This window comes from Pseudomonas fluorescens, assembly GCF_018614775.1.
Taxonomy (GTDB): domain Bacteria; phylum Pseudomonadota; class Gammaproteobacteria; order Pseudomonadales; family Pseudomonadaceae; genus Aquipseudomonas; species Aquipseudomonas fluorescens_BY.
Genome location: NZ_JAGGOF010000014.1, coordinates 1 through 56,771, shown reverse-complemented (window position 1 = coordinate 56,771; position 56,771 = coordinate 1). Strand labels below are relative to the sequence as shown.

The following is a 56,771-nucleotide window of genomic DNA, read 5'->3' as shown; positions in this document are numbered from 1 at the left end:
CGACTACGCCCTGCCACATACATTGGAATCGAAGAGCACTCGACGGATCACCCGACACATCACCGAGCATCTGCTGTACGTCGATGAAAAAGAACTCTACGACAGCTGCTATGGGCAAACCGAATTCGACCACGAGAACGCCAAGCGTAAGAAAGTCACTGAACTGACAAAAATGCTGGTGCCTTTCTGGAGCAGCATCGAAGACCTGAGTTCAGGCGATCGTGACCGCCTGGCCAGTGGCGCGTTTGGTCTGTTCGTTGATTTAGTTTCGTTCGCCCTGCCCATCGGGAAATTCGCCTCTGGCTCAGTGAGACTGGTCAAGACGGTAGGTAAATGGAGTATCCGCGAAGCGCTTCCCGCCTTTGCGAAACTTACGGGTACTTTGCTCAACGCTACCTTAAACCCCCTCGATGGCATTCCATCCTTGCTGCAGGCTGGCAGTCAAAGTGCGTATCGGCTTGCTAAAAGAGGTTATCTGAGCCTCAAGACCTTGAGCGGCAGAGCGGGGCAATATGATTTCGTAAAAGGCATGAGCCAGGTCACCGATCCGGGACGATGGCGCCCTCTGCTGTTAAACGATCAACTCAGTACGGCGCGTGGAGTGGACGATGTGCCTGTGCGCAACATCGGCGCTATGGGTAACATAGACTACCGCTTGATTGACCCGCTATCGTCCAAACCTTACGGCCCGTCATTGACCAGCGGCCCGGCGGAATTATCACTGGGGCGCTCTCACTACAACACGCTGGCCACGACCGACGCCCATGTCATCGTCGAAGTGCCCGGCAATACCCGCGTGCGAGAACGGTTTGAGGTCGATGGTAGCCACACTTTTTATCTGGATGATCTTCCCTATCGGTTGCACGATGGAACGCTGCGCCGCGCCAGTCACCTCAATGCCAGTGAACGGCTGCAGAAGCTCCCATGCCGTATACGTCGCTCGCCCGGCGCGGTGTGCAAGACCCAGTACGTTTTGCCGGACAACCCCGCCGAGCGCCCGCCGACAGGAGAATTCGAAACCGAGAAAAGCTGGGCTCCCTGGTTTGGCGACACGACGCTTTACCCTTCCGTACCGACAAGCGCTAACGAACGTTCCCTGCTGGCGTTCGAAGGGAAAATCTATGAATTCAAGGACGGTAAGCTCAACACTTACAAAGGCCGACCGGAATGGATCGGTCTCCCCAGCAGAACCCCCGTTCCCCGAGAAACAGTCTCCGCGACCATGCTGTTCCAGACCGGTCTGTATGGCGGAATCAAAGTCACCGGCACGGCTGAGAAGATCGATGATATACACGAGACCGGAGCGCTCATCATCCACTCGATCGACGAGCAGTACAGGTACGTGTTCATTCGCCTGAACTTCGACGATTACTACATGACGAAGATGTCGGTCGCAGACAGTATCGAAACTCCCCTTACCCTGAAGAAACTGAGCACTGATGAGCTGGCGCCCGGTACTGTGGGTGAGGAACTCCAGCGGGTGTACATCGGCTCGCTGAACGCGAACAACGCCGCGAGGATTTACGGAAGAGATCAGGTTGAACTGGCGCTAGACAAAATCGATGACATCTCGCTTCCCATCGGCGCGCCAGACCACCCGCCTTCGAACATGAAGTGGGTGAAAGTCGACACCTACCCCGCTGAAGCGGTGCTGTTTGACCGCAGGACAAGAATGATCGTCTCGGATCTACCAAATGGCGCGGCCGTGTGGAAGCCCTCCACGCAGGCGCCCGAAGCCCTGCAAAAATCCACAGCCGATATCTTCGGTGCGCTTTTTACAGATCCCTCCATCCCCACGACAACACATTCACGAACCCGAGTCGTCACTATCAACGACGCCATGCTAGAGCTGCAAAGAATCCTGCCGACGCAAAATCAAAAGAACATTGCCTTCGCCAGCGTGACGACGACTTCGGGAAAAAAAGAAGTGTATATCAGTGTCTCCGGAATCGAGGACTACACCCGGCATCTGCCCCTGTTCAAATCCAGCGGCGGACTGACCGAGATTGAGTGGGACGACGTCACGTACTTCAATGTCGACGGGCTCAGGCAGCCCGTCGATCCAGCAGCCCTTAGCCTGAGCCCTGACGGCAAACTGCTGGCAATCCCCCACCTCATGGACGCCCCGGGCAACTCGGACAGGTTGGGCCGGGTCACTTCCGGCGACAGTGAAAGCAAACTGATCGGCTACCTCAGTGAGAAATACCCCGCTCCTGAAGACATCAAGTCGATCACGGTGGCTACCACCCTGCCGCCCTGCGAATCCTGTTCGATTGTCATGAAAGAGTTCGGCCATGAGCGCGGGGCCGATACCCTGAACGTCATCTGGGGACAACGACGCAAGCGCCCGGCCGCCGAGATGAACACGTCAACCAATTCGGACTGAGCCAGCGCCATCAATGCTGCTGCAGATGGCCATAGAGCCTGGCATAGAGACCGCCATCAGCAATCAACTGCTGGTGATCGCCGTCTTCGGCAATCTGGCCGCCATCGAACACCAGCACCCGGTCAGCCTGTTCTACGGCCGACAACCTATGGGCAATGATCAACGTGGTGCGATTGCTCAGGAACCGCGCCAACGCTTGGTGCAGGTTGTATTCAGTGGCGGCATCCAGGGCCGAGGTGGCTTCGTCGAGAATCACCAACCGTGGATCGGCCAGTACCATGCGGGCAATGGCCAGCCGTTGGCGCTGTCCGCCCGACAGCCGAACCCCGGAACGCCCTACTACGCTTTCCAGGCCTTGGGGCAGCGCCCGCACCGTGGCGTCGAGCTGGGCGATCTCCAACGCCCGCCAGCAGTCGTCGTCGCTGCACTCACGACCCATGGCAAGGTTGGCCCGTACCGTGTCGTTGAACAGCGCCGGATGTTGCAACACCACTGCAACATTATCCCTGATGGTTTCCAGGCCGATCTCCTGCTGCGTGGCGCCGCCAAAACGGATACTGCCCGACTGTGGCGTGTACAGCCCCAGCAACAACTGCACCAGGGTACTCTTGCCGCCGCCACTGGCCCCGACGATGGCGACTTTCTCGCCCGGCGAAATGGACAGGTTCAACTGGTCGAGCACCAACTCCTCGCCGTAACCGAAACTCAACCCCTGGATGTCGATGCCCACGGTGTCACGGCCCTTGAACGGATCGACGACACCCGTGTACTGGGGCTCGTCGGCCCGGGCCAGCAGTTCGTTAATCCGGCTCAAGGCGCCGCCGGCCGCGTAATAGGCGTACTGCAGGTTCAACAGTTGCTCGACCGGACCGATCATGAACCAGAGGTAGCTGAACACCGCCAGCATCTGGCCGATGGACAGGTCGGAAAACACCACGGTGAGCATGGCCGCCGCGCGAAAAATATCGATGCCGAACTGGAACAACAAACCACTGGCGCGGTTCGAGGCATCGGTTTTCCACTGCGAACTCACGGCGTAGTCACGAACGTCCCTGGCCCGCATGCCCAAGCGCCCGAGGAAGAAACCCTGGCGGTTGCCGGCGCGCACCTCCTGGATGGCGTCCAGGGTTTCAGTCAGGGCCTGGGTGAAACGCGATGTACTGTCGTTCTCCAGCTTCTTGAGGTGCTTGACCCGTTTGCCCAGTTGCACCGTGGCGTAGATCACCAGCGGATTGAACAACAGGATCAGCAGGGCCAGTTTCCAGTGCATCCACATCAGGATCCCGGCGGTGCCCACCAAGGTCAGCATCGCCACCAGAAAACGGCTGAGGGTTTCACCGATGAATTTGTCGAGCGTATCCAGGTCGGTGACCAGGTGCGCCGCGACGGTACCGCTGCCCAGGCTTTCGTACTCGCCCAGGGAAATACGCTTGAGCCGTTCGATCAGGCGGATGCGGATGCGATAGACAATGTCCTTGGCCAGCGTGGCGAACAATCGCGCCTGCACCACGTTGAACAACAACGCGCTGCATCGCAGAGCCAGGGTCAGCAGCAGCATCAGTCCGATATAGCCGGCGGCGCGTTGCCAATCCGTCGGCAAGACCTGATTCATGACCTTCAAGGCCGCGTCGCCGCGCCCCAACAGCACTTCGTCCACCAACAGGGGCAACAGCAGCGGAATCGGCACGCTGCACAGCGTCGCCAGCACGGCCACGCCGTTAGCGATCCACAGGGCCTTCTTGTGGGTGAGCGCCAGGCGGCGGATTTCGGCCCAGCTCAAGCGGTCGATGCGTTGCGGGCCCCACGTGTGCTCCGGTCGCTCAGGCACAGGTCGCGCGCTCCAGCCAACGCCCCAGCAATGGCGACAACAGCTCCAGGGGCTGGTAGCCATTGGTCAACAAGGCCAACTGGCCGTCACGCTCGGCGAGCAGGGTGGGGAACCCGGCAATGCCCAGGTCCTGCACCCAGGTGAAATCCGCAGCCGTGGCCGCATGTTGGTCGGCGCGGTCGAAGGCCGCAGCGAATTCGATGCGCGGCAGCCCGGCCTGTTCGGCCAGTTCCACCAGGATGCTGGCGTGGGTCACGTCGCGGCCCTGCACATAAAACGCCTGCTGGATCAGTTTCACCAGTTTCCAGGCCAGGTCCGGTGCCAGGGTGCGGGCGGTCACCACGGCGCGACAGGCCGGTTCGGTGTCGTAGACAAAACCGTCCGGCAGTGCGCCGTCAAACTTGAACGGCTGGCCGGTGGCCTGGGTGACGGCCTGCCAGTGTTCGAGGATGTAGCGCCGGGTGGTCGGCTCCAGCGCCGAGCCGCTGCCGGTGCGCAAGCCACCCACCACCAGGTGCAACTCCACGCCAGCTGCCTGAGCCTGCTCGACCAATGCGTCGGCCACCGGGGCAAACCCCCAGCACCAGGAACACATTGGGTCCATCACATAGAGCAGGCGTCGCGCCATGGTTCAAGCCTCGGAAGGTGACTGCTTGTAGTTGTAGCCGATCGGGTGCGGCAGGTTGCGGGCCTTCGCCAGTTCGATCTGCTTTTGCCGGTCAATGGCGCTGCGCCGGGTCTTCTCGCTCAGCTTGTCCCAGCAATGCGGGCAACTGATGCCAGGCACATAGTGCTCCGAGGCGCGGTCTTCGACACTGACCGGTGTACGACAGGCATGACATTGATCGTAGTCGCCTTCGCTGAGGTCGTGGCGAACGGTGACGCGGTTATCGAACACGAAGCAGTCGCCGCGCCACCTGGTTTCTGCCTGGGGCACTTCTTCAAGGTATTTCAGGATGCCGCCCTTGAGGTGATAAACCTCGTCGAAACCCTGGCCAAGCATGTAGCTGGAGGCTTTTTCGCAACGGATGCCGCCGGTGCAGAACATCGCGACTTTCTTGTGCCGGGCCGGGTCGAAGTTGGCCTTGATGTACTCGGGGAACTCACGAAAGCTGGTGGTCTTGGGGTCGATCGCCCCTTCGAAGGTGCCGATGGACACCTCGTAGTCGTTACGGGTATCGATCAACAGCACTTCCGGATCGCTGATCAACGCATTCCAGTCCTGCGGCTCGACATAGGTGCCAACCTGCTTGTTCGGGTCCACGCCTTCGACGCCGAGGGTGACGATCTCTTTCTTGAGCTTGACCTTGGTCCGGTAGAACGGCTGCTCGTCGCAGTACGACTCTTTGTGGTCGATGTCGATCATGCGCGGATCGTTCTTGAGCCAGGCCAGCAAACCGTCGATACCTTCGCGGGTGCCGGAGACAGTGCCGTTGATGCCTTCTGCGGCGATCAGCAGCGTGCCTTTGATGCTGTTATCGAGCATGGCCTTGAGCAGGGGCTCACGCAGCTCGACGTAATCTTCCAGAGTGACGAACTTATACAGTGCCGCCACGACAATCGGTTGTGTCATGGGTATTTCTCCAGGTGGCTACCCTCGTAAAGAGTGAACCGGATATAAAAACAGCGGCAAGCTACAAGCTTCGAGCGACAAGCTCAAGCCGTACGCTTAGCTTGTAGCTTGTAGCTTGTAGCTTGTAGCTTGTAGCTTGTAGCTTGTAGTTTGTAGCTGGCTACTGCGGCTTACCCGCACAGGTCGGCGAAGCCGGGGCCGCGCCAATCTGCGCCCACTCCTCGGGGGTGTAGGTGTGCAGCGCCAATGCATGGAACTCGCCCATCAGCTCACCCAGCGTACCGTAGACCTTCTGGTGCCGCTTGACGCGATTGAGCCCTTCGAATTGCCGGCTGACCACCACTGCCTTGAAATGGGTCTGCTGCCCACGGCTGTGCATGTGGCTTTCATCCAGCACTTGCAGGTGCTCGGGCTGCAACAGCCCGAGCGTAGATTCGATGCGTTGCTGCATGCTCATACCAGGCTCCGCTTACGGCTTCTTCTTGGCAGGGGCTGGTGCAGCGGCTTTAGGCTCAAGCTCGGCCGTCATGTCCGCCAGCAGCTTATTGACCACCGGGACTGCGCTTTCAAGCTTGGCCTGGGTCAGCTGGGCCGATTGCTGGGTCAGCTGGGGCATTTTTTCCAGGACTTTCTTGCCCAGTGGCGACTGGTAGAACGCCACCAGGTCCTTGAGCTCCGACTCACTGAAGTTGCTGGTGTAGAGCTTGACCATGTCCGGCTTGAGCTTGTTCCAGCCGATGGCCTGGTCCAGCGCCGCATTGGCCTTGGCCTGGTAGGTTTCCAGGGTCGCTTTCTTCGACTCTGGGGCCTTGGTCTGTTCGAAGCGCTGGGCAAACATCTGCTGCACTTGCATGTACACCGGAGTGCCCAGTTTGTCAGCGTGTGCCAAGGTCAGGAATGCTTCGGCGCTCGCGTTGTGGCTGGCGGTATCGGCGAAAACAGGGCCGCTGGCACACACCAGAGCAACTGCGGTACAGATGGCACGAAGACGGGTCATCGAGTTTCCTTTCATTACAGGCGAGGTAAAACCCCAAGGGCGACCATTCTGCGCCTAAAAAACGCCGGGCCTCAACCCCGATGCGTGTCGGGTCTGATTGACGGGCCGAACCCGGGGCCTCTAGATTGAGGGAACCGGCGCCGCCCATCCGGGCCTAAACTGCACATTCAACCTTAAGGAGTTTGACCCGATGAGCCGTATCGAAACCGACAGCCTGGGCCAGGTTGAAGTCCCGGAAGACGCCTACTGGGGCGCCCAGACACAGCGGTCCATGATCAACTTTGCCATTGGCAACGAACGCATGCCGCTGTCGGTGTTGCACGCCCTGGCGCTGATCAAGAAAGCTGCCGCCCGGGTCAATGACCGCAACGGCGACCTGCCCGCCGACATCGCCCGCCTGATCGAACAGGCCGCCGACGAAGTGCTGGATGGCCAACATGACGACCAGTTCCCGCTGGTGGTCTGGCAGACCGGCAGTGGCACCCAGAGCAACATGAACGTCAACGAAGTGATCGCCGGGCGCGCCAACGAGCTGGCGGGCAATCCGCGGGGCGGCAAGAGCCCGGTGCACCCCAACGACCACGTCAACCGCTCCCAGAGCTCCAACGACTGTTTCCCGACGGCCATGCACATCGCCGCCGTCCAGGCCGTCCAGCAGCAACTGCTGCCGGCCATCGGCGAATTGTCCGGCGGGCTGGCGGAACTGGCGGCGCGGCATATGAAACTGGTCAAGACCGGCCGTACCCACATGATGGACGCCACGCCGATCACCTTTGGCCAGGAACTGTCGGCGTTCATTGCCCAGCTCGACTACGCCGAACGGGCCATCCGCGCGGCACTGCCAGCGGTGTGTGAACTGGCCCAGGGCGGCACGGCGGTGGGCACCGGGCTCAACTCGCCCCACGGTTTTGGTGAAGCGATTGCCGCTGAACTGGCCGCGCTTTCCGGCCTGCCGTTCGTCACCGCGCCGAACAAGTTTGCCGCGCTGGCGGGCCATGAGCCGCTGACCGCATTGTCCGGCGCGCTGAAAACCCTGGCCGTGACCTTGATGAAGATCGCCAACGACCTGCGCCTGCTGGGCTCCGGTCCCCGCGCCGGGTTTGCCGAGGTGAAATTGCCGGCCAATGAACCGGGCAGTTCCATCATGCCGGGCAAGGTCAACCCGACCCAGTGCGAAGCCTTGTCGATGCTCGCCTGCCAGGTGATGGGCAACGACGTGACCATCGGTTTCGCCGCCAGCCAGGGTCACTTGCAGTTGAACGTGTTCAAACCGGTGATCATCCACAATCTGCTGCAATCGATCCGCCTGCTGGCCGATGGCTGCAGCAACTTCCAGCAGCACTGCATTGCAGGCCTCGAACCGGACGCCGGGCAAATGGCAGCGCACCTGGAGCGTGGGTTGATGCTGGTGACCGCGCTGAACCCGCACATCGGCTACGACAAGTCCGCCGAAATCGCCAAGAAAGCCTACGGCGAAGGGCTGACCTTGCGTGAAGCCGCATTGCAATTGGGGTATCTCACCGATGAAGAGTTCGATGCCTGGGTGAGGCCGGAGAACATGCTGGAGGCCGGTAGCCAGGGCTGAGTGCTGCGTTGCCCGATAGGGAGCCATCGCGAGCAGGCTCGCTCCCACACCCGATCTTCAGCGGACACAAATCTTGTATCCGACCGGAATCCAGTGTGGGAGCGAGCCTGCTCGCGATAAAGCAGACGCGGTCTACCTGCCTGCAACCAACCGCGCCCGCCGCGCCCTGAGCCCGGCCATCAGCGAAGGCCCCAGCGCCACCAGAGCCGATCCGAGCACCACCAGCACCGCCCCGCCATACCCCAGCAGATTGATCTGCTCGGCATGCACATAGTCGGGCCACCACCAGGCAGCCATCGCCACCGCGGCAAACGTCACCAGCGGCGTGATCGCCAGCGTCGCGCTGACCCGTGACGCCTCCCAATGCGCCAGGGCTTCGGCAAACGCGCCGTAGGCAATCAGGGTGTTGAGGCAGCATGCGAGCAATAGCCAGCCTTGCAACGGGCTCAATTGCAGCGCCTCCAACGGATGGACCCACGGCGTGAGCAGCAACGCGCAGAACAGGTAGATCACCATCATCACCTGCAACGAGTTCCATACCGTCAGCAATTGCTTCTGGCCCAGGGCATAGAACGTCCAGACCGTGGACGCCAGCAACACCATCAAGACCCCGGCGGTGTAGTCGCTCAGGGAGGTGAGCAACTCACCAAGGCGCTGGTTGAAAAACAGCGTGAAGCCGATCAGCAGCACCGCCAGGCCGATGCCCTGGCCGACACTGAAACGCTCCTTGAACACGAACAGGCTGGCGACCAGCAGCATGATCGGCCCCATCTGCACCACCAGCTGCGCCGTGCCGGGGCTCAAGCGGTTCAGGCCCATCAGGTAGAGAACGTAGTTGCCCACCAGCCCCAGCACGGCCATCGCCACCAGCCAGCCGCCACGCGGGCCAAGCACCTTGCGGCTGGGCAGGCGCCGAGTGGCCGCCAGGTAGATGAACAGCAAGCTCCCGGACACCGCCAGGCGAAACCAGGTCACGGTGACCGGGTCCATCACTTGCAGCACTTGTTTGAGCTTGATCGGCAGGATTCCCCACAGCAGGGCGGTCAGCAAGGCGAGGAACAGGCCGTAGACCCAGCGACCGGACGATATGTGCATGCAACCCTCGAAGCCCAAGACCAAAGAACATCCATTCTAGGCGCGGATCGCTCGGCGACCCAGGGACAGTTGGGCACGAACAGTTCATGACGAGACATGGCACATCGCCGCCTATCGGCTGCCCAAGCGTCAATCGGCGACAACACATAGACTTCACTCAACCTGATGTCGCTTTCCTTTTGGAGTCACCCATGCTTGGCAAACGAGCCCAGGACCTTGCCCCTGCGATGGTCTTTCCCAGTGACCGGATTTGCCGGGTCAACGGCGAATTCTATTTCAGCACCCGGGAAGGCACGCATGAGGGGCCTTTCGCTGACCGTGAAACAGCGGAACGCGAAGTTGCCGCGTACATCGAGCGCATGGTGCGGCTGCCGCGGGCTGTGGGCTGAACGCGGTCTGACAAGACATGGCAGAGCGCTGTCTTATCTAACCGCCTCAAACAACCCCGTCGCCCCCATTCCGCCGCCCACGCACATGGTCACGATGCCGTAGCGCAGGTTGCGCCGTTGCAGCTCGCGCACCAGATGCCCCACCTGCCGTGAACCGGTCATGCCGAACGGATGGCCGATAGAGATCGAGCCGCCGTTGACGTTGTATTTCTCATTGTCGATTTCCAGCCGGTTGCCGCTGTACAGGCACTGGGAAGCGAACGCCTCGTTGAGTTCCCACAAATCGATGTCTGCCACCTGCAAGCCTTTGGCCTTGAGCAACTTGGGTACCGAAAACACCGGGCCGATGCCCATTTCGTCCGGCTCGCACCCGGCCACGGTAAAGCCGCGGAAGAACGCCTTGGGCTTGAGCCCCAGCGCCAGGGCTTTTTCCAGGCTCATCACCAGGGTCATCGAGGCACCGTCGGACAACTGCGACGAATTGCCCGCCGTCACCGAACCGTCTTCGGCAAACACCGGCTTCAGCCCGGCCAGGCTTTCGTAGGTAGTGTCCGGGCGGTTGCAATCGTCGTGGTCAACCACGCCCTCAAGGATCTGCACCGCACCCGTGTTCTTGTCCTCGACCCGATACTTGACCTGCATCGCAATGATCTCGTCAGCAAACAACCCGGCGGCCTGGGCCTTGGCGGTGCGCTGCTGGCTCTGCAAGGCGTAGCGGTCCTGCTCCTCGCGGCTGACTTGGTAACGGCGGGCAACGATCTCGGCGGTCTGGCCCATGGGGAAATAGATCCCCGGCACCTGCTCCTTGAGCAGCGGGTTGATCAGGTTGTCCGTGTTGACGCTTTTCATCGTCAGGCTGATGGACTCCACGCCACCGGCAACGATGATGTCGCTGCAACCGGAGGCGATCTGGTTGGCGGCGATGGCAATGGCTTGCAGCCCCGAGGAACAGAAGCGGTTGAGGGTCATGCCGGCGGTGCCGGTGCCCAGTTGCGAGAGCACCGCCACGTTGCGGCCGATGTTGTAGCCCTGGGCACCTTCATTGGAGCCGGCGCCGACAATGCAGTCCTCGACGCTGGCCGGGTCGATGTCATTGCGCGCCAACAGGGCGTTGACGCAATGCGCCGCCAGGTCGTCCGGGCGGGTCATGTTGAACTTGCCGCGAAAAGACTTGGCCAGGCCGGTTCGTACGCTGTCGACGATCACCACTTCACGCATGGCTGTACCCCATTGTTGTTGTCGGTTGAGAGTGGACCGAGCATAAATCCACTGCATAACCGACCGCGACAATCATTCACCCCGCGTATGCGAGCCCATCGGCCTATTTCTTGTCCTTCTTCTTGCGAGCCTGCTTCTCGGTGTGCTCGAACGCGGCCTCCAACGCCTCGTTCAGGGTGCGCAACACCTTGACCCGCGCCCAGCGCTTGTCGTTGGCTTCTACCAGTGTCCAAGGGGAAATCTCGGTGCTGGTGCGGTCCACCATGTCGCATACCGCGGCCCGGTAGGCGTCCCACTTGTCACGGTTGCGCCAGTCGTCTTCGGTGATCTTGAAACGCTTGAACGGGATGTCCTCGCGCTCCTTGAAGCGCTCCAGTTGGGTCTCCTTGTCGATGGCCAGCCAGAACTTGACCACCACCACACCGGCATCGGCGATCTGCTCCTCGAAATCATTGATCTCGCCGTAGGCCCGCAACCAGTCGGCCCGACTGCAAAATCCCTCGACCCGCTCCACCAGCACCCGGCCATACCAGGAGCGATCGAACACGGTGAATTTGCCCCGTGCCGGGATGTGTCGCCAAAACCGCCACATGTACGGGTGGGCGCGTTCCTCTTCGGTGGGGGCGGCAATCGGTACGATGCTGTACTGGCGCGGGTCGAGGGCCGCCGCGACCCGTCGGATCGCCCCGCCCTTGCCCGCCGCATCGTTGCCTTCGAACACCGCCACCAAGGCGTGCCGACGCATGCGCTTGTCCCGCAGCAGGCCGGCGAAGCGTGCCTGTTCGGTAATCAACTGTTCTTCGTAATCGTCCTTGTCCAGGCGCAGGGCCATGTCGAGGCTGTCGATCAGCGTGACCTGATCGCCCAGCGCCGGCAGCGGCGCCACGCTGACCTTTTCCGATCTGACCTTCGGCCGGTCCAGGGCCTGGCGCAGGCCCTCGAGCAGGATCCGCCCGACGGCGAGGCTGCGATAACAGCTGTCCATGCCCTCGATCACATGCCAGGGCGCGTAATCGCGACTGGTGCGGCGCAACACCCGTTCGCCGTACTTGACGAACTTGTCGTAGGTCTGGGACTGCTGCCAGTCCAGCGGGCTGATGCGCCAGCTGTGCAGCGGATCGTCCTTGAGCCCCTTGAGCCGGGCTTTCATCTGTTTCTTGGACAGGTGGAACCAGAACTTGAAGATCAGCGCGCCTTCATCGCAGAGCATCTTTTCCAGGCGCTCGGCAGCGTTGATCGCCTGGTCGAGCCGCGGGTCCTTGATCTCGCCATGGACCCGCCCCTGCAGCATCTGGCTGTACCAGTTGCCGAAGAAAATCCCCATGCGCCCCTTGGCCGGCAGCATCCGCCAATAGCGCCAGGCCGGTGGCCGCGCCAGCTCTTCGTCGGTCTGTTGGTCAAAGGTGCGCACCTCAATCAGCCGTGGGTCCATCCACTCATTGAGCAACTTCACCGTCTCGCCCTTGCCCGCGCCTTCGATGCCGTTGATCAGCACAATGACCGGAAAGCGCCCCTGCTGCTGCAACTCGAACTGCGCTTCGAGCAGCGCTTCACGCAGGGCCGGCACTTCGGCCTCAAAGGTGTCTTTATCGATGACGTGACCGATTTCAGCGGATTCGAACATGGGCTACTCCCTCCAAGGATCAATCAAGACTAGCGGATTGGATACCGCCAGGTGTAGCCCTGCCCGGAGTATTCCCACGCTCTGCGTGGGCATGCGTCTACGGACGCTCCGCGTTTTCGGCTTTCCGGATCAGCTAGAATGGTCACCCAGTTTTCACCGAGCCCGCCATGACGCCCATCCAGCAACACGCCCAACTCGACTGGGATGACCAGGGTCGCCCGCGCTCGCGGGTGTTCGACGATGTGTATTTTTCCGACCGGTCGGGGCTGGATGAAACCCGTTACGTGTTCCTTGAACAGAACAACCTGGCCGAGCGTTTCGCCGCGCTGCCCCACGATGGGCGCCTGGTGATCGGCGAAACCGGGTTTGGCACCGGCCTGAACTTCCTTTGCGCCTGGCAACTGTTTGAACAATGCGCACCCGTCGGGGCGCGGCTGCATTTTGTCAGCGTCGAGAAATACCCCTTGAGCCGCGAGGACCTGGAGCGAGCCTTGGCCCTGTGGCCGCCACTGAAATCACAAGCGGATCAATTGCTGGAGCAGTACGTTGCCATCCACCAGGGTTTCCAACGCCTGGCCTTGGCGAACGGGCGCGTGACGCTGACCCTGTTGATCGGCGACGCGCTGGAGCAGTTGCCACAACTGGATGCCCAGATCGATGCCTGGTTCCTCGACGGTTTCGCGCCGGCCAAGAACCCCGAGATGTGGACCGCCGAACTGTTTGCCGAACTGGCACGGCTGGCGGCACCCGGGTCGACCCTCAGCACCTTCACCAGCACCGGCTGGGTACGGCGGTTGTTGAACGCGGCGGGCTTCAAAATGAAGCGCACGCCGGGCATCGGCCATAAGTGGGAAATCCTGCGCGGGGTGTTCCTCGGCTGGCCGGAGCAAGCACCGGCGCCGGCCACGGCAAAACCCTGGTACGCCCGCCCCGCTTCGCTCACCGGCGAACGGCGGGCACTGGTCATCGGTGGTGGCCTGGCCGGCTGTGCCAGCGCAGCGAGCCTTGCCGCCCGGGGCTGGCAGGTGACGCTGTTGGAACGTCACGCGGGGTTGGCCGAAGAGGCTTCCGGCAACCCGCAGGGTGTGCTGTACCTCAAGTTGTCCGCCCACGGCACCGCCTTGTCGCAGATGATTCTCAGCGGCTTCGGCTACACGCGACGAATGCTGGAGCACTTGCAACGGGGCGTTGACTGGGACGGCTGCGGGGTCTTGCAACTGGCTTTCAACCGCAAGGAAGCCGAGCGCCAGGCGCAACTGGCCGAGGCGTTTCCACGCGATCTGCTGTACATCCTGAATCAGCCAGAGGCGCAGGTTCAATCCGGGATCAGCGTGGCCTGCGGCGGGCTGTTTTATCCCGAAGGGGGTTGGGTGCATCCGCCGGCGTTGTGTCGCTGGCAAGCCTCGGGGGCGACGATTGATGTGCAACCGCATCATGAAGTACTGGAACTGCGCCGCATCGATGACCAATGGCAAGCATGGGACGGCGAACGCTGCCTGGCCAGTGCGCCCGTGGTGATCCTCGCCAGTGCCGCCGAGATCAAACGTTTCGAATCGGCTGCCGATCTGCCCCTCAAGCGCATTCGCGGACAAATCACCCGCCTGCCGCAAACCGCACGCAGCCAGAGCCTGGCGACGGTGGTCTGCGCCGAAGGCTACGTAGCGCCGTCGCGCCTGGGTGAACACACCCTGGGCGCCAGCTTCGATTTCACCAATGACGACCTGACCCCCACCGCTGCCGAACACGCCGGTAACCTGCAGATGCTTGAAGAGATCTCCGTGGACCTGCTGGACCGCCTGGGCGCGACGACCCTCGACCCGCAACGGCTCGAAGGGCGCGCGGCGTTTCGCTGCACCAGCCCGGACTATCTGCCGATAGTCGGGCCGCTGGCTGACAGTCGGGGATTCAACGAGGCCTACCAGGCCCTGAGCAAAGACGCGCGCCAGGTCCCGGACAGCCTTTGCCCCTGGCTCGACGGTTTGTACATCAATAGCGGCCACGGTTCTCGCGGCCTGATCACCGCCCCGCTGTCGGGCGAATTGATCGCCGCCTGGCTCGACAATGAACCTCTACCGCTGCCGCGAAGCGTGGCCGAAGCCTGCCACCCGAACCGGTTTGCCTTGCGGGCGCTGATCCGGGGCAAGGCCTGACACACCCCAACCCCACACCACAACCCAATATGGGAGATCCAATGTGGAAGATCCAATGTGGGAGCGAGCCTGCTCGCGATAGCGGTAAATCAGTGGCGCATGAGTTAGCTGACCCACCGCTATCGCGAGCAGGCTCGCTCCCACAGGTTCCGCATGCCTTGGGTGATAAGGCAACCCAACGGCACCCACTTGTCGGCTTATAACGCATCGATCTAAAACTCACAGCAATCCCCCCGGTCAGTTTCAGGGTAGACGCCATTTTTGGCGCATCTGTTTGACCCCTCCCCAACGGAAAAACCGGTAAGGACTTATGTGCGGATTAGCTGGAGAATTACGTTTCGATCAACAACCTGCGGATCTTGCGGCCGTAGAGCGAATCACCCATCACCTGGCCCCTCGCGGCCCTGATGCCTGGGGGTTTCATAGCCAGGGGCCGATTGCCCTGGGCCATCGTCGCCTGAAAATCATGGACCTGTCCGATGGCTCGGCGCAGCCGATGATCGACAATCAACTGGGCCTGTCCCTGGCGTTCAACGGTGCGATCTACAACTTCCCCGAATTGCGCGTCGAACTGGAAGCGCTGGGCTACGCGTTTCATTCCGGCGGCGACACCGAAGTGCTGCTCAAGGGCTACCATGCCTGGGGCGAAGCACTGCTGCCCAAGCTCAACGGCATGTTTGCCTTCGCCATCTGGGAGCGGGACGCCAAGCGGCTGTTCATCGCCCGCGACCGCCTCGGCGTCAAGCCGCTGTACCTGTCGCGCACCGGCCAGCGCTTGCGCTTCGCCTCGGCGCTGCCGGCGCTGCTCAAGGGCGGTGACATCAGCCCGATGCTCGACCCGGTGGCCCTCAACCATTACTTGAATTTCCATGCGGTGGTCCCGGCGCCACGCACCTTGCTGGCCGGCGTTGAAAAGCTGCCGCCCGCCACCTGGATGCGCGTAGAAGCCGACGGCAGCACCGAGCAGAAAACCTGGTGGACCCTGCCCTACGGCCCCCGCGCCGATGAGCAGAATCTCAACCTGGAAGACTGGGTCGACCGCGTGCTCGACAGCACCCGCGAAGCGGTCGCCATTCGCCAGCGAGCCGCCGTGGATGTCGGCGTGCTGCTATCGGGTGGTGTGGATTCGAGCATGTTGGTGGGGCTGTTGCGGGAAGTCGGCGTGGAAGACTTGTCGACCTTCTCCATCGGCTTCCAGGATGCCGGCGGCGAGCGCGGAGACGAGTTCCAGTATTCGGACCTGATCGCCAAGCACTACGGCACGCGCCATCACCAGTTGCGCATCGACGAAAAAGAGATCATCGAACAACTGCCGGCGGCCTTCCGTGCCATGAGCGAACCGATGGTCAGCCACGACTGCATCGCCTTTTACCTGCTGTCGCGGGAAGTGGCCAAGCACTGCAAAGTGGTGCAAAGCGGCCAGGGCGCCGACGAGCTGTTCGCCGGCTACCACTGGTACCCGCAAGTGGACGGCGCCAGCGATCCCTACGCGGCCTATCGCGCCGCGTTCTTCGACCGCAGCTACGAGGAATACGCCACCACCGTGCAACCGAAATGGCTGACGGCCAACGACGCCGCCGGCGACTTCGTCAAGGAGCATTTCGCCCAACCGGGCGCCGATGCCGCGGTCGACAAGGCCCTGCGCCTGGACAGCACGGTGATGCTGGTGGACGACCCGGTCAAGCGCGTCGACAACATGACCATGGCCTGGGGCCTGGAAGCACGCACGCCGTTCCTCGACTACCGACTGGTGGAACTTTCGGCCCGGGTCCCGGCGAAGTTCAAGCTGCCCGACGGCGGCAAGCAGGTGCTCAAGGAAGCCGCCCGACGGGTGATCCCCGGCGAGGTGATCGATCGCAAGAAAGGCTATTTCCCGGTGCCGGGTCTCAAACACCTGGAAGGTGACACGCTGGCCTGGGTCCGCGAACTGCTGCTGGATCCGAGCCAGGATCGCGGCCTGTTTCAACCGGCAATGCTCGACCGTCTGCTCACCGACCCCAATGGCCAACTCACCCCGTTGCGCGGCTCACGGCTGTGGCAACTGGCGGCGCTGAACCTGTGGCTCAGCGAGCAAGGAATCTGATTGATGAAACCCCACCCTACCGTCCACAACCAGCGCCTTTTGCGCGGCCAGGCGCCTTCCTATGAACGCTTGCAGGCACGCCTGGCCGAAGATGGCAGCACTTTGGGCGCCGACCCGATCGCGGTGCATTGCGGCTGGGGCCGACTGCTGATCGGCCACACCTTTCCAGACCCGGCCTGCCTGGCCCAGGAACTGCTCAATGAGCAGTCCGGCGAGCGCGACATTGCCTTGTACGTCGCCGCGCCCCAGCAAGTATTGGGACTGGAACCGGCGAATCTGTTCCTCGACCCGTCCGACACCCTGCGCCTGTGGTTCAGCGACTATCGCCAGGCCACGCGGGTGTTCCGTGGCTTTCGCATTCGCCGCGCCCAAAGCGATACCGATTGGCAAGCCATCAACCAGCTTTATCAGGCCCGGGGCATGCTGCCCATCGATCCGCAACGGCTGACCCCGCGCCATGAGGGCGGCCCGGTGTACTGGCTGGCCGAAGACGACGACACCGGTGCGGTGATCGGCAGCGTCATGGGCCTCAATCACCAGAAAGCCTTCAACGATCCGGAAAACGGCAGCAGCCTCTGGTGCCTTGCCGTGGATCCGCAATGCTCCCGGCCCGGCGTGGGTGAAGTGCTGGTGCGGCACCTTATCGAGCATTTCATGAGCCGCGGCCTGAGCTACCTCGACCTGTCGGTGTTGCACGACAATCGCCAGGCGAAAAACCTCTACGCCAAGCTTGGCTTTCGCAACCTCTCGACATTCGCCATCAAACGCAAGAACGGCATCAACCAGCCGCTGTTCCTCGGCCCGGGCCCGGAGGCGCAATTCAATCCCTATGCGCGGATCATTGTCGAGGAAGCCCACCGTCGCGGCATCGAAGTCCAGGTGGACGATGCCGAAGCCGGCTTGTTCACCCTGGTCCATGGCAGCCGCCGGGTGCGTTGCCGCGAATCCCTGAGCGACCTGACCAGCGCCATCAGCATGACCTTGTGCCAGAACAAAAGCCTGACCCACAACGTGCTGAAAAACGCCGGCCTGAACCTGCCGGCGCAACAGCTGGCAGGCAATGCCGACGACAACCTGGCGTTTCTCGATGAGCACGAGCGCGTCGTGGTCAAGCCCCTGGACGGTGAACAGGGCCAGGGCGTGGCGGTGGATCTGCGCACTATCGAAGACGTGCAGAACGCCATCGAAGCGGCGCGGCAGTTCGACAGCCAGGTGCTGCTGGAGAGCTTCCACGAAGGGCTGGACCTGCGGATCCTGGTGATCGGCTTTGACGTGGTGGCGGCGGCCATCCGGCGCCCGGCCGAAGTGATCGGCGACGGTCAGCACACCATCGGCGCACTGATCGAAGCCCAGAGCCGTCGGCGCCAGGCTGCCACAGGCGGCGAAAGCAAAATCCCGATGGACGCCGAGACCGAACGTACGCTGAAAGCGGCAGGCTTTGACTACGACAGCGTCCTGCCAGCCGGGGAACACCTGTTCGTACGGCGTACGGCGAACCTGCATACGGGCGGGGTGTTGGAGGACGTCACCGGCATCCTTCATCCGACCCTGGCCGACGCGGCGGTACGCGCCGCCCGGGCGTTGGACATTCCCATGGTCGGCCTTGACCTGCTGGTGCCTGCGGCCGATCAGCCCGACTACGTGTTCATTGAAGCCAACGAACGCGCGGGCCTGGCCAACCACGAACCGCAACCCACCGCAGAACGCTTTGTGGACCTGTTGTTTCCCCATAGCCAGGCGGTGGCCTGACGCTTTTGTAGTGTACCGATCGTTCCCACCTCGGCGTGATGCCTCAAGGGACGCTCCGCGTCCAGATGACGCGGAGCGTCAGCGGCTGCATTCCCACGCAGAGCGTGGGAAGGATCATGTACTCAACCGATCAGGAGTTCCCATGATCAGCAAGATCCCCGAACCGAATCTCGAATACCTGCAAAAAGTCCTGCTGGAAATGCTCGCCATTCCCAGCCCTACCGGCTTCACCGACACCATCGTGCGTTATGTCGCCGAGCGGCTTGAAGAATTGGGTATACCGTTTGAAATGACCCGCCGCGGCACGATCCGGGCCACCCTCAAGGGCCGCAAGAACAGCCCCGACCGGGCCGTATCGGCACACCTGGACACCATCGGCGCCTCGGTGCGGGCCATCAAGGACAACGGGCGCCTGACCCTGGCCCCGGTGGGCTGCTGGTCCAGCCGGTTCGCCGAAGGCAGCCGGGTCAGCCTGTTCACCGACACCGGCGTGATCCGTGGCAGCGTGCTGCCGTTGATGGCCTCCGGGCATGCGTTCAATACCGCCGTGGATGAGATGCCCATCAGTTGGGACCACATCGAACTGCGCCTGGACGCCTATTGCACCACCCGCGCCGATTGCGAAACCCTGGGGGTGGGCATCGGCGACTACGTGGCCTTCGACCCCCTGCCCGAGTTCACTGAAAGCGGTCACATCAGTGCCCGCCACTTGGACGACAAGGCCGGCGTCGCCGCGCTGCTGGCGGCGCTCAAGGCGATTGTCGACAGCGGCGAAGAGCTGTTGATCGACTGCCATCCGCTGTTCACCATTACCGAAGAAACCGGCAGCGGCGCGGCGGCCGCCTTGCCTTGGGACGTCAGTGAGTTCGTCGGCATCGACATCGCTCCGGTCGCACCAGGCCAGCACTCAAGTGAACACGCGGTCAGCGTGGCGATGCAGGACTCCGGCGGCCCCTATGACTATCACCTGTCGCGACACCTGTTGAAACTGGCCAAGGAAAACGAGCTGCCGGCGCGCCGCGACCTGTTCCGCTACTACTTCAGCGATGCCCATTCGGCCATTACCGCCGGCCATGACATCCGCACCGCCCTGCTCGCCTTCGGCTGCGATGCCACCCATGGCTACGAACGCACCCACATCGACAGCCTGGCCGCCCTCAGTCGCTTGCTCGGTGCCTACATCCTCAGCCCACCGGTGTTTGCCAGCGACGCGCAACCGGCCCAAGGTTCGCTGGACCGCTTCAGTCACCAGATAGAGCACGATGCGCAGATGGAGAGCGATACCCGGGTGCCTTCGGTGGATAGCCTTCTGGGGCAGCGCTCGGACAACTGAGTACAGGTTCAAGACAGTTGTTGTGAGGAAAATCGCCTTCGCGAGCAAGCCTGCTCCCACAATGGATCTGCGCCATGCACACCTGTGGGAGCGGGCTTGCTCGCGAAGGCGTAATCACAGCCACACAAAAACCCAAAGGCTAGCCGCAACGGCCCATTGGTCGTAGCATCGCGACATTGTCTAGCCGAGGTACCCCATGCTGATTCCCCACGACCAACTGGAAGTCGACACGCTCACCCGCCTGATCGAGGATTTCGTGACCCGCGACGGCACCGACAACGGCGACGAAACGCCCCTCGAAACCCGCGTGCTACGGGTACGGCAAGCGTTGACCAAAGGCCAGGCACTGATCGTCTTCGACCCTGAAAGCGAGCAGTGCCAGCTGATGCTCAAGCACGACGTACCCAAGCACCTATTCGACTGAGCAGGCCTTGCGAAGGGCGTTGGCTTTCTTCTTCTGGATCTTTTCGTAGATTTCGGAGCGATGTACATCGATGTGCCGTGGCGCTTCCACGCCAAAACGCACGGTGCCGCCGGTAATCGACAGCACGCGGACGGAAATATCGTCACCGATGGAAATCAATTCACCCACAGCACGGCTTAGTACGAGCATAGTCCTTGTCCTTAAGAATGTCTGGACCTTGACCATGCCCGGCCTGCCTCACGTTCTCAAGGCACCCGTGAGAAATCAGTAAGGCCCTACACGCAAAGCGCTGGCGGCTGAAGGAAACTTCCTGCAAAAACCCCAGAAATTCCTGTTTATTTCATGGCGCCGAGAAGCGCGGGCCGAACAGAATCACGCTCGCGCCCAGCACGCAGAGCGCTACGCCGATCCAATCGGAACCCAGCGGCCGCACCCGCTCTACCAGAGCCAGCCAGCCAATCGAGGCAATGATGTAGAGGCCGCCATAGGCGGCGTAGGCGCGCCCGGCATAGGTGGCTTCGATGCGGGTCAGCAACAGGGCAAACAGGGTCAGGCTGAACAAGGCCGGCACGACCCACCAGACACTCTTGCCCTGGCGCAGCCACATCCAGAAGGCGTAGCAGCCGGCGATTTCAAACAGCGCGGCGAGAAAAAACCACAAGTAGTTGAGCATGAGCGTGTCCATCAGGAAGGCCGAATGGCGCCATCCTGAGGACACCGCGCCGCCAGGTCAACTCAGGTTCTGTCGGGCCTTGGCGCGCATCTTGTCGGCCATGACGGTCATTTCGTCGTACAGCAACTGCGGATTCTTCTGCTTCAGGGCCCAGGCCATACGGCCCTGCTCATGGGGCAGGATCATGAATTCGCCCTGGGCAACCTGCTGATAGATGTAATCGGCGATGTCGGCGGCGCTGATGGGCGAGCTTTCCAGCAACTTGCCGACCTGCGCTTTCATGGCCGGGGTCGGGCCCCGGAAAGAGTCCAGCAGATTGGTCTGGAAAAACGACGGGCAAACCACGTGCACGTCGACTTCCTGCTGGGCCAGTTCAATCAACAGGCTTTCCGACAATGCCACCACGCCAGCCTTGGCCACGTTGTAGTTGCTCATGGCAGGACCTTGCATCAGGGCGGCCATGGAGGCGATGTTGATGATCTTGCCGCGGCTCTTTTCCAGCAATGGCAGGAACGCCTTGCAGCCCTTGACTACGCCCATCAGGTTGATTGCGATCTGCCAGTCCCAGTCCTCCAGGGACAGTTCGGCGAAGAACCCGCCCGAGGCCACGCCGGCGTTGTTGACGATGATGTCGATGCCGCCGAACTTCTCTTCGCAGGCCTGGGCGAACGCCGTCAATTGACTGTAATCGCGCACATCGCAGCGCTGGATGAAACCATCGCCACCGGCCTCGCGTATCAACTTCAGGGTTTCCAGGAGGCCCGGCTCACTGACATCCGACAAGGCCAGACGCCAGCCTTCGCGGGCCCAGCGCAGCGCGATTTCGCGACCCAGGCCAGAGCCGGCACCGGTGATCATCATGCGGTTTTGCATAGCAGACAGCCTTGTTGTTCCGGGAGAGATAGGCCGAGTGTAGCGAAGGACCCCTTCGGACCCACGCTCCATCAAATTGCTGAATGGCGAGGGCAAACTTGTGGGAGGCAAAGCTTGCTCCCACTGGGCTATTGCCGCAAAAAACATTGAATTTTTTACAGGACGTTACGGTCGGACATAGTAAGCCGCCCCGATTGAACACGCGCGCTGGCATTTATAGATGGCATCACCCCAGAACTGACCAATAAGGAAATCTACAATGGGCACAATTCTTATCGTTATCCTGATCCTCCTGCTGATCGGCGGCCTGCCGGTCTTCCCGCACTCCAGAAGTTGGGGTTACGGCCCGTCCGGTATTATCGGTGTAGTGTTGGTGGTACTGCTGGTCCTGCTGTTAATGGGCAAGATATGACCCACTAAGCGCATAAAAAAAGAGGCCTTTGAGGCCTCTTTTTTTATGCTCGCCGACTATCAGTCAGGCTTGCCGTCCACTACACCGGCGGTGTTGTCCAACAGACTCTTGGTAGCCGTCTGCAGGAACGCTTCAAGCTTGAGCTTCATCTGCGCGGTGTCCGGCGCGTCCGGGATGATTTCCGCATGGGGGTTGGCACCCAGCTCATAACGGTACATCTTCGGCGCCATTTCCTTGTCCTTCGGCAGCACCAGGATCTGGTCATCGTGAACAATGGCCGTGGTCTGCTCACTGCCCGATGGCTTGATCACGCCGAAACCGGTATCGCCCTGGGGCAGGTTCAACAGGTCGCGACCCCAGCACTGGTTGCGCACCTGCCCGCCGATGCGGCCCATGATGGTCGGTACGATATCGACCTGGGTGCCCACCGTGTGGCTACGCTGGCCAAACTTTTCCTGGATGCCGGGGCCGATCAGCAGCATCGGCACATTGAAACGACCCAGGTCCATTTCGGTGATCTGGCGTTCGTTGCCAAAGCCATGGTCACCGACCACGACAAACAGGGTTTCCTTGAAGTACGGCTCCTTGCGGGCTTTCTCGAAAAACTGGCCCAGGGCCCAGTCGGCGTAACGCATGGCGGTCAGGTGTTCGTTCAGGCTGCCACGGTCGGTGACCCGTTCAACTGGCAACGGCGTCGGCAGTGCATACGGCGTATGGTTGGACAGGGTTTGCAGCAAGGCATAGAACGGCTTGCCGTTTTCCCGCGCCTTGAGCTCGACCAGGCCACGGTCGAACATGTCCTGGTCGGACACGCCCCACGTCGGGTCGGAGAACACCGGGTTGACGAAGTCATTGCGCCCGATGAAGTTGGTCATGCCCTGGTTGCTGAAGAACCCCGACTGGTTGTCCCAGGCAAAATCGCCGTTGTAGACATACACGTCGTCGTAATCACGGGCGCTGAGCAGTTGCGGCAGGCCCGACAGCTTGTGGCTGCCTTCCGGCGTCTGCATCAGGTATTCGAAACCCGGCAGGTTCGGGAAGCACGCCATGGTGGCGAACATGCCTTGGTGGGTGTGGGTGCCGTTGGAGAAGAAGCGATCGAACAGCAGGCCTTCCTTGGACAGTTTGTCCAGGTATGGCGTGATGTTGCCCGGTGCGCCCAGGGCGCCCACCGAGTGACCAGCCATGCTTTCCATGAGAATCACTACCACGTTCTTGATGGGCAGCGTCTTGTCGGCCGGCGGCGTGTAGTCGCGGCGCACGGCGGCGGTCTCGGAATCCACCAGCTTGTCGTCGGGCATCACCAGCATGTCGCGCACAGTCTGCTGAGCCAGCGGTTGAGCGAGGGTGGCTTTCCAGATGTTGTCACGGTCTTCGGACATCCGGCTCTTGGCCGCCGCCACCAGCGACAGCGTGCCGTTGAGGCCCAGCTGGTTGGCGAAGTTCGAATCGGTGGTGTACACGTCGCCCCAGCGCAGCGGCGGGCCCTGGCGCAGCGTGCCACGGGCGGCAACCACCGCCACCAGCAAGCAGACGATGAACACGGCCACGCGGCCGTACCACGGGGCGATCTGGCGCGTGCCGATGCTACCGCCACTGAAAGGCCCACGCGGTCGGGTGGCACGGTCGGCGCCCTTGAACGCCAGGCTCAGGATGACGGTGCCGACGGCCCAGGCCAGCAAGTAGCGCACCACCGGGAAACCGTACCAGAGCATGCTCATCACGGTCTTCGGGTCTTCCTTTACATACTGGAAGACCAAGCCGTTGAGGCGCTGGTGGAATTCACGGTAGAAATCCATCTCCATCAGGCCCAGGAACAGCGCGATGCTGGAGGTGACGGTCAACCAGAAACGAAAGAAGCCACGCGCGGCCATGGCCCTTGCGCTGAACAACGCCAGCAGCAACGGGATGCTGAGGTAGACCACCAGGCGCAGGTCGAAACGCAGGCCGTTGACGAACGCCTCGACGAAGGTCGAGGCCGGGGTGTCGAGGATCATCTGGCGGTTGTAGACCAGCAGCGCCACGCGCAGCAGGCTGAACATGACCATCATCACCAGTGCGCAAAGCAGCGTGTAGGCCAGGTGCGATTTGACGGTCGGTTGCAGCAGGCGATGCGTAGTGCGCTGCTGACTCAGGGCGTCCGGGATTGCCATGTCGTTTAAGGACCTATTGGAGTTTGAGTGACAAAAAAGAACAACGGCGCGCCCTCTGTTGGCCAATGCCTGGCCCGGGGCTTGCGCGAGTGCGCAAATGTTTGCACGAACGGCTATGGCATTGCCATTAAATAACCGGCGGCAATAACGGCGCGGGGGATTGTCCGCAAGATTTTGTGAAAATTTCGTTCAATGAATATTCAGAAACACAAAATGCCCGGCTCACCGTAGAGTTCAGGCGAACCTTATTGTGGCGAGGGGATTTATACCCGCTGGGCAGCGAAGCGGCCCCATCACAGTAGACTCAATCTGCCTGACACACCGAGCCAGCAGATTTTAGGGCTGCTTCGCAGCCCAACGGAGATAAATCCCCTCGCCACAGGGGAGCTCATTACTCAGTGGAACTGCCGCCCCAACCCCGCCGGCACGCCTTCGATGGTGGTGTCTTCCCATGGGCCATTCGGGCTGACGGAGCGGCTCCAGCCGTTGTTCCAGCGGTAATAGGTGCGTTGGCGATAAAAGGTATTGGTCTGGTTATCCAGCACATAGACCCCCAGCTTGGCATCCCAGTGGCTGTTGCCACCCGGCGGCGGGGCGAAGCTGGCAGAGGTGCGCGGCACGGGCTTGGCCGGTTTGTTTGGCGTAACCGGCTTGCCCGGCGGCGTGGACGGGCCAGGCTTGGTGGTCGGAGTCGACGGAGGAATCGGTGGCAGTGGTGTCGACGGCTCTGGCGGGCGCTGAACCGCACAAGCGCTCAGGCCCATGACGAGCGTGAGCAGGGTGATACGAGCGATGGCGGTCATGGTGCGAATTCCTGTTATTTATCCGGGCTGTCGATGGTCAATTGCTGCTGCACGGTGGTGCTGCTCGCCAGGGGCTGGCTGCGGCCGATCCACTCGCCGGACGTCGGTTGCCCGGCCCGGGAGATGCGTGCCACCAGTTGGACTTCAGGGAAGTTCGACAGTTTCAGTTGCGGCATCATCGCGTCCGCGTCGCCCAGCTCCACGGTAACCGGCAGGTCGGCGACGGTCAGGCGCTTGGCCGCCAGCGGTGCCGGCGGGCCGGAAGCGGCGCGGGCGAAGACGAACACGCTGTCGCCCGGCTGGACCTTGGCCTTGAGGGCCGGCGCCAGGTCGACACGCACCTTGAGCAGCGCGCCGGCCTTGGCCGCTGGAGCCTGGACGACCACCCTGCCGCCGCTGGCCTGCAGCTTCTCGGTGGCGCGGTTGATGCCGCCCTGCAACGCCTCACGGGACTTGTCCCCCTCAGGCAGCTCCACCAGCAAACGTCCCCAGTAATCGATCGCGTCCTGATAGCGCTCGCCCTCGAAGGCGGCAATGCCCAACAGACCGAGGCTGGTGACTTCCTTTGGATCAAGCTTGAGCGCCTCGTCAGTCAGGGCCTCGGTTTTGTCCGACCATTTCTTGCCGTCGGCAAAATACTGCGCCTGGGCCCATTGGCCCAGCAGCTCGGGCTGCCGCCCGGCCACCGCCACGGTGCGCTCGAAGATCTTCGCGGCATCCGCCGGCCGGTCCTGGGCCATGTAGGTCCGACCCAGGAAGTACAAGCCCTCGGCGTTATCCGGTTGCGCCGCCACCGCACGCTCCAGGCGTTGGGTCATCTCCTCCATCGACTGGGGTGCCTGGGCGAACTCGCGGGTCAACGCGACCTTGTCGCTGGCGCCGAAATGCAGGTACAGCGCCATGCCCAACACTGGCACCAGCACCGCCGCGAGCAACGGCAAGGGCTTGCCCAAGCGGGATTCACGGGGCGCATCGGCGCCCTCGGTGTCAGCGAGCAGTTCGCGGGCGGCTTCGGCGCGACCGGTGTCCAGCTGCGCGGCGTTGAGCACGCCCTCCTCCTGCTCGGCCTGCAATTGGGCAACGCGCTCCTGATACAGCGCCACGTTGAGCGCGGTACGGTCCTCTTCCCGCTGGGCGCGACGGACCCGCAGCACGGGGATCAACAGGAAACTCAGGGCAACCAGGAGAAGCAGACCTGCGGCGAGCCAGAAATCAATCATGCTTGGTTTTATCCAACAGTTGGTCGAGGCGCTGGCGCTCTTCGACAGAAAGCGTGTCCGGGGCGGCCGTGCGCTGCACCCGACGGCGGCGCACGATCAGCGCAATGACCACGAAGCCGCCGAGCAACAGCCCGGCGGGGCCGAACCAAAGCAACGCGGTCTTGGACGACAGGGCGGGGTTGTAGCGCACGAACTCACCGTAGCGGTCGACCATGAAGTCGATGATCTGCTGGTTGTCCTTGCCCTCGCCGAGCATGCGGAAGATTTCCTTGCGCAGGTCGGCGGCAATCGGCGCATTGGAGTCGGCGATGTCCTGGTTCTGGCACTTGGGGCAGCGCAGTTCCTTGGTCAGTTCGCGAAACCGATCACGTTCGCCTTCGTTGGCGAACTCGTAGGTATCGATGGCGGCGTGGGCCACACCCACGAGGCTCAGTCCGAGAATGGCGGCGGCCAGCCAACGCTTCATGGCTTGGCCTCATCGACCAGTGCCTGGTATTTGGCGGCCAGTTTCTCACGCCAGACCTGTTCGTCGATCACCCCGACATACTTGTCGCGGATCACGCCCTTGGCGTCGATGAAGAAGGTTTCCGGCGCGCCATAGACACCCAGGTTCAGGCCCAGGGAGCCCTCTTCATCGCGGATGTCCAGTTGATACGGGTTATGGAACTCGGCGAGCCATTTCAAGGCATCGACGTTGACGTCCTTGTAATTGACGCCGTAGATCACCACGCCGTTCTGGGCCAGTTTATTCAACACCGGGTGCTCGACCCGGCACGAGATGCACCAGGTGCCCCAGACGTTGACCAGCGCCGGTTTGCCCAGCAGGTCGGCGCGGGTCAAGGTCTTGTCACCTTGCACCGACGGCAGGGAAAACGCCGGGAACGGCTTGCCGATCATCGCCGAGGGCAACTCGGCCGGGTTCAGGTAGAGCCCCCGGTACAGAAAGACCGCCATCAGCAGGAACAGCGCCAGCGGCAACACCATCAACCAACGTCTCATGCAGTGGCTCCCGTCACGCCCAGGGCTTCGCGCACCCGGGTTTTCACCTTGACCCGATAACGCCGATCCAGCGCCGCCAGTACCCCGCCCAGGCCCGTAAGCAAGCCACCGAACCAGATCCAGCGTACGAACGGCTTGACGTGCACCCGCACCGCCCAGGCGCCGTCGCCCAGGGATTCACCCAGTGCCACATAGAGGTCGCGGGTGAAACCGGCGTCGATCCCGGCTTCGGTCATTACCGAGTTCTGTACGGTGTACAGGCGCTTCTCCGGGTGCAACACGGTCACTTCCTGGCCATTGCGAATGACCCGAACGGTGCCTTTGTCGGACGTGAAGTTCGGGCCCTCGAAATGTTTCGCTCCTTCGAACACGAATTGATAGCCGGCCAGGCTCATGGACTGTCCCGGCGCCAGGCGCAGGTCGCGCTCGGCGCTGTTCTGGCTGGACAGCACCACGCCCAGGGCGCAGACGGCGATGCCCAGGTGGGCGACCTGCATGCCCCAGTAACTGCGGGTCAGGGTCGGCAGGCCCTTGATCAGGCCCTTGTGCCGGGTCTTGTCGAAGATGTCCCGCACGCCGGCCAGCAACACCCAGGCCGCCAGCACGAAAGTTGCCAGCACTGCCCAGTTGAAGTCGCCGTACGCCACGCCGGCGACCACGGCCAGGGCAGCCGTGCCCAACAGCACGGGCGTGAGCATGCCCAGCAGCCACTTGACCGGGGTGTCTTTCCAACGCACCAGCATGCCGATGGCCATGACCACCATCAGGATCGCCATCAGCGGAATGAACAGCGCATTGAAGTACGGCGGTCCGACCGACAGCTTCGCCCCGGACAGCGCATCGAGCACCAGCGGGTACAGCGTACCCAGCAGGATCATCGACGCGGCCACCACCAGCACCAGGTTGTTGCCCAGCAGCAGGGTTTCCCGCGACCAGAGGTTGAAACCGACCTGGCTCTTGACCACCGGCGCCCGCAGGGCGAACAACGTCAGCGAACCGCCGACCACGAACAGCAGGAACATCAGGATGAACACGCCGCGCTCGGGGTCCGAGGCGAAGGCATGCACCGAGGTCAGCACGCCGGAACGCACCAGGAAGGTTCCCAACAGGCTCAGGGAGAACGCCGCGATCGCCAACAGCACGGTCCAGCTCTTGAACACGCCGCGTTTTTCCGTCACGGCCAGGGAGTGAATCAGCGCCGTGCCCACCAGCCAGGGCATGAACGAGGCGTTTTCCACCGGGTCCCAGAACCACCAGCCGCCCCAGCCGAGTTCGTAGTAGGCCCACCACGAACCGAGGGTGATGCCGATGCCGAGGAAGGCCCAGGCGACAATGGTCCACGGCCGCGACCAGCGGGCCCAGGCCGCATCGAGGCGCCCGCCCAGCAACGCGGCGATGGCGAAGGCGAAGGCCACGGAGAAACCGACATAGCCCATGTAGAGCATCGGCGGGTGCACGATCAGGCCGATGTCCTGCAGCAACGGATTGAGGTCACGGCCATCCATCGGCATCTGCGGCAGGATGCGTTCAAACGGGTTGGACGTGACGATCAGGAACAGCAGGAAACCGGTGCTGATCATGCCCATCACCGCCAACACCCGGGCCAACATCACCTGGGGCAACTGCCGGGAGAACACCGACACGGCGAAGGTCCAGCCAGCGAGGATCAGCGCCCAGAGCAGCAGTGAACCTTCATGGGCACCCCATACCGCGCTGAACTTGTAGTACCAGGGCAAGGCGCTGTTGGAGTTGTTGGCGACGTAGGCCACGGAAAAGTCGTCGGTCATGAAGGCATAGGTCAGGCACCCGAAGGCGAACACCATGAAGGCGAACTGCCCCCAGGCGGCCGGCTGGGCCAGGCTCATCCACAAGCGGTCGCCGCGCCAGGCACCCAGTAGCGGCACCACGGCCTGCACCAGGGCAAAGCACAGGGCCAGGATCATCGCCAGGTGGCCCAACTCGGGAATAAAGATACCGGTGGTCATCGATCAACCCTCCTTCACGGGAGCAGGCGCCGACTGGCCGCTGTCTTTCAGGGCCTTGGTCACTTCCGGCGGCATGTATTTTTCATCGTGCTTGGCCAGCACTTCGTCGGCCACCACCACGCCCTCGGCGTTGAGCTTGCCCAGGGCGACGATGCCCTGCCCCTCGCGGAACAGGTCCGGGAGGATGCCGCGGTAAGTGATGGTGACGGTCTTGTTGAAGTCGGTGACGTTGAATTTCACGTCCAGTGAGTCCCCGGAACGCACCAGCGAGCCCTTCTCGACCATGCCTCCGGCGCGGATGCGCGTGTCTTGCGGCGCTTCGCCGTTGGCGATCTGGGTCGGGGTGTAGAACAGGTTGATGTTTTGCTGCAAGGCGCTCAGGGCCAGGCCGACCGCAGCGCCGACACCTACCAGGATCGCCAGAATGATGACAAGACGTTTTTTGCGCAGCGGATTCACTGACCGTTCTCCCGGCGCAGACGACGCGCCTCTTGTTGCAGATACCGCTTGCGGGCCAGGATCGGCACCGCCACGTTGAGCACCAGCACCGCCAGGCAGATGCCATAGGCTGACCAGACATACAGGCCATGATGACCCATGGCGAGGAAATCGCCGAATGAAGCGAAACTCATCGAGCGGCCTCCAGGCTGTTCTGCACTTCGGCCTTCACCCAACTGGCCCGGGCCTCACGCTTGAGCACTTCGAGGCGCATGCGCAGCAACAGCACCGCGCCGAAGAAACAGTAGAAACCCAACACCGTCAGCAACAGCGGCAGCCACATCTCGACGGGCATCGCCGGCTTTTCGGTGAGGGTGAAGGTGGCGCCCTGATGCAGGGTGTTCCACCACTCCACCGAATACTTGATGATCGGGATGTTGATCACGCCGACAATTGCCAGCACCGCGCAAGCCTTGGCGGCGCTGTCACGATTGCTGATGGCGTTGCCCAGCGCAATAAGACCGAAGTACAGGAACAGCAGGATCAGCATCGACGTCAGTCGGGCATCCCAGACCCACCACGAGCCCCAGGTCGGCTTGCCCCAGATCGCTCCGGTAACCAGCGCCACGGCGGTCATCCACGCGCCGATCGGCGCTGCGCATTGCAGGGCGACATCGGCCAGTTTCATCTTCCAGACCAGCCCGACCACCCCGCACACCGCCAGCATCACGTAGACGGACTGGGCCAGCATCGCGGTGGGCACATGGATGTAGATGATGCGGAAACTGTTGCCCTGCTGGTAATCCGGCGGGGCGAAGGCCAGCCCCCAGACGATGCCGGAGCCGATCAGCAGCAGAGCGGCGATGCTCAGCCAGGGCAGCAGTTTGCCGCTGATGCCGTAGAACCACTTGGGTGAGCCAAGCTTATGAAACCAGGTCCAGTTCATTGCTGTTTCCATCACGGTTGCGGCTCGTCATCACGAACCGCCGGGGCGGCCTTTACTTCCAGGGAAGTGGTCAGTTTTTGACCAGGCCTCATTATTATTCGCCGACGCTGATCTTCAGGCCAGCGGCTATTGCAAAGGGTGTAAGGGTTATCGCCAGGGCGGTCAGGCTACCCAGCCAGAGCAGATAACCGGTCGCCGGCATGCCCTGCAATGCGGCTTGCAAGGCGCCACTGCCGAGGATCAACACCGGGATATACAACGGCAGGATCAGCAACGCCAATAGCAAGCCGCCGCGTTTCAAGCCCACCGTCAATGCCGCGCCTACCGCACCGAGCAGGCTCAGCACCGGCGTCCCCAACAGCAGCGATACCAGCAGCACCGGCATGCAGGCGGCGGGCAAGCCCAGCATCATGGCCAGCAGCGGTGAGAGCAGCACCAGCGCCAACCCGGAAAAAACCCAGTGTGCCAGTACCTTGGCTAAAACCAGAAGGGCCAGGGGGTGCGACGAAAGGACCCACTGTTCCAGGGAACCGTCTTCGAAATCACTGCGGAAAAGCCCGTCCAGCGAGAGCAGGACCGACAAAAGTGCCGCGACCCAGACCAGTCCTGGCGACAAGGTTTGCAACAATTGAGTCTCCGGTCCGACCGCCAGCGGGAACAGCGCGATGACGATCGCGAAGAACACCAACGGGTTGGCCAACTCGGCCGGACGGCGGAACAGCAGGCGCGCCTCGCGGGCCAGTAATAAGCCAAACACGCTCATACCGCCCAGTTCCCCAGATCGATGCTGCGATAACCGGACGGCATCCGCGCCAGCGTGTGGTGGGTAGTCAAGACAACCATGCCGCCGCGCTCGCAGTGCCGGGCCAGGTGTTCCTCGAGCTGCGCCACACCCTGCTTGTCCAGGGCGGTAAAGGGCTCGTCGAGAATCCACAGCGGCGGGCTGTCCAGGTACAAGCGGGCCAGGGCCACCCGGCGCTGCTGGCCGGCGGACAAGGTATGGCACGGCACGTCTTCGAAGCCGCGCAAGCCCACCGTCGCCAGCGCCTGCCAGATCGCCTCGCGCTCGGCCGGTCGATGCAGTGCGCAGAGCCAGCTGAGGTTTTCTTCCGGCGTGAGCAGGTCCTTGATACCGGCGGCGTGGCCGATCCAGAGCAGGTTGCGCGCCAGTTCGCTGCGCTGGTCCTGTAAGGATTGACCGTTGAGCAGCACCTGGCCGGCAGTCGGCTGCATCAACCCCGCCAGCAGCCGTAACAGGCTGGTCTTGCCGCTGCCGTTGGGGCCACTGACCTGCACCATATCGCCAGGCGAGAGTTTCAGCTCGAGATCTTCGAAAAGCAGCCGCAAGTCTCGCTCACAGGCGAGGCCGACGGTTTGCAGGAGAGGACTGGTCAAGGGATCGCGGGCCTTATACGGTTCAAGTCGGCGGTGCAGTGGCCGTTAAAGAGATGCAGCATAGATGCATTGACGGCCTGTTCCACAGAGCTACGTCAAACAATTGCAAGGTTTTCGCCACTCCCTGTAAGACGGGCGGCATTATACATGCCGTGCCCTACTCTAAAGAGGGCTTATTTTCCTCAGGTAAGACCGCAGATGACAGGCGACATGAACATCCTGCCGCTGCCCCAGACCCCAGCGACGACGCGTGCGCCGGTGGTCAGTGGCGAGCTGCTCAAACTACTGACACCCGCCGAAGGCCTGATCGGTGCAGGCCAGACGGCCAGTGCCGAAGTGCTTTCGCTCAAGCAGGCCGACCAGACTTTCCAGCTGTTGCTCAAAGTCACCCTGGAGAGCGGCCGCCAGACCACGGTGCAGGCCACCAGCACCCAGCCGCTGCCGCAGGGCACCAGCCTGGCGGTGACCCAGCCGTCAGCGAGTAACCTGGCGATTACCGTGCAGCAGGCAATTGCCTCCAGCGTCGCCACCCTCACTCGAATCGATACCACGCAGATACCGGTTGGCACCCTGTTGCAAGGCAAGGTGCTGACCAGCCAGCCGTTGCCGCAAGTGCCGGGGCAGCCGGCGGTGTATCGGTCGCTGGTGAGCCTGGTGAATACAGCCCAGGCCGGCGCCACCTTGGACATCGACAGCCCGCAGCCGCTGCGTATCGGCACGCTGTTGAGCGCCCAGGTGCAAGATGCCCAGTCGTTGAAATTCGTCCCCTTGAGCAACCGCCAGGAGCAATTGGCGGTGAGCCAGCAACTGGTCACCCAGGTGAGTCGCCAAGGCTCGCTGGACAGCCTGATCAGTGTCCTGCAGAACCTTCCCGTCACCGACGATACCGGCACTGAGCTGCGTGCCGCCGTGACGCGCCTGTTGGCGGGCCTGCCGGATGTCCAGCAATTGAGTACGCCCAAAGGGCTGGCCCAGGCCATGGCAGCCAGCGGGGTGTTCCTGGAAAGCAAACTGCTCGCCGGGCAACCGCCGGGGCAGGCAGCGGACCTCAAAGGCGACCTGCTGAAGTTGATCGCCCAACTGACACCGGCCCTGCCCGCCTCCACCAATCTCGGTGCCATCATCGCCGCCAACACCCTGGCCCAGGCCCTGCCCAGCTTTGTGCGCAGCGCCTTGGGGATGCTCGGCCAGGTCAGCGCCAAGCCGCAACCCACCAGTTTTCCGTTGCCCTCGCGGCTGTTGAAAGAACAGGACGAAGACGGCGACCTGGAACACCTGTTGCGCCTGGCCGCCGCCGCCGTGTCGCGCCTGCAAAGCCATCAGTTGTCGAGTCTGGAACAGACGGGCCTGACCGACGACGGTCGACTGATGAGTACCTGGCAACTGGAGATCCCAATGCGCAACCTGCAGGACATCGTGCCGCTGCAGGTCAAGCTCCAGCGCGAGGAAACGCCGCCTCGGGAGCAACCCAACGAGCGCCGGGAAGAACATGAGCCGAAACAGCAACTCTGGCGAGTTGAACTTGCGTTCGACATGGAGCCACTGGGGCCGCTGCAGATTCAGGCCCAGTTGCTCAGCGGCAGCCTGTCGAGCCAGTTATGGGCGCTACGGCCCTACACCGCGAACCTGATCGAAAGCAACCTCACGGCACTGCGTGAGCGCCTCGTGACCTGCGGACTGAACGTCGGCGACCTTGACTGCCACCTCGGCATCCCGCCCCAGGGACCCAAGACTCGCCTGGAACAACGCTGGGTGGACGAAACCGCATGACAACCCACACCGAACCGCGCCAGGCCATCGCCCTCAAATACGACGGCCACCACGCCCCGACCCTCACCGCCAAGGGCGACGAAGCCCTGGCCGAGGAGATCCTGCGGATCGCCCGGGACAGCGAAGTGCCGATCTATGAAAACGCCGAGTTGGTGAAACTGCTCGCCAGGCTGGAATTGGGCGACAGCATTCCGGAGGAGTTGTACCGCACGATCGCCGAGATCATCGCGTTTGCCTGGAACCTGAAAGGCAAATTCCCCAAGGGCTACGACCCGAACGCGCCGAGTATCGAGAAAGATGTGACTGAGCGTGGGGACGATTACTGAGACCACTTGCATGACTGTGGTCAGGGCGCCTGTGGGAGCATAGCTTGCTCGCGATTGGCACAGACAGTCGACGACCATATTGGCTGGTCTGCCGCTATCGCGAGCAAGCTTTGCTCCCACAGGTGTTGCGTCGCTTGATCCTTGACTAGCTGACTCTGAAACGCTCAACCGCCCTTATGCAACTTGCTCATCAACTCCGCCTCGGCCTGGGTCAGGCCGCAGGCTTGGGTCAATTCGTCGACGCTGGCGCCCATGCCGACCAGGCGGGCGGCCTGGGCGAAGGACAGGGTGGAAGGATCGCGCTGCTCCAGCTGGGCGAGTTTGTCCGGCAACGGCCCGACCACGGCACGCAGCTCATGGAGCGCTTCGCCCATGCGCACGGTGCCGTTCTGATAGTCGTCGACGCGCTTGGCCAGTTCCTTGATGCGCTGATCGCGCAGCGCATCGCCTTGGGCCTGCTGAGCGGCAACTTGCCGCTGGTCGCGCACATACGCCACGAACATCGCCAGCGTGCCTGCCCAGAAAAGGAACAGGACAATGACTGCTACCTCAAGAATCAAATCAGATACTCTCCAGTTCCGACCACTCTTCTTCGCTCATCATTTTTTCCAGCTCGACCAGGATCAGCAACTCGTTGTTCTTGTTGCAGACGCCCTGGATGAACTTGGCCGATTCTTCGTTACCGACGTTAGGCGCGGTTTCGATTTCCGACTGACGCAAGTAAACCACCTCGGCGACGCTGTCGACGAGGATACCGACCACTTGCTTGTCGGCCTCGATGATCACGATACGGGTGTTGTCGTTGACCTCGGTGGAGCTCAGGCCGAAACGCTGGCGGGTGTCGATCACCGTGACCACGTTGCCGCGCAGGTTGATGATGCCCAGCACGTAGCTGGGTGCACCCGGAACCGGGGCGATCTCGGTATAGCGCAGCACTTCCTGAACGCGCATCACGTTGATGCCGTAGGTTTCGTTATCGAGCTTGAAGGTCACCCATTGCAAAATCGGATCTTCGGAACCCTTGAGAGACGACGCCTTATCATTCATACCCTGACCCCTCGAAAAACCGCCTGTGGCGGCGTGTGTTCTGTCCGGCGACGCTGTGCGCAGCCGTTTGTGTTATTTCGGTTTCTGGACCGGCTTGCTGCCGCCCAGGTGTTTTGCCCCGCCGCTGGCGATCAGCTCCGCCAACTCGGAAACGTCCAGCAAGGCGCACATGTGTTCGATCACCGTACCAGCCAGCCATGGCCGTTGTCCTCGATGGCTGCGCCATTTGATCTCGTTCGGGTCCAGGCGCAGCGAACGGCTGACCTGATGCACCGCCAGCCCCCACTCGTAGCCTTGCACCGAAATCACGTACTGCAGGCCCTGGCGAAAATCATCGCGATAACGGTCCGGCATTACCCAGCGCGCAGTATCCAGCACCTTCAGGTTGCCGGCCTGGCTCGGCAGGATCCCAAGGAACCATTCCGGCTGGCCGAACAACGGCGTCAGTTCCTGCCCGGCCAGGGAGTAAATCGACCCCAGGCACACCAAGGGCACTGCCAGGGTCAACCCGGCCACATCGAACAACAGACACTCGAACGGCTCAGCGGCCCAGTTCGGACGATCATCGGTCGGCTCCGGCGGTGGCGGGCTGCTTGGCGGCAGGTGGACTTCCACCACCGGCGTCACCAGGCCCTGCAACAGCGGTGCAACCGTCGACACCGGCGCCAGGATCGGCGCGGGTGCGTCCATGACCTTCACTTGCGGCTTGACGAACGGTGCCTCGGCCGCTGCGGCAACCACTGAGGTGCGTGCATCACGGGCCTGCTCTTCGAGCACGGCCGCTTGGAATTCATCCAGCACCGCTTCGGCTTCGACGGGCTCGGGCAACGCCTCGATCACGCCTGGCTGCGGTGGCAGTTCTTCGGTCGCTTCCTGCAACAGCCCGTCCAGGTAGGACTGCAAGGCCAGTTGCGGACGCGAGGTGGTCTTTATCGGGCGGTTCATTGGAAAAGTCCGCCACTTGAAAAGGTTATCGGCATGAACACGGTAGGACTTGAGCGCTCGCAGGCGAACGCAAGGGTGGGAAAGCTCGTCACCTTAAGCCACCTGCTGTGAAACGAGCTGCTGGGCCAGCAGGTGCTTGAGCAACGCCCGGTAGGCCAGCACGCCACGACTCTTGCCATCGAACTGCGACGGGGTCACACCGACGCGGCTGGCATCCCGCAAGCGCGTATCGATAGGGATGTAGCCTTGCCAGATGTCATCCGGGTACTTGTCCCGCAGGACACGCAACGTCCCCAGGGAGGCCTGGGTCCGGCGGTCGAACAGGGTCGGCACGATGTTGAACGCCAGCGTTTGCTTGCGTGAACGGTTGACCATCGCCAGGGTATTGACCATGCGCTCCAGGCCCTTGACCGCCAAATGCTCGGTCTGCACCGGGATCACCAACTGCTGGCTCGCGGCCAGGGCATTGACCATCAACAAACCCAGCAGCGGCGGGCTGTCGATGATCGCGTAATCGAAATCCTGCCACAGCTGCGCCAGACTCTTGGCGATCACCAGGCCCAGGCCACTCTGGCCGGGCGACTGGCGCTCCAGGGTCGCCAGGGCAGTACTGGAGGGCAACAGGGAAATCCCTTCGTGGCTGGTCGACAGCAGCAACTGCCCGGGCAGGCCTTCGGGCACGGTGCCCTTGTGCAGGAACAGGTCGAAGTTGCTGTGCTCCAGGCTATCGGGGTCGTAGCCAAAATAGCTGGTCATCGAGCCGTGGGGGTCCAGATCGACGATGACCACGCGCTTGCCCGCCTCGGCCAGCAACCCGGCTAAAGCGATGGAAGATGTGGTTTTGCCCACACCACCTTTTTGATTGGCGACTGCCCAGACTCTCATTCAGATCGTTCCTCCCGGCCGAAACAGGCTCGACCGAGAAATAGCTCGGTTATAAAGCAGGTGACGGAGAATTGACGGCGCTCCGCTGTCCCGGCGACTTGACCGGAGCCGGTGCAGTTTGTGTGCCAGCGCGCTTCAATGCCGCATCCGGCGTTGCGTTGGCCGTACCCGTAGCGGTGAGGCTGCGCCGCACATCGAGGTTACGCGACACCACCAGCACCACACGACGGTTGCGCGCACGCCCCTCGGCGGTGGTGTTGTTGGCCACCGGCTGGAACTCGCCATAGCCCACCGAGGCCAGGCGCCCGGGGTTCACGCCCTGCATGGCCAGCATCCGGACAATGCTCGCCGATCGGGCCGAGGACAGTTCCCAGTTGGTCGGGTACTGCGCCGTACGGATCGGCTGGTCGTCGGTGAAACCTTCGACATGGATCGGGTTGTCGAACGGCTTCAGGATCGCCGCCACCTTGTCGATGATGTTGAAGGCCATGTCGCTGGGCATCGCGTCGCCGCTGCCGAACAGCAGGCTGGAGTTGAGTTCGATCTCGACCCACAACTCATTGCCCCGCACGGTCATCTGGTTGGACTTGATCAGGTCACCGAACGCGGCGCTGATGTCGTCGGCAATGCTTTTCAACGGATCGCTGCCGCCGGCGATACCGGCATCGACCTGCTCGGAGTCCTTGACCAACGGCTGGGCCGGTGTGGTGCTCTTGGGCCGCTCATCGCCGATGGGGATGGGCTTGAGGGCGCGATCGGAGTCGGTAAAGACGCCGATCAGCGCCTCGGAAATGACTTTGTACTTGCCTTCGTTGACCGACGAGATCGAATACATGACCACGAAAAAGGCGAACAGCAGCGTGATGAAGTCGGCATAGGAAACCAGCCACCGTTCATGGTTGACGTGTTCTTCAGTGTGCCTGCGACGGGCCATATTCCGTGTCTCCCATCAGTCCATGAAGCCCTGGAGCTTCAACTCAATGGAGCGTGGGTTTTCACCTTCGGCGATCGACAGGATCCCTTCCAGCAACATTTCGCGATAGCGTGATTGGCGCAAGGCGATGGATTTTAGCTTGGCGGCAATCGGCAGCAGCACCAGGTTGGCGCTGGCCACCCCATAGATCGTTGCGACGAAAGCCACGGCGATGCCGCTGCCCAGTTGCGACGGATCTGCCAGGTTACCCATCACGTGGATCAGGCCCATTACCGCGCCGATGATGCCGATGGTCGGCGCGTAGCCGCCCATGCTTTCGAACACCTTGGCCGCCTCGATGTCGCGGCTTTCCTGGGTGTAGAAATCCACCTCGAGGATGCTGCGAATGGCTTCCGGTTCGGCACCGTCCACCAGCAATTGCAGGCCTTTGCGCGAGTAACTGTCGGGTTCGGCATCGGCCACCCCTTCCAGTCCGAGCAAACCTTCCTTGCGCGCGGTCAGGCTCCAGTTAACCACTCGGTCGATGCCACCGGCCAGATCGACCCGTGGTGGGAACAGGATCCAGATCAGCACCTGCATGGCGCGCTTGAACGCGCTCATGGGCGACTGCAGCAACGCGGCGCCCACGGTGCCACCGAGCACGATCAAGGCCGCCGGGCCGTTGGCCAAGGCTCCCAGGTGCCCGCCTTCCAGATAATTGCCGCCAATGATGGCGACGAACGCCATGACGATGCCGATGAGGCTGAGCACATCCATTACAGACAGGCCTCGATCAGGTGCCTGCCGATGTCGTCCAACCCATACACCGCGTCGGCGAGATCGGCTTTGACGATGGCCATCGGCATGCCGTAGATCACGCAGCTGGCTTCGTCCTGGGCCCAGATCGCACTGCCGCCCTGCTTGAGCAGGCGCGCGCCTTCGCGACCGTCGGCGCCCATGCCGGTGAGCACCACCGCCAGAACTTTGTCACCGTAGGACTTGGCCGCAGAACCGAAGGTAATGTCCACGCACGGCTTGTAGTTCAAGCGCTCGTCCCCTGGCAGGATTTTTACCGCGCCGCGACCATCGACCATCATTTGTTTGCCGCCCGGCGCCAGCAATGCCAGGCCCGGACGCAGGATATCGCCATCCTCGGCTTCCTTGACGCTGATGTTGCACAGCTTGTCGAGGCGCTCGGCGAACGCTTTGGTGAACGCCGCCGGCATGTGCTGGATCAGCACGATGGGGGCCGGGAAGTTGGCCGGCAACTGGGTCAGGACCCGTTGCAGCGCTACCGGGCCACCTGTGGACGTGCCGATTGCCACCAGCTTGTAGGCCTTGCGCTTGGGTGCCGGCGACGACGCGCTGGCTGGCGCCGAGCGAGCAGGCGCAGGTGCCGGGGCACTGCGCACCGGGGCCGGGTTGAAGCCACTGGAGGTCTTCGCAGCGGGCGCAGCGCCTGGTGTTACAGCCGCTGCGGGCGCCGGTGCGCTGTAGCCGCCAACACGCCGGTTACTGCGGGAAATGCTGTGGACCTTCTCGCACAGCAACTGCCGAACCTTGTCGGGATTGCGCGAAATGTCTTCGAAATTCTTCGGCAGGAAATCCACCGCCCCGGCGTCCAGCGCGTCGAGGGTTACCCGGGCGCCTTCGTGGGTCAGGGACGAGAACATCAAAACCGGGGTCGGGCAGCGCTGCATGATGTGGCGCACGGCCGTGATGCCATCCATCATCGGCATCTCGTAGTCCATGGTAATCACGTCGGGCTTGAGGGCCAGCGCCTGATCGATTGCTTCTTTGCCATTGGTTGCCGTACCGACAACCTGGATACTCGTGTCCGCCGAAAGAATTTCCGAGACGCGACGGCGGAAAAACCCCGAATCGTCCACCACCAGGACTTTAACTACCATAAACACTCCGTTAGACGAGGCGCGGCCATGGGCCGCCCTCCTCCAGAATCAAATACGCCGGGCGGCGTAACGCTTGAGCATGCTTGGCACATCGAGAATCAATGCGATGCGACCGTCGCCGGTGATGGTGGCGCCGGACATGCCCGGGGTGCCCTGGAGCATCTTGCCCAATGGCTTGATGACCACTTCTTCCTGGCCCACCAACTGATCGACGACGAAGCCGATCCGCTGGGTACCTACCGAGAGGATCACCACGTGGCCTTCGCCCTGCTCCACATGCGCCGCCGAGCTGACCAGCCAGCGCTTGAGGTAGAACAGCGGCAGTGCCTTGTCCCGTACGATCACCACTTCCTGGCCGTCCACCACGTTGGTGCGCGACAGGTCGAGGTGGAAGATCTCGTTGACGTTGACCAGTGGGAAGGCAAAGGCCTGGTTGCCCAGCATCACCATCAGGGTCGGCATGATCGCCAGGGTCAGCGGGACCTTGATGACAATCTTCGAGCCCTGGCCCTTGGTCGAATAAATGTTGATCGAACCGTTGAGCTGGGAAATCTTGGTTTTCACCACGTCCATGCCCACGCCACGGCCCGACACGTCGGAGATCTCGGTCTTGGTCGAGAAGCCCGGCGCAAAGATCAGGTTGTAGCACTCGGTGTCGCTGAGGCGGTCGGCGGCGTCCTTGTCCATCACACCGCGTTTCACCGCGATGGAACGCAACACGTTCGGGTCCATGCCCTTGCCGTCGTCGGAGATCGACAGCAGGATGTGGTCGCCCTCCTGCTCGGCGGCCAGGATCACCCTGCCACTGCGAACCTTGCCCGACGCTTCGCGCTCTTCCGGCGACTCGATGCCATGGTCGACCGCGTTGCGCACCAAGTGGACCAACGGGTCGGCCAGGGCCTCGACAAGGTTCTTGTCGAGGTCGGTCTCTTCACCCACCAGTTCCAGGTTGATTTCTTTCTTGAGCTGGCGAGCCAGGTCGCGAACCAGGCGCGGGAAACGCCCGAAGACTTTCTTGATCGGTTGCATCCGGGTCTTCATGACCGCGGTTTGCAGGTCGGCCGTGACCACGTCGAGGTTCGACACGGCCTTGGACATGGCCTCGTCCTGGCTGTTGAGGCCCAGGCGCACCAGGCGGTTACGCACCAGCACCAGCTCGCCGACCATGTTCATGATCTCGTCCAGGCGTGCGGTGTCGACCCGAACAGTGGTCTCGGCTTCGCTGGCCGGTTTTTCCGGTGGCGGCGCAGCCGCGGCACGAGCCGGTGCTGGTGCAGCGGCAGCAGGCTTGGGTGTCTCGGCCTTCGGTTCCGGTGCCTTGGCAGCGGGTCTTGGCGCAGCCTTGGCCGCCGGGGCAGCCGTAGCGGCAGCAGCAGGCGCAGCGGAAGCCGTGCCGACCTCACTGAACTTGCCCTTGCCGTGCAGCTCATCCAGCAGCGATTCGAATTCGTGGTCGCTGATCAGGTCGCTGCCAGCCGCAGCCGCAGCCGGTTTGGCGGGCGCCGGTGCCGAAGCGATGGCCGAGTCCAACGCCTCAACGGCAAAGGTACCCTTGCCGTGCAACTGATCGAGCAAGGCTTCGAATTCGTCGTCGGTGATGTCGGAGTTGTCGCCCGCCGCTTTCGGGGCGGCCGGGGCCACCGGGGCCACCGTTGGAGCGACCGCATCCACGGCAAATTGCCCCTTGCCATGCAACTGATCGAGCAACGACTCGAACTCGGCGTCGGTGATTTCATCGCTGGCCGCAGCATTGCCGGCCGGTGCAACAGCAGGTGCCGCCGGCGCCTCGGCCTGGGCCTTGGCGGCGTTCAGCGAGTCCAGCAGTTGTTCGAATTCGTTATCGGTAATGTCGCCTGATTCCTCGGCGACGGGTTCTTCAACCACCGCCTCGACCACCGGCACGGCTTCATCAGCCGACTGCGGCTCTGCCAGGCGCGCCAGCGCGGCGAGCAGCTCGGGTGTGGCGGCAGTAATCGGCGAGCGCTCGCGCACTTCGCTGAACATGCTGTTGACCGCATCCAGCGCTTCAAGCACCACGTCCATCAATTCCGAATCGACACGACGTTCACCCTTGCGCAGGATGTCGAACACGTTTTCGGCAATGTGGCAGCACTCCACCAGCTCGTTGAGCTGGAGGAAGCCGGCGCCTCCTTTTACAGTGTGGAAACCGCGAAAGATTGCATTGAGCAAGTCCGCATCATCAGGCCGGCTTTCCAGCTCGACCAGTTGCTCGGACAGTTGCTCGAGAATCTCGCCAGCCTCAACCAGGAAATCCTGAAGGATCTCTTCATCGGCGCCGAAGCTCATTAATGGGGTGCTCCTAAAACAGGGCTAAAACTCAGAATCCAAGGCTGGACAGCAAATCGTCCACATCGTCCTGACCGGACACAACGTCTTCTCTTTTATCGGCATGAATCTGCGGACCTTCACCCTGAGAGAGATGTTTTTGTGGATCTTTTTCAGCAAGCATCGCTTCACGGTCGTGTTCGATGCCGGCAAAGCGGTCGACCTGGCTGGCCATCAGCACCAGTTTGAGCAGATTGCTTTCCACCTCGGTAACGAGTTGGGTCACGCGCTTGATCACCTGCCCGGTCAGGTCCTGATAGTCCTGGGCCAGCAGAATGTCGTTGAGGTTGCTGGCCACGGCGCGGTTCTCGTTGCTGCTGCGCGTCAGGAAACCGTCGACCCGGCGGGCCAGCTCCCGAAACTCTTCAGCCCCGACTTCGCGACGCATGAACCGGCCCCAGTCGGCGCTCAAGGCCTGGGCTTCCTCGCCCAGGCCATTGACCAGCGGCGTAGCGCTTTCCACCAGGTCCATGGTGCGGTTGGCCGCAGCCTCGGTCAGCTTGACCACATAGCCCAGGCGCTCGGTGGCGTCGGTGATCTGCGAGACTTCCTCGGCCTGCGGCATGTGCGGGTCGATCTGGAAGTTGACAATCGCACTGTGCAATTCACGCGTGAGCTTGCCCACTTCCTGATACAGACCGCGGTCACGGGTCTGGTTGAGCTCATGGATCATTTGAACCGCATCGCCAAAGCGGCCTTTTTCAAGGCTGTCGACCAGTTCGCGGGCATGTTTTTTCAGGGTCGATTCGAAATCGCCCATTGAAGATTCGTTATCCATAGCTCCCCCCCGTGGCGCGTTAGCCGATGCGTTCGAAGATTTTTTCGATCTTCTCTTTCAACGCCTGGGCCGTGAAGGGTTTGACCACATAGCCGTTTACACCGGCCTGGGCCGCTTCGATGATCTGCTCGCGCTTGGCTTCGGCAGTGACCATCAGCACGGGAAGGTGCTTGAGTTTTTCATCGGCACGCACCTGGCGCAGCAGGTCGATACCGGTCATACCGGGCATGTTCCAGTCGGTGACCAGAAAATCGAAGTTGCCACTGTGCAACATCGGGAGCGCAGTGGTCCCGTCATCTGCTTCGGCCGTGTTGGTGAACCCAAGGTCACGCAACAGGTTTTTTATGATCCGCCGCATCGTTGAGAAGTCATCAACGATGAGGATTTTCATGTTCTTGTCCAATTCGACCTCCAAGCAGTCTTAAACGCGTCCAGCACCTGAACACGCCATTTCAATCAATCCGGCACAACACTCGACAACAGCTCGAACACCACGAGGGAGACCGTGCAGTACCTGCCAGCCTCGCTTGCAGTGCTCGCGGCCTGTCAGCGCGCTCGCCACTCCCCCAAACGCCCCCGCAAACGGGCCGCGCACTGGCTGTGTAACTGGCTGACCCGCGATTCGCTGACCCCCAGGACCTCACCGATTTCCTTGAGGTTCAGCTCTTCGTCGTAGTACAGCGCCAAGACCAGTCGCTCACGCTCCGGCAAATTGGCAATCGCTTCCGCCAACGCGCTCTGGAAGCGTTCATCTTCCAGGTCACGCGATGGCTCCATGTGAGCACTCGCGCCATCCTCGTGCAGCCCTTCGTGTTCGCCGTCCTGCAACAGGTCGTCGAAACTGAACAGGCGGCTGCCCAAGGTATCGTTCAAAATCCCGTAATAATCATCGAGACTCAACTGGAGTTCGGCCGCAACCTCGTGATCTTTAGCGTCACGCCCGGTTTTAGCTTCAATTGCACGGATCGCATCACTGACCATGCGGGTGTTGCGATGCACCGAACGCGGCGCCCAGTCGCCCTTGCGGACTTCATCGAGCATCGCTCCGCGAATACGGATGCCGGCATAGGTCTCGAAGCTGGCGCCCTTGCTCGCGTCGTACTTGTTCGACACTTCGAGCAAACCGATCATGCCGGCCTGGATCAGATCCTCGACCTGGACACTGGCCGGCAACCGCGCCAGCAGGTGATAGGCGATACGCTTGACCAGTGGCGCATAGCGCTCGATCAATTCGTATTGGGCGTCCCGTGCCGATTTTTTATAAAGATGGTTGTAACTGCTGGCTGTCATAGCACGGGCCCTGCTGTTTGTTGCACGAGACGCTCGACGAAAAACTCCAGATGCCCGCGCGGGTTGGCAGGCAGTGGCCAGGTATCGACCTTCTGGGCGATTGCCTTGAACGCCAGCGCGCATTTGGAACGTGGAAAAGCTTCATAGACGGCACGTTGCTTCTGGACGGCCTTGCGCACGCTTTCGTCGTAGGGCACCGCGCCAACATATTGCAGGGCGACGTCAAGGAAGCGATCCGTGACTTTTGTCAATTTGGCGAACAGGTTGCGACCCTCCTGGGGGCTCTGGGCCATGTTGGCCAGGACGCGGAAGCGGTTCATGCCGTAGTCGCGGTTCAGCAGCTTGATCAGGGCGTAGGCATCGGTGATGGACGTCGGTTCATCGCAGACCACCAGCAACACTTCCTGGGCCGCGCGGACGAAGCTGACGACCGAGTCGCCGATGCCGGCCGCCGTGTCGATCACCAGCACATCGAGGTTGTCGCCGATGTCGCTGAAGGCCTGGATCAGGCCCGCGTGCTGGGCCGGGGTCAGGTGCACCATGCTCTGGGTACCGGAAGCGGCCGGCACGATGCGAATCCCGCCAGGCCCCTGCAACAGCACGTCGCGCAGTTCGCAACGGCCCTCGATCACGTCCGCCAGCGTCCGCTTGGGGGTGAGCCCCAGCAGCACGTCAACGTTCGCCAGGCCCAGGTCGGCGTCCAGCAACATGACCCGACGGCCAAGCTCTGCCAGCGCCAGGGACAAGTTCACTGACACGTTAGTCTTCCCGACGCCACCTTTGCCGCCGGTCACCGCGATCACCTGTACGGGATGCATGCTGCCCATGTTCGTTCTTTACCTTGTCTTACTTAGACGGAGGCCACATTACTGGCTGCGCGTTCACACGGAACAATGCATGGCAGACCATCGATGTAGGTAGAAAAAATACTCATGATAACCTCAGCCGACCTGTTTGGATGGGCTGTGGTAGATATCAGCGAACATGTCAGCCATGGCTTCCTCGCTGGGTTCTTCCTGCATTTGCACACTCACGGCACGGCTGACCAGTTGGTGACGGCGCGGCAGATGCAAGTCATCCGGGATCCGCGGCCCGTCGGTCAGGTAGGCCACCGGCAGCTCATGACTGATTGCCAGGCTCAACACCTCGCCCAGGCTTGCCGTTTCGTCCAGCTTAGTCAGGATGCAGCCGCTCAGCCCGCAGCGCTTGTAGCTGTGGTATGCGGCGGTTAGAACCTGCTTCTGGCTGGTGGTTGCCAACACCAGATAATTTTTTGACTTGATACCACGCCCGGCCAGGCTTTCGAGCTGCAAGCGCAGGGCCGGATCGCTGGCTTGCAGGCCGGCGGTATCGATCAGCACGACGCGCTTGCGCAGCAGGGGCTCCAGCGCCTGGGCCAGGGACTGGCCAGGGTCTACGTGGGTCACCGACACATTGAGGATGCGGCCAAGGGTCTTGAGTTGCTCCTGGGCACCAATGCGGAAACTGTCCATGCTCACCAGGGCGATGCTCTGGGCACCGTACTTGAGTACATAGCGGGCGGCGAGCTTGGCCAGGGTGGTGGTCTTGCCCATGCCGGCAGGACCGACCATGGCAATCACTCCACCCTCTTCCAACGGCTCGACTTCCGGCGTGGCGATCATCCGCGCCAGGTGCGCCAGCAACATGCGCCAGGCCTGGCGAGGCTCTTCAATACCATTGATCAGTGCCAGCAGGTCGCGGGACAACGGACCGGACAAGCCGATACGTTGCAGGCGACGCCACAGGTTGGCCTGGGCCGGACGGCTGCCTTGCAGCTGGTTCCAGGCCAGGGAGCCGAGCTGGACCTCCATCAATTCACGCAGGCTGTTGAGCTCGAAACGCATCGAGTCCAGGGCACGCGGATCGACGCCACGGGCTGGCGCGGCCGGCGCCGGTGCCGGACGACGCGGCTCGGCCAGCGTTGGCTCGATCAGCGGTTCGGCAGCGGTCAACGGCAGGCCGGCGGTCAGTGGCTGACCGGCGAACAATTGACGATTGGTTCCGGGAGCGGCCTCGCCCTCACTGGTGCGCAGGCTCAATTCGGCCTGGGCACTGGCGATACGCGATTGGGTCTTGCGCAGCTCGTCCTCGAGTTCCATGTTCGGAACACGTGGGGCCAGCGCCGACAATTTGTAATCCAGGGCTGCTGTCAGCTCGACACCGCCGGCGATCCGGCGATTACCGATGATGGCTGCCTCGGCGCCCAGCTCGTCACGAACCAGCTTCATGGCCTGACGCATATCGGCGGCGAAAAAACGCTTCACTTGCATAAACCACTACCTCAGCCGTTGGGCCCTACTGTCGCAACGATGGTCACTTGCTTGTTGTCCGGTATTTCCTGGTACGCCAGCACGTGCAGCCCCGGGACCGCGAGGCGTCCGAATCGCGAGAGCATCGCGCGAATCGGACCGGCCACCAGCAGGATCACTGGCTGGCCTTGCATCTCTTGCCGTTGGGCTGCGTCGATCAGCGAACGCTGCAGCTTTTCGGCCATGCTTGGCTCCAGCAGAACACCCTCTTCCGAGCCTTGTCCTGCCTTCTGCAGACTATTGAGCAATATCTGTTCCAACCTTGGCTCCAACGTGATCACAGGCAGCTCGGACTCAGTGCCTACAATGCTTTGGACGATTGCGCGGGATACGCCGACCCGCACCGCTGCCACCATCGCGGCGGTATCTTGACTCTTGGAAGCGTTGTTGGCGATGGCTTCGGCAATACTGCGGATGTCGCGCACCGGCACTTGTTCGGCCAACAGCGCCTGCAGAATCTTGAGCAGCTGCGACAGCGAAACAACCCCCGGCACCAGTTCTTCAGCCAACTTTGGCGAACCCTTGGCCAGGACTTGTAGCAATTGCTGGACTTCTTCGTGGCCGATCAGCTCGCTGGAGTGCTTGTACAGGATCTGGTTCAAGTGGGTTGCTACCACGGTGCTGGCATCTACCACGGTATAGCCCAGGGACTGGGCCTGCGCACGCTGGCTGATCTCGATCCACACCGCTTCCAGGCCGAAAGCCGGATCCTTGGCGGTGATGCCGTTTAGGCTGCCGTAGACCTGCCCCGGGTTGATCGCCAGTTCGCGATCCGGGTAAATCTCGGCTTCGGCCAGGATCACGCCCATCAGCGTCAGGCGATAGGCGCTCGGCGCCAGGTCGAGGTTGTCGCGGATGTGCACGGTCGGCATCAGGAAGCCGAGGTCTTGGGAGAGCTTCTTGCGCACGCCCTTGATCCGCGCCAGCAACTGGCCGCCCTGGTTGCGATCGACCAATGGAATCAGGCGATAACCGACTTCCAGGCCGATCATGTCGATCGGTGTCACGTCATCCCAGCCCAATTCCTTGGTTTCCTGGGCCCGGGCCGGCGATGGCAGCAGTTCCTGCTGACGCTTGACCTCTTGCAGGGCCTGGACCTTCTGGGTGTTCTGTTTTTTCCAGAACAGGTAGGCACCGCCCGCCGCCAACGCAGCCATACTCAGGAAAGACACATGCGGCATGCCCGGCACCAAGCCCATTACGGCCATCAGGCCAGCGGCCACGGCCAGGGCCCGGGGGGAAGCGAACATCTGCCGGCCAATCTGCTTACCCATGTCTTCGGAGCCCGACGCGCGGGTCACCATGATGGCGGCTGCTGTGGATAACAACAGTGATGGCAACTGCGCCACCAAACCGTCACCAATAGTCAAAAGAGCGTAAACCTTCCCCGCATCGCCGAAACTCATGCCGTGCTGGAAGATACCGACGGCCATGCCGCCGATCAGGTTGATGAACAGGATCAACAGGCCGGCGATGGCGTCACCGCGAACGAATTTGCTGGCACCGTCCATGGAACCGTAGAACTCGGCTTCCTGGGCGACTTCAAGACGACGGACCTTGGCCTGGTTCTGATCGATCAGGCCAGCGTTGAGGTCGGCGTCGATTGCCATTTGCTTGCCGGGCATCGCGTCGAGGGTGAAACGCGCGCTCACCTCGGAAATCCGCCCGGCACCCTTGGTCACCACGACGAAGTTGATGATCATCAAGATGGCGAAAACCACGATACCCACCACGTAGTTACCGCCGATCACCACCTCACCGAAGGCCTGGATCACCTTGCCGGCGGCCGCGTGACCATCCTGGCCGTGGAGCATGACCACCCGGGTGGACGCCACGTTCAACGCCAGGCGCAGCAGCGTGGCCACCAGCAGAATGGTCGGAAAGACGGCGAAATCCAGGGGACGCAACGCGTAGACGCAGACCAGCAGTACCACGATCGACAGGGCGATGTTGAACGTGAAGAACACGTCCAGCAGGAACGGCGGCACCGGCAGCATCATCATGGCGAGCATGACCATCAGCAGCAGCGGCACACCCAGGTTGCCCCGGCTGAGGTCTACGACGTTGCTGCGCGCGGTGCTGAGTAACTGAGAGCGATCCACCAATATTCCCCGTTCCTGTGAAGCAAACTTTTGACGCCGGCAGCGTCCTGGACCTGCTTTTGCAAAAAACCGTCCAACTTTGCCGGCAACGGAAAATTGAGTCGAAGTGCGGGGACCGAACAGGTAATCGCGAATGCAGCAGCCACCAAAATAGCGGGATGTCAACCTGACAGTTCTGAGAGTGGTCGGGACGCCCCGCGGGGTATTGAATGAATGTTCAAGCAGTTGTGGCGCCACTCAAGCCGCCACAACAGATGGTGGAGACTGGTCATGACCGACAATACTGCCCTTGCCGAGCAAATGGGCGTGCATCCCGACGACCTGGACGAACACGGTGTATTGAAGCCTTATGTGCCCCCGCAGTTCGCTCCTTATGCCAATGAGGGATACCCCGACACCGAGCTGCCGACCCGCTGTGATCCTGCTCCAGGGGATGAACCGCTTCCAACGCCCAGGACCGGCTGGTGCCCGAACGGCAACGTCAACGGCGGTATCTGCTCGCCGTTCAATAACGTCCGACCCAACTGGATGGGCTATTACCCGGGCGCCACCGGGAGCCTGCGCATTGATGAAATGATCCTGCCAGGCACCCACAACTCGGCGATGGATAAACAGGCGCCCTACTCCAACAGCTACGATACCTGCCAAGACGTATCGCCTCACAGTCAACTACATACAGGCATCCGGGTGCTTGACCTGAGAGTCCAATTCTCCTGGGGTTACCCCCTGGGAGACCGTAGAAGATTCTCGATATTCCATGGCTTGGACTCCAAAAGAACCATCGAAGGCGACTGCCTTCAAGCCGCTACCAACCTCTACACCGCCCACAGCCAAGAAGTGGTTATTCTCGACTTCCATCAATTCAAGAATTTTACCGACGCGGCGCATCGGGAATTGGCCACGATCATAAAAAACTGGCTCGGCAGCAGACTGATCGAACCAAAGTGGAACGTACTGGTACTCAGGCAATTGTGGGCCTTGCAGAAGAACGTCGTGATTGCCTACAACAGCAGCCAGCGAGATCCGCTGTTCTGGCCAGGGGTCAATCAGCGCTGGATCGGCAAGGACACGCCCTCCAGCAGCGAACTGAAGAGTTTCATCGATCGGGTGGGCAACGAGGTCAAGCCTGACTATGAATTACGGTCCATCCAGGCGCATAAATACACGAAGGTTTATCAACCTGATGACATGTCGCCGGACGTCATGAACTGGTTTGCAGCGGGTGCTGCCGATTCACCAATCATGAAGTTCCATATCATCAATACGGATTGGTCGCTGCGTCATCGGCATATCGACAACTGCATTCATGCCAATAGTTTCAGGAGCAGGAACTACAGCGCCCTTTCTCTCACGCCCCAGGATCTTTCCAACGGTTACATACCTCATGGACACCGGGCAATTGCTTTGGAGGCGTACGACGGTAATTGGCTGGCCACGATGAGGCTTCCAGTGAATGGAACACCCAATGGGACGTTGCTTATCATTAACAAGGCCCAGTGGAATATAACCCTGCAGGTATTCAACAGTAACATTCCAACCGACAACCTCACCCTGGTACAGGGTGATGTAGTGCTGTTTATATACAACATTCCCCAATCGAGGTGGGTAGTGCAGCCCGAAACTGTCTACTCTCCCGCTACCTCAGGCGATACAGTCCCCACTCCAAGTGCCGAAGAAAAATTCATCAGGTATCAGACAGGGGATGGCAATTGGACGGAACACGTCAACCTGCCGACGTCCGCGCCCGCTTACAGCTATGTCGAAATATCATCAAGTGCCGGTTACTACAGCTATATCCATCGTCGATCCGGTGAAAGGGTCTATCGCTGCCAGCGGGATGACAAGTACCTTTTCATGTTCAACCAGGGCTCGTGGCAGGTGGCAAAGGCGGCCATACACACCTACGGTGCCGCCCAAGCAGGCGCCCAGATGGCAGATACCGGCACCGAACAGACCCAGGTGCATTTCAGGAACGGCGACTTTGTCCGGGAAATCACACTTCCCATCAATGCCTGGAACAATGACAAGGTTACGCTGACCTCCACCGCGACCTACACCGCTACCGTCAAGGGTACCAACCTGGCAACAGGGGTCGACCTGCAGCTTAAAACAGGCGACACCCTTCACTTTCGATATGTTGCTTCAACCAACAAGTGGAGCAGAATTCCGTTAGCCCAGGAGGAGCCAGACCTGACGCCACCCAGCCCACCCGCGCCTTAGGAATCGCGGCGCAAATCCGGCGGAATCGGCAGGTCCTTCAGCGGCTCCGGACGCTTGCCCTTGCCCGCGCGATGCTGGCGGATCTGGTAGACATAAGCCAGCACCTGGGCCACGGCCAGGTAGAGGCCGCCGGGAATTTCCTGGTCCAGCTCGGTGGAGTAGTAAATCGATCGCGCCAAGGCCGGGGATTCGAGCAGCATCACTTCATTGGCCACGGCGATCTCGCGGATCTTCAAGGCCAGGAAATCGCTGCCCTTGGCCAGCAGCACCGGGGCGTTGCCTTTTTCGGGGTCGTACTTGAGCGCCACGGCGTAGTGGGTCGGGTTGGTGATGACCACGTCGGCGTCCGGGATGGCCGCCATCATCCGGCGCTGGGAGACCTCGCGCTGCAACTGGCGGATGCGCTGCTTGACCTCCGGCTTGCCCTCCTGGTCCTTGTACTCGTCGCGCACTTCCTGCTTGGTCATCATCAGCTTCTGTTTGCTCTGATAAAGCTGGATCGGCACGTCGATGGCTGCGATCAGAATCAGGCCGCAGGCCATCCACAGGGTGCTCCATCCCACCAGTTGCACGCTGTGGATAATCGCCTGTTCCAGCGGCTCGTGGGCGATGCGCAGCAAGTCATCGATGTCTGAGTGCAACACCGTCAACGCGACAAAGAGAACGAGAAAGAATTTTCCAAGGGCCTTGAGCAACTCCATTAGCGCGGTGGTGGAGAACATGCGCTTGAGGCCCGCGGCCGGGTTCATTCGGCTGAACTTGGGGGCCATGGTCTGACCTGAAAACAGCCACCCCCCCAAGGAAATCGGGCCGACAATGGCCGCCAGCAATAAAAAAAGCAGGATCGGCTGCACCGCCATGATCGCAATCTTCCCTGATTGCAACAGGTACTGGACCATGGCGCCCGGACTGAGCAGCACCTCACGAGGCAGGGAGAAATTCAGGCGCATGATTTCCAGCAGATCATGCGCCAGCCCTCCTCCATAGATCAGCAGACTGCCTGCACCGGCCAACATCACCGCCAGGGTGTTGAGTTCCTTGGAGCGTGCGATCTCGCCCTTTTCCCGGGACTCGCGCTTGCGTTTGTCCGTGGGGTCTTCTGTCTTGTCCTGACCACTTTCGCTCTCGGCCATGGTTCAACGCGCCTGTGCCATGTCGCGTAGCAGCTGCAAGGCCTCGGTGGCCAGGGGCTGATACTGGTTGAGGATGTCGCCTATGGTGATCCAGAAGATCACCATGCCCAGGACCAGGGTCAACGGGAAGCCAATGGAGAAGATATTCAGTTGCGGCGCCGCCCGGGTCATCACGCCAAAAGCGATGTTGACCACCAGCAGCGCGGTGATCGCCGGCAATACCAGCACCATCGCCGCTCCCAGGACCCAACCAAGCTTGCCGGCGATCTCCCAGAAATGATTGACCAGCAAGGCGCTGCCCACCGGCATGGTGGTAAAGCTTTCGGTCAGCACCTCGAACACCACCAGGTGGCCATTCATGGCCAGGAACAGCAGGGTCACCAGCATCGTCAGGAACTGCCCGATTACCGCACTGTTGACACCGTTGGTAGGGTCGACCATGGACGCGAAGGCCATGCCCATCTGGATCGAAATGATTTGCCCGGCCACCACGAACGCCTGGAAAAACAGTTGCAACGAGAACCCCAGCAAGCTGCCGATTAGGATCTGCTCGGCCACCAGCATCAGTGCGCTGAGGTCCAGGGCATGGACAGGTGGCATCGGTGGCAACCCGGGTGCGATGACCACCGTGATCGCCAGGGCGAAGTACAGGCGCACGCGCCGGGGCACCAGGGTCGTGCCAAAGACCGGCATGCTCATCAGCACGGCGGTGACGCGGAACAACGGCAGGACGAACGCCGCCACCCAGGAGCTGATCTGGGTGTCGGTCAGTGCGAGCATCGACATCAGATCAACCGATCAACTGCGGAATACTGCCGTACAACTGCAGGATGTATTCCATGAAGGTTTGCACCAGCCAGGGCCCGGCGACAATCAACGTCACCAGCATGACCAACAGGCGCGGCAGGAAGCTCAGGGTCTGTTCGTTGATCTGGGTCGCCGCCTGGAACATGGCTACCAGCAGCCCCACCAGCAGGCTGGGAATCACCAGGATGGCGACCATCATGGTGGTCAGCCAGAGGGCTTCGCGAAACAGGTCTACCGCAACTTCAGGCGTCATGGTGTGCTACTCGCAGAAAAGGTCTAAACACCGCCGAAGCTGCCCGCCAGGGTGCCAATGATCAACGCCCAGCCATCCACCAGGACGAACAGCATGATCTTGAACGGCAGGGAAATGATCAGTGGCGACAGCATCATCATACCCATCGCCATCAACACGCTGGCGACGACCAGGTCGATGATCAGGAACGGGATGAAAATCATGAAGCCGATCTGGAACGCGGTTTTCAGTTCGGACGTCACGAACGCCGGCACCAGGATGGTCAGTGGCGCCTGGTCGGGACTGGCGATGTCGGTGCGCTTGGACAAGCGCATGAACAGCTCCAGGTCGCTGCTGCGGGTCTGGGCCAGCATGAAATCCTTGATCGGCACTTCGGCCTTGGCGACCGCATCCTGGGCGGTGAGTTTTTCCGCCAGGTAGGGTTGCAGCGCATCCTGGTTCACCCGGTCGAACACCGGGGCCATGATGAACATGGTCAGGAACAGTGCCATGCCGGTGAGAATCTGGTTCGACGGTGTCTGCTGCAAGCCCAGGGCCTGGCGCAGGATCGAGAAGACAATGATGATCCGGGTGAAGCTGGTCATCAGCATGACGAACGCCGGGATGAAACTCAGCGCAGTCATGATCAGCAGGATCTGCAGGCTGACCGAGTACTCCTGGGCCCCGGCGGCATTGGTACCCAAGGTAATCGCCGGAATCGACAGCGGGTCGGCGGCAAATGCCCATGGCGTAGCCAGCATCAAGGCCAGCGCCAACAGAATGCGCAACGGCATTACTTTTTATCCTTCTGGTCTTTCCCCAGCAACTCCATGAGGCGCTGGGCAAATTCGGGAGTGGCCTGTTCGGTGGAAGGCACCTGCACCGGCTCCTTGAGGACGTGCAATGCAGTAATGGTGCCCGGGCTCAGGCCCAGCAGAATCTGCTCAGTGCCGACCTGTACCAGTACCAGCCGGTCCCGCGGGCCTAGCGCACGAGTTCCGACGATGTCGATGACCTGCGCCTTGCCGGCCGGCCCCGCCTGTTGCACACGGCGCAACAGCCAGGCAAGAAAAAAGATCAGGCCCAGCACCAGCAACAGGCCAATCACCAGTTGCGCCAGTTGCCCGGCCACGCCGCTGCCTCCAGCCGGCGAGGCGGCAACAGTGGCCACCGGCTCGGCAGCCCACACGCTGAACGGCAGCATCAGCGCTGCGGCAAATAAACCTTTCACTCAGCGCAGCTTCTTGATGCGTTCGCTCGGGCTGATCACGTCCGTCAGGCGAATGCCGAACTTTTCGTTGACCACCACCACTTCGCCGTGAGCGATCAGCGTGCCGTTGACCAGAACATCCAGCGGTTCGCCGGCCAGGCGATCCAGTTCGATAACCGACCCCTGGTTGAGTTGCAGCAGGTTGCGGATATTGATGTCGGTACTGCCGACTTCCATGGAAATCGACACCGGAATGTCGAGGATCACGTCCAGGTTCGGACCGTCCAGCGTCACTGGCTCATTGTTTCTGGGCACACTGCCAAACTCTTCCATCGGCAGGCGATTGGAGGCGTGGGCGCCGGTATCGGCCGCCAGCAACGCATCGATGTCGGCCTGCCCGGCGTCGCCGGTCTCTTCCAGGGCCGCAGCCCATTCGTCGGCCAGCGCCTGGTCATCCTGGGTATTCATATCGTCAGCCATCATGTGTCCTCGGCGGGCTTGAATCGGTTCAAAACGTAAAATTCAGTGAAAGACTTTGGAGCTTCGACACCGCTCAGCGGCGTTCGATCGGCTCGATCACCTGCAACGCCAGGTTGCCTTTGTGAGAGCCCATCTTGACCTTGAAGGCCGGTACGCCATTGGCGCGCATGATCATTTCCTCGGGCATTTCGACAGGGATGATGTCTCCCGGCTGCATGTGCAGGATGTCCCGCAGGCGCAGTTGACGCCGGGCGACCGTCGCGCCAATCGGCACGTCGACGTCCAGCACGTCCTGGCGCAACGCGTTGATCCAGCGTTCGTCCTGATCGTCGAGGTCCGACTGGAAACCGGCGTCGAGCATTTCGCGCACCGGCTCGATCATCGAGTACGGCATGGTCACGTGCAGGTCCCCACCACCGCCATCGAGTTCGATGTGGAAGGTCGAGACCACGATGGCTTCGCTCGGGCCGACGATGTTGGCCATGGCCGGGTTCACTTCCGAGTTGATGTACTCGAAGTTCACCTCCATGATCGCCTGCCAGGCCTCCTTCAAGTCGATGAAGGCCTGTTCCAGCACCATGCGCACGACCCGCAGTTCGGTCGGGGTGAATTCGCGCCCCTCGATCTTGGCGTGACGACCATCACCCCCGAAAAAGTTGTCCACCAGCTTGAACACCAGTTTGGCGTCAAGGATGAACAATGCCGTTCCGCGCAAAGGCTTGATCTTTACCAGGTTGAGGCTGGTGGGCACGTACAGCGAATGCACGTATTCACCAAACTTCATCACCTGCACGCCGCCGACGGCGACGTCGGCCGAGCGCCGCAGCATGTTGAACATGCTGATGCGGGTGTAGCGGGCGAAACGCTCGTTGATCATTTCCAGGGTCGGCATGCGTCCGCGAACGATGCGGTCCTGGCTGGTCAGGTCGTAGCTTTTGACGCTGCCCGGTTCAGCAGCGTTTTCGGTCTGCACCAGGCCGTCGTCGACGCCATGCAACAGCGCGTCGATCTCGTCCTGGGATAACAGGTCCTGCACGGCCATGTCGGGTTCCTACTGCAATACGAAGTTAGTGAAGAGCAACTGTTCGATCACCACTTTGCCCAGCTCTTTTTGCGCCACTTCCTGCACGCTGGCCGTGGCTTTCTGACGGAGCATTTCCTGGCCGATTGGCGTAGCAAGGGTGTCGAAACTCTGTCCAGAGAACAGCATCACCAAGTTATTGCGGATCAGCGGCATGTGCACTCGCAATGCCTCCAGGTCGGCCTGGTTGCGGCCCATCAGGGTGATGCTGACCTGCATGTAGCGCTGCCGACCGTTCTGGGTGTAGTTGGCCACGAAAGCGGGCGCCATGGATTCGAAAATGGCCGGCTGTTTGCCGACCGGTGCGGCTTCGACCGCGACCGCCGGCTTGCTCTGCGCGCTGTGCATGAAATACCAGGTAGCCCCCACAGACACGCCGATCGCCAGCAGCACACCCACCACGATCAGGATGATCATCTTGAGCTTGCCTTTGGTTGCAGGGTCTTTTACAGCTGCTGCTTCACTCTTCGCCATGCCAATAATCCGTCACTAATCGGGGTTTTCACTGTTGCTTGGCAAGGCAGGAGCAAGTGTTATGCCAGAAGTGTCCGGAGCGGAACACCAGCATTTAGAGATACTCAGAAAGCCAATGTGGGAGCGGGCTTGCTCGCGAGTGCGGTGTATGAGTCAGTAAT

Annotated in this window: 56 protein-coding genes (1 of these 56 running past the window's edge); 12 read left to right on the top strand and 44 right to left on the bottom strand. The window is 61.6% G+C overall.

The genetic code is table 11. The features are described from left to right. Positions 1–2,386: the 3' portion of a deaminase domain-containing protein gene (locus J7E36_RS04250; protein WP_215000186.1), read on the top strand. Its footprint begins 2,291 nt before the window's first position; the window shows 2,386 of its 4,677 coding nt (coding positions 2,292–4,677); the start codon falls outside the window, past its left edge; the stop codon is at positions 2,384–2,386. A gap of 10 nt (positions 2,387–2,396) precedes the next feature. On the opposite strand, the gene J7E36_RS04245 is transcribed toward J7E36_RS04250, so the two are convergent. The 5 genes from J7E36_RS04245 to J7E36_RS04225 all read right to left on the bottom strand — a co-directional run bounded on the left by J7E36_RS04245 (position 2,397) and on the right by J7E36_RS04225 (position 6,784). Next, on the bottom strand, positions 2,397–4,214 hold the full coding sequence (locus tag J7E36_RS04245; protein WP_215000185.1) for an ABC transporter ATP-binding protein: 1,818 nt from the start codon (positions 4,212–4,214) through the stop codon (positions 2,397–2,399). Next, entirely contained in the window at positions 4,207–4,842 is a 636-nt protein-coding gene (locus J7E36_RS04240) for a DsbA family protein (RefSeq protein ID WP_215000182.1), read from the bottom strand. The genes J7E36_RS04245 and J7E36_RS04240 overlap by 8 nt, the downstream gene beginning before the upstream one ends. 3 nt (positions 4,843–4,845) lie before the next feature. Then, the gene (locus J7E36_RS04235) at positions 4,846–5,787 is read right to left on the bottom strand and encodes a rhodanese-related sulfurtransferase (RefSeq protein ID WP_215000180.1); all 942 of its coding nucleotides are present in this window, start codon (positions 5,785–5,787) and stop codon (positions 4,846–4,848) included. 160 nt (positions 5,788–5,947) lie between these two features. Further along, a complete protein-coding gene (locus J7E36_RS04230; protein ID WP_215000178.1) occupies positions 5,948–6,244 on the bottom strand; it encodes a BolA family protein in 297 nt (98 codons plus the stop codon). Between the two features lie 12 nt (positions 6,245–6,256). After that, positions 6,257–6,784, bottom strand: a complete 528-nt coding sequence (locus tag J7E36_RS04225; RefSeq protein WP_214510769.1) for a DUF2059 domain-containing protein — start codon at positions 6,782–6,784, stop codon at positions 6,257–6,259. A gap of 190 nt (positions 6,785–6,974) precedes the next feature. Here J7E36_RS04225 and J7E36_RS04220 point away from each other — a divergent pair, with 190 nt between their 5' ends. Beyond that, complete coding sequence (locus J7E36_RS04220) at positions 6,975–8,369, top strand: class II fumarate hydratase (RefSeq protein WP_215000176.1); 1,395 nt, start codon at positions 6,975–6,977, stop codon at positions 8,367–8,369. Between the two features lie 132 nt (positions 8,370–8,501). On the opposite strand, the gene J7E36_RS04215 is transcribed toward J7E36_RS04220, so the two are convergent. Further along, positions 8,502–9,464 carry a DMT family transporter gene (locus J7E36_RS04215; protein WP_215000174.1) on the bottom strand — a complete coding sequence of 321 codons (963 nt, stop codon included), beginning with the start codon at positions 9,462–9,464 and terminating at the stop codon, positions 8,502–8,504. Between the two features lie 191 nt (positions 9,465–9,655). Here J7E36_RS04215 and J7E36_RS04210 point away from each other — a divergent pair, with 191 nt between their 5' ends. After that, a complete protein-coding gene (locus J7E36_RS04210; protein ID WP_215000172.1) occupies positions 9,656–9,853 on the top strand; it encodes a DUF6316 family protein in 198 nt (65 codons plus the stop codon). A gap of 33 nt (positions 9,854–9,886) precedes the next feature. Here the strand turns inward: J7E36_RS04210 and J7E36_RS04205 are convergent, their stop codons facing one another. Together J7E36_RS04205 and pap are read right to left on the bottom strand one after the other, a co-directional pair. Continuing rightward, positions 9,887–11,071, bottom strand: coding sequence for a thiolase family protein (locus tag J7E36_RS04205; protein ID WP_215000170.1), 1,185 nt, complete (start codon positions 11,069–11,071; stop codon positions 9,887–9,889). Between the two features lie 103 nt (positions 11,072–11,174). Further along, positions 11,175–12,695, bottom strand: coding sequence for a polyphosphate:AMP phosphotransferase (gene pap / locus J7E36_RS04200; protein WP_215000168.1), 1,521 nt, complete (start codon positions 12,693–12,695; stop codon positions 11,175–11,177). Between the two features lie 167 nt (positions 12,696–12,862). Here pap and mnmC point away from each other — a divergent pair, with 167 nt between their 5' ends. The 5 genes from mnmC to J7E36_RS04175 all read left to right on the top strand — a co-directional run bounded on the left by mnmC (position 12,863) and on the right by J7E36_RS04175 (position 20,434). Continuing rightward, positions 12,863–14,845 carry a bifunctional tRNA (5-methylaminomethyl-2-thiouridine)(34)-methyltransferase MnmD/FAD-dependent 5-carboxymethylaminomethyl-2-thiouridine(34) oxidoreductase MnmC gene (gene mnmC, locus J7E36_RS04195; protein WP_215000166.1) on the top strand — a complete coding sequence of 661 codons (1,983 nt, stop codon included), beginning with the start codon at positions 12,863–12,865 and terminating at the stop codon, positions 14,843–14,845. A 310-nt stretch (positions 14,846–15,155) separates the two neighbouring features. Further along, positions 15,156–16,928, top strand: a complete 1,773-nt coding sequence (locus J7E36_RS04190; RefSeq protein ID WP_215000164.1) for an N-acetylglutaminylglutamine amidotransferase — start codon at positions 15,156–15,158, stop codon at positions 16,926–16,928. 3 nt (positions 16,929–16,931) lie between these two features. Beyond that, a complete protein-coding gene (gene ngg / locus J7E36_RS04185) occupies positions 16,932–18,677 on the top strand; it encodes an N-acetylglutaminylglutamine synthetase (RefSeq protein ID WP_215000162.1) in 1,746 nt (581 codons plus the stop codon). A gap of 142 nt (positions 18,678–18,819) precedes the next feature. Further along, positions 18,820–20,010, top strand: coding sequence for an osmoprotectant NAGGN system M42 family peptidase (locus J7E36_RS04180; RefSeq protein WP_251030496.1), 1,191 nt, complete (start codon positions 18,820–18,822; stop codon positions 20,008–20,010). A gap of 196 nt (positions 20,011–20,206) precedes the next feature. Then, a complete protein-coding gene (locus tag J7E36_RS04175; RefSeq protein WP_215000159.1) occupies positions 20,207–20,434 on the top strand; it encodes a YheU family protein in 228 nt (75 codons plus the stop codon). Here the strand turns inward: J7E36_RS04175 and csrA are convergent. The 3 genes from csrA to J7E36_RS04160 form a co-directional block, all read right to left on the bottom strand. After that, positions 20,423–20,623 (bottom strand): carbon storage regulator CsrA, encoded by a 201-nt coding sequence (csrA, locus tag J7E36_RS04170; RefSeq protein ID WP_215000157.1) that lies wholly within the window; start codon positions 20,621–20,623, stop codon positions 20,423–20,425. The two genes, J7E36_RS04175 and csrA, sit on opposite strands and share 12 nt — an antisense overlap. 151 nt (positions 20,624–20,774) lie before the next feature. Further along, complete coding sequence (locus J7E36_RS04165; RefSeq protein WP_215000155.1) at positions 20,775–21,107, bottom strand: YnfA family protein; 333 nt, start codon at positions 21,105–21,107, stop codon at positions 20,775–20,777. 57 nt (positions 21,108–21,164) lie between these two features. After that, the gene (locus J7E36_RS04160; protein WP_215000153.1) at positions 21,165–21,980 is read right to left on the bottom strand and encodes an SDR family oxidoreductase; all 816 of its coding nucleotides are present in this window, start codon (positions 21,978–21,980) and stop codon (positions 21,165–21,167) included. 259 nt (positions 21,981–22,239) lie between these two features. On the opposite strand from J7E36_RS04160, the gene J7E36_RS04155 reads away from it, so the two are divergent. Next, positions 22,240–22,392: a DUF3309 family protein gene (locus J7E36_RS04155; protein ID WP_215000151.1), complete on the top strand. Its 153-nt coding sequence runs from the start codon at positions 22,240–22,242 to the stop codon at positions 22,390–22,392. 59 nt (positions 22,393–22,451) lie between these two features. Here J7E36_RS04155 and J7E36_RS04150 read toward each other — a convergent pair whose 3' ends face one another. The 11 genes from J7E36_RS04150 to ccmA form a co-directional block, all read right to left on the bottom strand. Next, a complete protein-coding gene (locus J7E36_RS04150; RefSeq protein ID WP_215000149.1) occupies positions 22,452–24,545 on the bottom strand; it encodes an LTA synthase family protein in 2,094 nt (697 codons plus the stop codon). 395 nt (positions 24,546–24,940) lie between these two features. Continuing rightward, complete coding sequence (locus J7E36_RS04145) at positions 24,941–25,348, bottom strand: hypothetical protein (RefSeq protein ID WP_215000147.1); 408 nt, start codon at positions 25,346–25,348, stop codon at positions 24,941–24,943. Positions 25,349–25,362: 14 nt separating this feature from the next. Beyond that, on the bottom strand, positions 25,363–26,568 hold the full coding sequence (gene ccmI / locus J7E36_RS04140) for a c-type cytochrome biogenesis protein CcmI (protein WP_215000145.1): 1,206 nt from the start codon (positions 26,566–26,568) through the stop codon (positions 25,363–25,365). After that, complete coding sequence (locus tag J7E36_RS04135) at positions 26,561–27,034, bottom strand: cytochrome c-type biogenesis protein (RefSeq protein WP_215000143.1); 474 nt, start codon at positions 27,032–27,034, stop codon at positions 26,561–26,563. The genes ccmI and J7E36_RS04135 overlap by 8 nt, the downstream gene beginning before the upstream one ends. Beyond that, on the bottom strand, positions 27,031–27,567 hold the full coding sequence (locus tag J7E36_RS04130) for a DsbE family thiol:disulfide interchange protein (protein WP_215000141.1): 537 nt from the start codon (positions 27,565–27,567) through the stop codon (positions 27,031–27,033). Before J7E36_RS04130 ends, J7E36_RS04135 begins: the two co-directional genes overlap by 4 nt. Beyond that, positions 27,564–29,552, bottom strand: coding sequence for a heme lyase CcmF/NrfE family subunit (locus J7E36_RS04125; protein WP_215000139.1), 1,989 nt, complete (start codon positions 29,550–29,552; stop codon positions 27,564–27,566). The genes J7E36_RS04130 and J7E36_RS04125 overlap by 4 nt, the downstream gene beginning before the upstream one ends. Before the next feature lie 3 nt (positions 29,553–29,555). Further along, positions 29,556–30,011 carry a cytochrome c maturation protein CcmE gene (gene ccmE / locus J7E36_RS04120; RefSeq protein ID WP_215000137.1) on the bottom strand — a complete coding sequence of 152 codons (456 nt, stop codon included), beginning with the start codon at positions 30,009–30,011 and terminating at the stop codon, positions 29,556–29,558. Next, a complete protein-coding gene (ccmD, locus tag J7E36_RS04115) occupies positions 30,008–30,184 on the bottom strand; it encodes a heme exporter protein CcmD (RefSeq protein WP_024778688.1) in 177 nt (58 codons plus the stop codon). The genes ccmE and ccmD overlap by 4 nt, the downstream gene beginning before the upstream one ends. Next, entirely contained in the window at positions 30,181–30,936 is a 756-nt protein-coding gene (locus tag J7E36_RS04110; RefSeq protein WP_215000135.1) for a heme ABC transporter permease, read from the bottom strand. Before J7E36_RS04110 ends, ccmD begins: the two co-directional genes overlap by 4 nt. Before the next feature lie 94 nt (positions 30,937–31,030). Next, positions 31,031–31,699, bottom strand: coding sequence for a heme exporter protein CcmB (ccmB, locus tag J7E36_RS04105; RefSeq protein ID WP_003183957.1), 669 nt, complete (start codon positions 31,697–31,699; stop codon positions 31,031–31,033). Then, complete coding sequence (ccmA, locus tag J7E36_RS04100) at positions 31,696–32,331, bottom strand: cytochrome c biogenesis heme-transporting ATPase CcmA (protein ID WP_215000133.1); 636 nt, start codon at positions 32,329–32,331, stop codon at positions 31,696–31,698. Before ccmA ends, ccmB begins: the two co-directional genes overlap by 4 nt. A gap of 198 nt (positions 32,332–32,529) precedes the next feature. Between ccmA and J7E36_RS04095 the strand changes: the two genes are divergently transcribed. Both J7E36_RS04095 and J7E36_RS04090 read left to right on the top strand, forming a co-directional pair. Further along, positions 32,530–34,101: a flagellar hook-length control protein FliK gene (locus J7E36_RS04095; RefSeq protein WP_215000132.1), complete on the top strand. Its 1,572-nt coding sequence runs from the start codon at positions 32,530–32,532 to the stop codon at positions 34,099–34,101. Further along, positions 34,098–34,427, top strand: a complete 330-nt coding sequence (locus J7E36_RS04090) for an EscU/YscU/HrcU family type III secretion system export apparatus switch protein (RefSeq protein WP_215000131.1) — start codon at positions 34,098–34,100, stop codon at positions 34,425–34,427. The genes J7E36_RS04095 and J7E36_RS04090 overlap by 4 nt, the downstream gene beginning before the upstream one ends. Before the next feature lie 164 nt (positions 34,428–34,591). Here J7E36_RS04090 and J7E36_RS04085 read toward each other — a convergent pair whose 3' ends face one another. The 14 genes from J7E36_RS04085 to flhA form a co-directional block, all read right to left on the bottom strand. Beyond that, a complete protein-coding gene (locus J7E36_RS04085) occupies positions 34,592–34,987 on the bottom strand; it encodes a DUF2802 domain-containing protein (RefSeq protein ID WP_215000129.1) in 396 nt (131 codons plus the stop codon). A gap of 1 nt (position 34,988) precedes the next feature. Beyond that, a complete protein-coding gene (locus tag J7E36_RS04080) occupies positions 34,989–35,474 on the bottom strand; it encodes a chemotaxis protein CheW (protein WP_003183968.1) in 486 nt (161 codons plus the stop codon). A 72-nt stretch (positions 35,475–35,546) separates the two neighbouring features. Further along, complete coding sequence (locus tag J7E36_RS04075) at positions 35,547–36,419, bottom strand: CheW domain-containing protein (protein WP_215000127.1); 873 nt, start codon at positions 36,417–36,419, stop codon at positions 35,547–35,549. Positions 36,420–36,512: 93 nt separating this feature from the next. Beyond that, complete coding sequence (locus J7E36_RS04070) at positions 36,513–37,304, bottom strand: ParA family protein (protein WP_215000125.1); 792 nt, start codon at positions 37,302–37,304, stop codon at positions 36,513–36,515. 49 nt (positions 37,305–37,353) lie between these two features. After that, on the bottom strand, positions 37,354–38,238 hold the full coding sequence (motD, locus tag J7E36_RS04065; protein ID WP_215000124.1) for a flagellar motor protein MotD: 885 nt from the start codon (positions 38,236–38,238) through the stop codon (positions 37,354–37,356). Between the two features lie 15 nt (positions 38,239–38,253). Further along, the gene (locus tag J7E36_RS04060) at positions 38,254–38,994 is read right to left on the bottom strand and encodes a flagellar motor protein (protein ID WP_215000123.1); all 741 of its coding nucleotides are present in this window, start codon (positions 38,992–38,994) and stop codon (positions 38,254–38,256) included. Then, positions 38,994–40,127, bottom strand: coding sequence for a protein-glutamate methylesterase/protein-glutamine glutaminase (locus J7E36_RS04055; protein ID WP_215000122.1), 1,134 nt, complete (start codon positions 40,125–40,127; stop codon positions 38,994–38,996). Before J7E36_RS04055 ends, J7E36_RS04060 begins: the two co-directional genes overlap by 1 nt. A gap of 48 nt (positions 40,128–40,175) precedes the next feature. After that, on the bottom strand, positions 40,176–42,434 hold the full coding sequence (locus J7E36_RS04050; RefSeq protein WP_215000121.1) for a chemotaxis protein CheA: 2,259 nt from the start codon (positions 42,432–42,434) through the stop codon (positions 40,176–40,178). Positions 42,435–42,465: 31 nt separating this feature from the next. Continuing rightward, positions 42,466–43,251 (bottom strand): protein phosphatase CheZ, encoded by a 786-nt coding sequence (locus tag J7E36_RS04045; protein ID WP_215000120.1) that lies wholly within the window; start codon positions 43,249–43,251, stop codon positions 42,466–42,468. A 19-nt stretch (positions 43,252–43,270) separates the two neighbouring features. Beyond that, positions 43,271–43,642: a chemotaxis response regulator CheY gene (locus tag J7E36_RS04040; protein WP_003199125.1), complete on the bottom strand. Its 372-nt coding sequence runs from the start codon at positions 43,640–43,642 to the stop codon at positions 43,271–43,273. 155 nt (positions 43,643–43,797) lie between these two features. Next, positions 43,798–44,541 (bottom strand): RNA polymerase sigma factor FliA, encoded by a 744-nt coding sequence (fliA, locus tag J7E36_RS04035; RefSeq protein ID WP_042729121.1) that lies wholly within the window; start codon positions 44,539–44,541, stop codon positions 43,798–43,800. Then, a complete protein-coding gene (gene fleN, locus J7E36_RS04030; RefSeq protein WP_003184001.1) occupies positions 44,538–45,368 on the bottom strand; it encodes a flagellar synthesis regulator FleN in 831 nt (276 codons plus the stop codon). Before fleN ends, fliA begins: the two co-directional genes overlap by 4 nt. 114 nt (positions 45,369–45,482) lie before the next feature. Beyond that, positions 45,483–46,832 (bottom strand): flagellar biosynthesis protein FlhF, encoded by a 1,350-nt coding sequence (gene flhF, locus J7E36_RS04025; protein ID WP_215000119.1) that lies wholly within the window; start codon positions 46,830–46,832, stop codon positions 45,483–45,485. 11 nt (positions 46,833–46,843) lie between these two features. Continuing rightward, a complete protein-coding gene (gene flhA / locus J7E36_RS04020) occupies positions 46,844–48,973 on the bottom strand; it encodes a flagellar biosynthesis protein FlhA (protein WP_215000118.1) in 2,130 nt (709 codons plus the stop codon). A gap of 270 nt (positions 48,974–49,243) precedes the next feature. Between flhA and J7E36_RS04015 the strand changes: the two genes are divergently transcribed. Beyond that, on the top strand, positions 49,244–51,193 hold the full coding sequence (locus tag J7E36_RS04015; protein WP_215000117.1) for a hypothetical protein: 1,950 nt from the start codon (positions 49,244–49,246) through the stop codon (positions 51,191–51,193). On the opposite strand, the gene flhB is transcribed toward J7E36_RS04015, so the two are convergent. From flhB to fliL, 8 genes are all read right to left on the bottom strand, one after another. Next, a complete protein-coding gene (flhB, locus tag J7E36_RS04010; RefSeq protein WP_215000116.1) occupies positions 51,190–52,326 on the bottom strand; it encodes a flagellar biosynthesis protein FlhB in 1,137 nt (378 codons plus the stop codon). The genes J7E36_RS04015 and flhB overlap by 4 nt on opposite strands. 3 nt (positions 52,327–52,329) lie before the next feature. Then, positions 52,330–53,112: a flagellar biosynthetic protein FliR gene (gene fliR, locus J7E36_RS04005; protein ID WP_215000115.1), complete on the bottom strand. Its 783-nt coding sequence runs from the start codon at positions 53,110–53,112 to the stop codon at positions 52,330–52,332. A gap of 4 nt (positions 53,113–53,116) precedes the next feature. Continuing rightward, positions 53,117–53,386 carry a flagellar biosynthesis protein FliQ gene (gene fliQ, locus J7E36_RS04000; RefSeq protein ID WP_003184009.1) on the bottom strand — a complete coding sequence of 90 codons (270 nt, stop codon included), beginning with the start codon at positions 53,384–53,386 and terminating at the stop codon, positions 53,117–53,119. Positions 53,387–53,409: 23 nt separating this feature from the next. Further along, positions 53,410–54,159 (bottom strand): flagellar type III secretion system pore protein FliP, encoded by a 750-nt coding sequence (gene fliP, locus J7E36_RS03995; protein ID WP_215000114.1) that lies wholly within the window; start codon positions 54,157–54,159, stop codon positions 53,410–53,412. Beyond that, positions 54,159–54,569: a flagellar biosynthetic protein FliO gene (gene fliO, locus J7E36_RS03990; RefSeq protein WP_215000207.1), complete on the bottom strand. Its 411-nt coding sequence runs from the start codon at positions 54,567–54,569 to the stop codon at positions 54,159–54,161. The genes fliP and fliO overlap by 1 nt, the downstream gene beginning before the upstream one ends. 27 nt (positions 54,570–54,596) lie before the next feature. After that, positions 54,597–55,055 carry a flagellar motor switch protein FliN gene (gene fliN, locus J7E36_RS03985; RefSeq protein WP_215000205.1) on the bottom strand — a complete coding sequence of 153 codons (459 nt, stop codon included), beginning with the start codon at positions 55,053–55,055 and terminating at the stop codon, positions 54,597–54,599. A 73-nt stretch (positions 55,056–55,128) separates the two neighbouring features. Further along, complete coding sequence (gene fliM, locus J7E36_RS03980) at positions 55,129–56,097, bottom strand: flagellar motor switch protein FliM (RefSeq protein ID WP_186637173.1); 969 nt, start codon at positions 56,095–56,097, stop codon at positions 55,129–55,131. A 9-nt stretch (positions 56,098–56,106) separates the two neighbouring features. Further along, positions 56,107–56,610 (bottom strand): flagellar basal body-associated protein FliL, encoded by a 504-nt coding sequence (gene fliL, locus J7E36_RS03975; protein WP_215000113.1) that lies wholly within the window; start codon positions 56,608–56,610, stop codon positions 56,107–56,109. Positions 56,611–56,771 lie beyond the last annotated feature (161 nt).

Coding starts and splice junctions, on each gene's coding strand:
- J7E36_RS04160 (WP_215000153.1), bottom strand. CDS start 21,980: ATGCAAAACCGCATGATGATCACCGGTGCCGGCTCTGGCCTGGGTCGC.
- J7E36_RS04240 (WP_215000182.1), bottom strand. CDS start 4,842: ATGGCGCGACGCCTGCTCTATGTGATGGACCCAATGTGTTCCTGGTGC.
- J7E36_RS04165 (WP_215000155.1), bottom strand. CDS start 21,107: ATGCTCAACTACTTGTGGTTTTTTCTCGCCGCGCTGTTTGAAATCGCC.
- fleN (WP_003184001.1), bottom strand. CDS start 45,368: ATGGGCAGCATGCATCCCGTACAGGTGATCGCGGTGACCGGCGGCAAA.
- fliO (WP_215000207.1), bottom strand. CDS start 54,569: ATGCTGCCGTTCAGCGTGTGGGCTGCCGAGCCGGTGGCCACTGTTGCC.
- J7E36_RS04125 (WP_215000139.1), bottom strand. CDS start 29,552: ATGACCACCGGTATCTTTATTCCCGAGTTGGGCCACCTGGCGATGATC.
- J7E36_RS04175 (WP_215000159.1), top strand. CDS start 20,207: ATGCTGATTCCCCACGACCAACTGGAAGTCGACACGCTCACCCGCCTG.
- J7E36_RS04130 (WP_215000141.1), bottom strand. CDS start 27,567: ATGAGACGTTGGTTGATGGTGTTGCCGCTGGCGCTGTTCCTGCTGATG.
- J7E36_RS04015 (WP_215000117.1), top strand. CDS start 49,244: ATGACCGACAATACTGCCCTTGCCGAGCAAATGGGCGTGCATCCCGAC.
- J7E36_RS04135 (WP_215000143.1), bottom strand. CDS start 27,034: ATGAAGCGTTGGCTGGCCGCCGCCATTCTCGGACTGAGCCTCGTGGGT.
- J7E36_RS04230 (WP_215000178.1), bottom strand. CDS start 6,244: ATGAGCATGCAGCAACGCATCGAATCTACGCTCGGGCTGTTGCAGCCC.
- J7E36_RS04095 (WP_215000132.1), top strand. CDS start 32,530: ATGACAGGCGACATGAACATCCTGCCGCTGCCCCAGACCCCAGCGACG.
- J7E36_RS04190 (WP_215000164.1), top strand. CDS start 15,156: ATGTGCGGATTAGCTGGAGAATTACGTTTCGATCAACAACCTGCGGAT.
- J7E36_RS04215 (WP_215000174.1), bottom strand. CDS start 9,464: ATGCACATATCGTCCGGTCGCTGGGTCTACGGCCTGTTCCTCGCCTTG.
- fliP (WP_215000114.1), bottom strand. CDS start 54,159: ATGCCGTTGCGCATTCTGTTGGCGCTGGCCTTGATGCTGGCTACGCCA.
- ngg (WP_215000162.1), top strand. CDS start 16,932: ATGAAACCCCACCCTACCGTCCACAACCAGCGCCTTTTGCGCGGCCAG.
- fliA (WP_042729121.1), bottom strand. CDS start 44,541: ATGACAGCCAGCAGTTACAACCATCTTTATAAAAAATCGGCACGGGAC.
- fliQ (WP_003184009.1), bottom strand. CDS start 53,386: ATGACGCCTGAAGTTGCGGTAGACCTGTTTCGCGAAGCCCTCTGGCTG.
- J7E36_RS04145 (WP_215000147.1), bottom strand. CDS start 25,348: ATGACCGCCATCGCTCGTATCACCCTGCTCACGCTCGTCATGGGCCTG.
- J7E36_RS04205 (WP_215000170.1), bottom strand. CDS start 11,071: ATGCGTGAAGTGGTGATCGTCGACAGCGTACGAACCGGCCTGGCCAAG.
- J7E36_RS04155 (WP_215000151.1), top strand. CDS start 22,240: ATGGGCACAATTCTTATCGTTATCCTGATCCTCCTGCTGATCGGCGGC.
- J7E36_RS04075 (WP_215000127.1), bottom strand. CDS start 36,419: ATGAACCGCCCGATAAAGACCACCTCGCGTCCGCAACTGGCCTTGCAG.
- J7E36_RS04225 (WP_214510769.1), bottom strand. CDS start 6,784: ATGACCCGTCTTCGTGCCATCTGTACCGCAGTTGCTCTGGTGTGTGCC.
- pap (WP_215000168.1), bottom strand. CDS start 12,695: ATGTTCGAATCCGCTGAAATCGGTCACGTCATCGATAAAGACACCTTT.
- flhF (WP_215000119.1), bottom strand. CDS start 46,832: ATGCAAGTGAAGCGTTTTTTCGCCGCCGATATGCGTCAGGCCATGAAG.
- flhB (WP_215000116.1), bottom strand. CDS start 52,326: ATGGCCGAGAGCGAAAGTGGTCAGGACAAGACAGAAGACCCCACGGAC.
- J7E36_RS04150 (WP_215000149.1), bottom strand. CDS start 24,545: ATGGCAATCCCGGACGCCCTGAGTCAGCAGCGCACTACGCATCGCCTG.
- J7E36_RS04090 (WP_215000131.1), top strand. CDS start 34,098: ATGACAACCCACACCGAACCGCGCCAGGCCATCGCCCTCAAATACGAC.
- mnmC (WP_215000166.1), top strand. CDS start 12,863: ATGACGCCCATCCAGCAACACGCCCAACTCGACTGGGATGACCAGGGT.
- fliN (WP_215000205.1), bottom strand. CDS start 55,055: ATGGCTGACGATATGAATACCCAGGATGACCAGGCGCTGGCCGACGAA.
- fliL (WP_215000113.1), bottom strand. CDS start 56,610: ATGGCGAAGAGTGAAGCAGCAGCTGTAAAAGACCCTGCAACCAAAGGC.
- J7E36_RS04055 (WP_215000122.1), bottom strand. CDS start 40,127: ATGGTAGTTAAAGTCCTGGTGGTGGACGATTCGGGGTTTTTCCGCCGT.
- J7E36_RS04045 (WP_215000120.1), bottom strand. CDS start 43,251: ATGGATAACGAATCTTCAATGGGCGATTTCGAATCGACCCTGAAAAAA.
- fliR (WP_215000115.1), bottom strand. CDS start 53,112: ATGTCGATGCTCGCACTGACCGACACCCAGATCAGCTCCTGGGTGGCG.
- J7E36_RS04070 (WP_215000125.1), bottom strand. CDS start 37,304: ATGAGAGTCTGGGCAGTCGCCAATCAAAAAGGTGGTGTGGGCAAAACC.
- fliM (WP_186637173.1), bottom strand. CDS start 56,097: ATGGCCGTGCAGGACCTGTTATCCCAGGACGAGATCGACGCGCTGTTG.
- J7E36_RS04180 (WP_251030496.1), top strand. CDS start 18,820: ATGATCAGCAAGATCCCCGAACCGAATCTCGAATACCTGCAAAAAGTC.
- motD (WP_215000124.1), bottom strand. CDS start 38,238: ATGGCCCGTCGCAGGCACACTGAAGAACACGTCAACCATGAACGGTGG.
- J7E36_RS04080 (WP_003183968.1), bottom strand. CDS start 35,474: ATGAATGATAAGGCGTCGTCTCTCAAGGGTTCCGAAGATCCGATTTTG.
- J7E36_RS04210 (WP_215000172.1), top strand. CDS start 9,656: ATGCTTGGCAAACGAGCCCAGGACCTTGCCCCTGCGATGGTCTTTCCC.
- J7E36_RS04220 (WP_215000176.1), top strand. CDS start 6,975: ATGAGCCGTATCGAAACCGACAGCCTGGGCCAGGTTGAAGTCCCGGAA.
- ccmB (WP_003183957.1), bottom strand. CDS start 31,699: ATGAGCGTGTTTGGCTTATTACTGGCCCGCGAGGCGCGCCTGCTGTTC.
- J7E36_RS04060 (WP_215000123.1), bottom strand. CDS start 38,994: ATGGATGTGCTCAGCCTCATCGGCATCGTCATGGCGTTCGTCGCCATC.
- J7E36_RS04235 (WP_215000180.1), bottom strand. CDS start 5,787: ATGACACAACCGATTGTCGTGGCGGCACTGTATAAGTTCGTCACTCTG.
- csrA (WP_215000157.1), bottom strand. CDS start 20,623: ATGCTCGTACTAAGCCGTGCTGTGGGTGAATTGATTTCCATCGGTGAC.
- J7E36_RS04110 (WP_215000135.1), bottom strand. CDS start 30,936: ATGAACTGGACCTGGTTTCATAAGCTTGGCTCACCCAAGTGGTTCTAC.
- ccmD (WP_024778688.1), bottom strand. CDS start 30,184: ATGAGTTTCGCTTCATTCGGCGATTTCCTCGCCATGGGTCATCATGGC.
- ccmI (WP_215000145.1), bottom strand. CDS start 26,568: ATGATTGATTTCTGGCTCGCCGCAGGTCTGCTTCTCCTGGTTGCCCTG.
- J7E36_RS04040 (WP_003199125.1), bottom strand. CDS start 43,642: ATGAAAATCCTCATCGTTGATGACTTCTCAACGATGCGGCGGATCATA.
- J7E36_RS04050 (WP_215000121.1), bottom strand. CDS start 42,434: ATGAGCTTCGGCGCCGATGAAGAGATCCTTCAGGATTTCCTGGTTGAG.